This window comes from Planomicrobium sp. YIM 101495 (genome assembly GCF_009707665.1).
In the GTDB taxonomy this organism is placed as follows: Bacteria; Bacillota; Bacilli; order Bacillales_A; family Planococcaceae; genus Planococcus.
On the sequence record NZ_WLZW01000001.1, the window covers coordinates 1 to 56,677 of the forward strand.

At 49.8% G+C, this 56,677-nt stretch carries 52 protein-coding genes, 20 tRNA genes, 1 rRNA gene, 1 pseudogene, 2 riboswitches and 1 other annotated feature (1 of these 77 cut by a window edge); of the genes and pseudogenes, 60 read left to right on the plus strand and 14 right to left on the minus strand.

What is annotated here, in order from left to right:
- Positions 1–177: 177 nt before the first annotated feature.
- The 28 genes from rrf (at position 178) to GIW82_RS00145 (ending at position 10,887) form a co-directional block, all read left to right on the plus strand.
- A 5S ribosomal RNA gene (gene rrf / locus GIW82_RS00010) occupies positions 178–293 on the plus strand.
- A gap of 7 nt (positions 294–300) precedes the next feature.
- A tRNA-Val gene (locus GIW82_RS00015) sits at positions 301–376 on the plus strand.
- Positions 377–383: 7 nt separating this feature from the next.
- Positions 384–459: transfer RNA gene (locus GIW82_RS00020), tRNA-Thr, on the plus strand.
- A gap of 9 nt (positions 460–468) precedes the next feature.
- A tRNA-Lys gene (locus tag GIW82_RS00025) sits at positions 469–544 on the plus strand.
- Between the two features lie 25 nt (positions 545–569).
- A tRNA-Leu gene (locus GIW82_RS00030) sits at positions 570–654 on the plus strand.
- A gap of 1 nt (position 655) precedes the next feature.
- A tRNA-Gly gene (locus GIW82_RS00035) sits at positions 656–730 on the plus strand.
- A gap of 23 nt (positions 731–753) precedes the next feature.
- Positions 754–842 (plus strand) — tRNA-Leu (locus GIW82_RS00040).
- Positions 843–878: 36 nt separating this feature from the next.
- A tRNA-Arg gene (locus GIW82_RS00045) sits at positions 879–955 on the plus strand.
- Positions 956–978: 23 nt separating this feature from the next.
- Positions 979–1,055, plus strand: a tRNA-Pro gene (locus GIW82_RS00050).
- A 6-nt stretch (positions 1,056–1,061) separates the two neighbouring features.
- Positions 1,062–1,137 (plus strand) — tRNA-Ala (locus GIW82_RS00055).
- Between the two features lie 20 nt (positions 1,138–1,157).
- Positions 1,158–1,231: transfer RNA gene (locus GIW82_RS00060), tRNA-Met, on the plus strand.
- Positions 1,232–1,239: 8 nt separating this feature from the next.
- Positions 1,240–1,316: transfer RNA gene (locus GIW82_RS00065), tRNA-Ile, on the plus strand.
- Positions 1,317–1,326: 10 nt separating this feature from the next.
- Positions 1,327–1,419: transfer RNA gene (locus tag GIW82_RS00070), tRNA-Ser, on the plus strand.
- 338 nt (positions 1,420–1,757) lie between these two features.
- Positions 1,758–1,832: transfer RNA gene (locus tag GIW82_RS00075), tRNA-Met, on the plus strand.
- Between the two features lie 4 nt (positions 1,833–1,836).
- A tRNA-Asp gene (locus GIW82_RS00080) sits at positions 1,837–1,912 on the plus strand.
- Positions 1,913–1,931: 19 nt separating this feature from the next.
- Positions 1,932–2,007, plus strand: a tRNA-Phe gene (locus GIW82_RS00085).
- A gap of 4 nt (positions 2,008–2,011) precedes the next feature.
- A tRNA-Gly gene (locus tag GIW82_RS00090) sits at positions 2,012–2,085 on the plus strand.
- A gap of 6 nt (positions 2,086–2,091) precedes the next feature.
- A tRNA-Ile gene (locus GIW82_RS00095) sits at positions 2,092–2,168 on the plus strand.
- A 1-nt stretch (position 2,169) separates the two neighbouring features.
- Positions 2,170–2,244: transfer RNA gene (locus GIW82_RS00100), tRNA-Asn, on the plus strand.
- 4 nt (positions 2,245–2,248) lie between these two features.
- Positions 2,249–2,341 (plus strand) — tRNA-Ser (locus GIW82_RS00105).
- 5 nt (positions 2,342–2,346) lie between these two features.
- A tRNA-Glu gene (locus tag GIW82_RS00110) sits at positions 2,347–2,418 on the plus strand.
- 471 nt (positions 2,419–2,889) lie between these two features.
- Positions 2,890–4,281 (plus strand): isochorismate synthase, encoded by a 1,392-nt coding sequence (locus GIW82_RS00115; RefSeq protein ID WP_154747918.1) that lies wholly within the window; start codon positions 2,890–2,892, stop codon positions 4,279–4,281.
- On the plus strand, positions 4,268–5,974 hold the full coding sequence (gene menD / locus GIW82_RS00120; protein WP_370455931.1) for a 2-succinyl-5-enolpyruvyl-6-hydroxy-3-cyclohexene-1-carboxylic-acid synthase: 1,707 nt from the start codon (positions 4,268–4,270) through the stop codon (positions 5,972–5,974). The genes GIW82_RS00115 and menD overlap by 14 nt, the downstream gene beginning before the upstream one ends.
- On the plus strand, positions 5,965–6,777 hold the full coding sequence (gene menH / locus GIW82_RS00125) for a 2-succinyl-6-hydroxy-2,4-cyclohexadiene-1-carboxylate synthase (protein ID WP_154747919.1): 813 nt from the start codon (positions 5,965–5,967) through the stop codon (positions 6,775–6,777). Before menD ends, menH begins: the two co-directional genes overlap by 10 nt.
- Positions 6,778–6,791: 14 nt before the next feature.
- Complete coding sequence (gene menB / locus GIW82_RS00130; RefSeq protein WP_154747920.1) at positions 6,792–7,610, plus strand: 1,4-dihydroxy-2-naphthoyl-CoA synthase; 819 nt, start codon at positions 6,792–6,794, stop codon at positions 7,608–7,610.
- 57 nt (positions 7,611–7,667) lie between these two features.
- Positions 7,668–9,101: an o-succinylbenzoate--CoA ligase gene (locus GIW82_RS00135; protein WP_154747921.1), complete on the plus strand. Its 1,434-nt coding sequence runs from the start codon at positions 7,668–7,670 to the stop codon at positions 9,099–9,101.
- Positions 9,092–10,177: an o-succinylbenzoate synthase gene (gene menC, locus GIW82_RS00140; RefSeq protein WP_154747922.1), complete on the plus strand. Its 1,086-nt coding sequence runs from the start codon at positions 9,092–9,094 to the stop codon at positions 10,175–10,177. Before GIW82_RS00135 ends, menC begins: the two co-directional genes overlap by 10 nt.
- Entirely contained in the window at positions 10,168–10,887 is a 720-nt protein-coding gene (locus GIW82_RS00145; protein ID WP_370455932.1) for an AAA family ATPase, read from the plus strand. The genes menC and GIW82_RS00145 overlap by 10 nt, the downstream gene beginning before the upstream one ends.
- Before the next feature lie 54 nt (positions 10,888–10,941).
- Here GIW82_RS00145 and GIW82_RS00150 read toward each other — a convergent pair whose 3' ends face one another.
- Together GIW82_RS00150 and yidD are read right to left on the minus strand one after the other, a co-directional pair.
- Positions 10,942–11,925 (minus strand): metal ABC transporter solute-binding protein, Zn/Mn family, encoded by a 984-nt coding sequence (locus GIW82_RS00150; RefSeq protein WP_154747923.1) that lies wholly within the window; start codon positions 11,923–11,925, stop codon positions 10,942–10,944.
- Positions 11,926–12,100: 175 nt separating this feature from the next.
- Positions 12,101–12,325: a membrane protein insertion efficiency factor YidD gene (gene yidD, locus GIW82_RS00155; protein WP_370456157.1), complete on the minus strand. Its 225-nt coding sequence runs from the start codon at positions 12,323–12,325 to the stop codon at positions 12,101–12,103.
- 119 nt (positions 12,326–12,444) lie between these two features.
- Here yidD and GIW82_RS00160 point away from each other — a divergent pair, with 119 nt between their 5' ends.
- From GIW82_RS00160 to GIW82_RS00170, 3 genes are all read left to right on the plus strand, one after another.
- Positions 12,445–12,891, plus strand: coding sequence for a Dps family protein (locus GIW82_RS00160; RefSeq protein ID WP_154747925.1), 447 nt, complete (start codon positions 12,445–12,447; stop codon positions 12,889–12,891).
- Positions 12,892–12,960: 69 nt separating this feature from the next.
- Positions 12,961–13,410, plus strand: a complete 450-nt coding sequence (locus GIW82_RS00165; RefSeq protein ID WP_370456158.1) for an NUDIX domain-containing protein — start codon at positions 12,961–12,963, stop codon at positions 13,408–13,410.
- A complete protein-coding gene (locus tag GIW82_RS00170) occupies positions 13,388–14,167 on the plus strand; it encodes an alpha/beta hydrolase family protein (protein ID WP_370456159.1) in 780 nt (259 codons plus the stop codon). The genes GIW82_RS00165 and GIW82_RS00170 overlap by 23 nt, the downstream gene beginning before the upstream one ends.
- A 41-nt stretch (positions 14,168–14,208) precedes the next feature.
- Here GIW82_RS00170 and pckA read toward each other — a convergent pair whose 3' ends face one another.
- Complete coding sequence (gene pckA, locus GIW82_RS00175; protein WP_154747928.1) at positions 14,209–15,798, minus strand: phosphoenolpyruvate carboxykinase (ATP); 1,590 nt, start codon at positions 15,796–15,798, stop codon at positions 14,209–14,211.
- 287 nt (positions 15,799–16,085) lie between these two features.
- Positions 16,086–16,199: riboswitch (SAM riboswitch) on the plus strand.
- A 250-nt stretch (positions 16,200–16,449) separates the two neighbouring features.
- Here pckA and metK point away from each other — a divergent pair.
- Together metK and GIW82_RS00185 are read left to right on the plus strand one after the other, a co-directional pair.
- Positions 16,450–17,646: a methionine adenosyltransferase gene (gene metK / locus GIW82_RS00180; RefSeq protein WP_154747929.1), complete on the plus strand. Its 1,197-nt coding sequence runs from the start codon at positions 16,450–16,452 to the stop codon at positions 17,644–17,646.
- A 293-nt stretch (positions 17,647–17,939) separates the two neighbouring features.
- Positions 17,940–18,587 carry an SDR family oxidoreductase gene (locus GIW82_RS00185; RefSeq protein ID WP_154747930.1) on the plus strand — a complete coding sequence of 216 codons (648 nt, stop codon included), beginning with the start codon at positions 17,940–17,942 and terminating at the stop codon, positions 18,585–18,587.
- Between the two features lie 53 nt (positions 18,588–18,640).
- Here GIW82_RS00185 and GIW82_RS00190 read toward each other — a convergent pair whose 3' ends face one another.
- Complete coding sequence (locus GIW82_RS00190) at positions 18,641–19,159, minus strand: gamma carbonic anhydrase (RefSeq protein WP_154747931.1); 519 nt, start codon at positions 19,157–19,159, stop codon at positions 18,641–18,643.
- A 103-nt stretch (positions 19,160–19,262) separates the two neighbouring features.
- Between GIW82_RS00190 and GIW82_RS00195 the strand changes: the two genes are divergently transcribed.
- The 3 genes and pseudogenes from GIW82_RS00195 (at position 19,263) to cobT (ending at position 22,476) form a co-directional block, all read left to right on the plus strand.
- Positions 19,263–20,066: an alpha/beta fold hydrolase gene (locus GIW82_RS00195; RefSeq protein WP_195913903.1), complete on the plus strand. Its 804-nt coding sequence runs from the start codon at positions 19,263–19,265 to the stop codon at positions 20,064–20,066.
- Positions 20,067–20,080: 14 nt separating this feature from the next.
- Positions 20,081–21,097: an LLM class flavin-dependent oxidoreductase gene (locus GIW82_RS00200; RefSeq protein ID WP_154747933.1), complete on the plus strand. Its 1,017-nt coding sequence runs from the start codon at positions 20,081–20,083 to the stop codon at positions 21,095–21,097.
- A gap of 87 nt (positions 21,098–21,184) precedes the next feature.
- Positions 21,185–21,360, plus strand: a riboswitch (cobalamin riboswitch).
- A 133-nt stretch (positions 21,361–21,493) separates the two neighbouring features.
- A pseudogene (gene cobT, locus GIW82_RS00205) lies at positions 21,494–22,476 on the plus strand (nicotinate-nucleotide--dimethylbenzimidazole phosphoribosyltransferase).
- A gap of 60 nt (positions 22,477–22,536) precedes the next feature.
- On the opposite strand, the gene GIW82_RS00210 reads toward cobT, so the two are convergent.
- The 3 genes from GIW82_RS00210 to GIW82_RS00220 form a co-directional block, all read right to left on the minus strand.
- Positions 22,537–22,992, minus strand: coding sequence for a DUF3278 domain-containing protein (locus tag GIW82_RS00210; protein ID WP_154747934.1), 456 nt, complete (start codon positions 22,990–22,992; stop codon positions 22,537–22,539).
- Complete coding sequence (locus GIW82_RS00215; protein ID WP_154747935.1) at positions 22,989–23,189, minus strand: helix-turn-helix transcriptional regulator; 201 nt, start codon at positions 23,187–23,189, stop codon at positions 22,989–22,991. Before GIW82_RS00215 ends, GIW82_RS00210 begins: the two co-directional genes overlap by 4 nt.
- 383 nt (positions 23,190–23,572) lie before the next feature.
- Positions 23,573–24,544: a TRM11 family SAM-dependent methyltransferase gene (locus tag GIW82_RS00220; protein ID WP_154747936.1), complete on the minus strand. Its 972-nt coding sequence runs from the start codon at positions 24,542–24,544 to the stop codon at positions 23,573–23,575.
- 305 nt (positions 24,545–24,849) lie between these two features.
- Between GIW82_RS00220 and GIW82_RS00225 the strand changes: the two genes are divergently transcribed.
- The 7 genes from GIW82_RS00225 (at position 24,850) to GIW82_RS00255 (ending at position 31,918) form a co-directional block, all read left to right on the plus strand.
- The gene (locus GIW82_RS00225) at positions 24,850–25,035 is read left to right on the plus strand and encodes a DUF3934 domain-containing protein (RefSeq protein ID WP_370455933.1); all 186 of its coding nucleotides are present in this window, start codon (positions 24,850–24,852) and stop codon (positions 25,033–25,035) included.
- A 192-nt stretch (positions 25,036–25,227) separates the two neighbouring features.
- Complete coding sequence (locus GIW82_RS00230; RefSeq protein WP_154747937.1) at positions 25,228–25,515, plus strand: metal-sensitive transcriptional regulator; 288 nt, start codon at positions 25,228–25,230, stop codon at positions 25,513–25,515.
- Positions 25,516–25,590: 75 nt separating this feature from the next.
- Positions 25,591–25,794 (plus strand): copper chaperone CopZ, encoded by a 204-nt coding sequence (gene copZ / locus GIW82_RS00235; RefSeq protein ID WP_154747938.1) that lies wholly within the window; start codon positions 25,591–25,593, stop codon positions 25,792–25,794.
- Positions 25,795–25,868: 74 nt separating this feature from the next.
- Complete coding sequence (locus GIW82_RS00240; RefSeq protein ID WP_154747939.1) at positions 25,869–28,286, plus strand: heavy metal translocating P-type ATPase; 2,418 nt, start codon at positions 25,869–25,871, stop codon at positions 28,284–28,286.
- A 127-nt stretch (positions 28,287–28,413) separates the two neighbouring features.
- Positions 28,414–28,631, plus strand: a binding site (T-box leader).
- Between the two features lie 49 nt (positions 28,632–28,680).
- On the plus strand, positions 28,681–30,372 hold the full coding sequence (argS, locus tag GIW82_RS00245; RefSeq protein WP_154747940.1) for an arginine--tRNA ligase: 1,692 nt from the start codon (positions 28,681–28,683) through the stop codon (positions 30,370–30,372).
- A 20-nt stretch (positions 30,373–30,392) separates the two neighbouring features.
- Entirely contained in the window at positions 30,393–30,992 is a 600-nt protein-coding gene (locus GIW82_RS00250; RefSeq protein WP_195913904.1) for a protein kinase, read from the plus strand.
- A gap of 2 nt (positions 30,993–30,994) precedes the next feature.
- The gene (locus GIW82_RS00255) at positions 30,995–31,918 is read left to right on the plus strand and encodes an EamA family transporter (protein ID WP_195913905.1); all 924 of its coding nucleotides are present in this window, start codon (positions 30,995–30,997) and stop codon (positions 31,916–31,918) included.
- A 310-nt stretch (positions 31,919–32,228) separates the two neighbouring features.
- Here GIW82_RS00255 and GIW82_RS00265 read toward each other — a convergent pair whose 3' ends face one another.
- The 3 genes from GIW82_RS00265 to GIW82_RS00275 are packed head-to-tail and all read right to left on the minus strand — an operon-like array spanning position 32,229 to position 33,474.
- A complete protein-coding gene (locus GIW82_RS00265; protein WP_154747942.1) occupies positions 32,229–32,624 on the minus strand; it encodes a hypothetical protein in 396 nt (131 codons plus the stop codon).
- A gap of 20 nt (positions 32,625–32,644) precedes the next feature.
- Complete coding sequence (locus GIW82_RS00270) at positions 32,645–33,253, minus strand: hypothetical protein (protein ID WP_154747943.1); 609 nt, start codon at positions 33,251–33,253, stop codon at positions 32,645–32,647.
- Between the two features lie 26 nt (positions 33,254–33,279).
- Positions 33,280–33,474: a helix-turn-helix transcriptional regulator gene (locus GIW82_RS00275; RefSeq protein ID WP_154747944.1), complete on the minus strand. Its 195-nt coding sequence runs from the start codon at positions 33,472–33,474 to the stop codon at positions 33,280–33,282.
- A gap of 245 nt (positions 33,475–33,719) precedes the next feature.
- Between GIW82_RS00275 and GIW82_RS00280 the strand changes: the two genes are divergently transcribed.
- The gene (locus GIW82_RS00280) at positions 33,720–34,436 is read left to right on the plus strand and encodes a dihydropteridine reductase (protein ID WP_154747945.1); all 717 of its coding nucleotides are present in this window, start codon (positions 33,720–33,722) and stop codon (positions 34,434–34,436) included.
- A 76-nt stretch (positions 34,437–34,512) separates the two neighbouring features.
- Here the strand turns inward: GIW82_RS00280 and GIW82_RS00285 are convergent, their stop codons facing one another.
- Positions 34,513–35,220 (minus strand): YoaK family protein, encoded by a 708-nt coding sequence (locus tag GIW82_RS00285; protein WP_154747946.1) that lies wholly within the window; start codon positions 35,218–35,220, stop codon positions 34,513–34,515.
- 181 nt (positions 35,221–35,401) lie between these two features.
- On the opposite strand from GIW82_RS00285, the gene GIW82_RS00290 reads away from it, so the two are divergent.
- The 8 genes from GIW82_RS00290 to GIW82_RS00325 all read left to right on the plus strand — a co-directional run bounded on the left by GIW82_RS00290 (position 35,402) and on the right by GIW82_RS00325 (position 44,724).
- The gene (locus GIW82_RS00290; protein WP_154749527.1) at positions 35,402–36,079 is read left to right on the plus strand and encodes a response regulator transcription factor; all 678 of its coding nucleotides are present in this window, start codon (positions 35,402–35,404) and stop codon (positions 36,077–36,079) included.
- Between the two features lie 14 nt (positions 36,080–36,093).
- On the plus strand, positions 36,094–37,116 hold the full coding sequence (locus tag GIW82_RS00295; RefSeq protein ID WP_230309120.1) for a sensor histidine kinase: 1,023 nt from the start codon (positions 36,094–36,096) through the stop codon (positions 37,114–37,116).
- Between the two features lie 99 nt (positions 37,117–37,215).
- Complete coding sequence (locus GIW82_RS00300; RefSeq protein ID WP_370455934.1) at positions 37,216–38,007, plus strand: ABC transporter ATP-binding protein; 792 nt, start codon at positions 37,216–37,218, stop codon at positions 38,005–38,007.
- Entirely contained in the window at positions 37,994–39,910 is a 1,917-nt protein-coding gene (locus tag GIW82_RS00305) for an FtsX-like permease family protein (protein WP_154749529.1), read from the plus strand. The genes GIW82_RS00300 and GIW82_RS00305 overlap by 14 nt, the downstream gene beginning before the upstream one ends.
- A 199-nt stretch (positions 39,911–40,109) precedes the next feature.
- Complete coding sequence (locus GIW82_RS00310; protein WP_230309121.1) at positions 40,110–41,699, plus strand: ATP-binding protein; 1,590 nt, start codon at positions 40,110–40,112, stop codon at positions 41,697–41,699.
- On the plus strand, positions 41,696–42,403 hold the full coding sequence (locus GIW82_RS00315; RefSeq protein ID WP_154747949.1) for a response regulator: 708 nt from the start codon (positions 41,696–41,698) through the stop codon (positions 42,401–42,403). The genes GIW82_RS00310 and GIW82_RS00315 overlap by 4 nt, the downstream gene beginning before the upstream one ends.
- 180 nt (positions 42,404–42,583) lie before the next feature.
- Complete coding sequence (locus GIW82_RS00320) at positions 42,584–43,906, plus strand: CitMHS family transporter (protein WP_154747950.1); 1,323 nt, start codon at positions 42,584–42,586, stop codon at positions 43,904–43,906.
- A gap of 212 nt (positions 43,907–44,118) precedes the next feature.
- Positions 44,119–44,724 carry an NADPH-dependent FMN reductase gene (locus GIW82_RS00325; protein ID WP_195913906.1) on the plus strand — a complete coding sequence of 202 codons (606 nt, stop codon included), beginning with the start codon at positions 44,119–44,121 and terminating at the stop codon, positions 44,722–44,724.
- A gap of 68 nt (positions 44,725–44,792) precedes the next feature.
- On the opposite strand, the gene GIW82_RS00330 is transcribed toward GIW82_RS00325, so the two are convergent.
- Complete coding sequence (locus tag GIW82_RS00330; RefSeq protein ID WP_154747952.1) at positions 44,793–44,981, minus strand: hypothetical protein; 189 nt, start codon at positions 44,979–44,981, stop codon at positions 44,793–44,795.
- 184 nt (positions 44,982–45,165) lie between these two features.
- Here GIW82_RS00330 and sdhB point away from each other — a divergent pair, with 184 nt between their 5' ends.
- Together sdhB and GIW82_RS00340 are read left to right on the plus strand one after the other, a co-directional pair.
- Positions 45,166–45,936 carry a succinate dehydrogenase iron-sulfur subunit gene (gene sdhB / locus GIW82_RS00335; RefSeq protein ID WP_154747953.1) on the plus strand — a complete coding sequence of 257 codons (771 nt, stop codon included), beginning with the start codon at positions 45,166–45,168 and terminating at the stop codon, positions 45,934–45,936.
- A gap of 64 nt (positions 45,937–46,000) precedes the next feature.
- Complete coding sequence (locus GIW82_RS00340) at positions 46,001–46,243, plus strand: hypothetical protein (protein WP_370455936.1); 243 nt, start codon at positions 46,001–46,003, stop codon at positions 46,241–46,243.
- 60 nt (positions 46,244–46,303) lie between these two features.
- Here GIW82_RS00340 and GIW82_RS00345 read toward each other — a convergent pair whose 3' ends face one another.
- Together GIW82_RS00345 and GIW82_RS00350 are read right to left on the minus strand one after the other, a co-directional pair.
- On the minus strand, positions 46,304–48,172 hold the full coding sequence (locus tag GIW82_RS00345) for an SEC-C metal-binding domain-containing protein (RefSeq protein WP_154747955.1): 1,869 nt from the start codon (positions 48,170–48,172) through the stop codon (positions 46,304–46,306).
- Entirely contained in the window at positions 48,169–48,597 is a 429-nt protein-coding gene (locus GIW82_RS00350) for a hypothetical protein (RefSeq protein WP_154747956.1), read from the minus strand. Before GIW82_RS00350 ends, GIW82_RS00345 begins: the two co-directional genes overlap by 4 nt.
- A gap of 182 nt (positions 48,598–48,779) precedes the next feature.
- On the opposite strand from GIW82_RS00350, the gene modA reads away from it, so the two are divergent.
- From modA to narJ, 6 genes are all read left to right on the plus strand, one after another.
- On the plus strand, positions 48,780–49,553 hold the full coding sequence (gene modA, locus GIW82_RS00355; RefSeq protein ID WP_154747957.1) for a molybdate ABC transporter substrate-binding protein: 774 nt from the start codon (positions 48,780–48,782) through the stop codon (positions 49,551–49,553).
- The gene (modB, locus tag GIW82_RS00360) at positions 49,553–50,233 is read left to right on the plus strand and encodes a molybdate ABC transporter permease subunit (protein ID WP_195913907.1); all 681 of its coding nucleotides are present in this window, start codon (positions 49,553–49,555) and stop codon (positions 50,231–50,233) included. The genes modA and modB overlap by 1 nt, the downstream gene beginning before the upstream one ends.
- A 3-nt stretch (positions 50,234–50,236) precedes the next feature.
- The gene (locus GIW82_RS00365) at positions 50,237–50,875 is read left to right on the plus strand and encodes an ATP-binding cassette domain-containing protein (RefSeq protein WP_154747959.1); all 639 of its coding nucleotides are present in this window, start codon (positions 50,237–50,239) and stop codon (positions 50,873–50,875) included.
- 202 nt (positions 50,876–51,077) lie between these two features.
- On the plus strand, positions 51,078–54,752 hold the full coding sequence (locus GIW82_RS00370) for a nitrate reductase subunit alpha (RefSeq protein WP_154747960.1): 3,675 nt from the start codon (positions 51,078–51,080) through the stop codon (positions 54,750–54,752).
- Positions 54,742–56,328 carry a nitrate reductase subunit beta gene (gene narH, locus GIW82_RS00375; RefSeq protein WP_154747961.1) on the plus strand — a complete coding sequence of 529 codons (1,587 nt, stop codon included), beginning with the start codon at positions 54,742–54,744 and terminating at the stop codon, positions 56,326–56,328. The genes GIW82_RS00370 and narH overlap by 11 nt, the downstream gene beginning before the upstream one ends.
- Positions 56,321–56,677, plus strand: partial view of a nitrate reductase molybdenum cofactor assembly chaperone gene (narJ, locus tag GIW82_RS00380; protein WP_370455937.1) — the 5' portion only. 219 nt of this gene lie beyond the right edge of the window; only the first 357 of its 576 coding nucleotides appear in the window; the start codon lies at positions 56,321–56,323; the stop codon falls past the right edge of the window. Before narH ends, narJ begins: the two co-directional genes overlap by 8 nt.

Consider the following 56,677-nt stretch of genomic DNA (forward strand, 5'->3'; position numbering starts at 1 on the left):
GAAGCGTGGCGACACGTGCAGCTGACGAATACTAATCGATCGAGGACTTAACCAACACGCTTCAATCAATCCATGTCCGCTTTATCCAGTTTTGAAAGAACAAACAAAAGTTTTAAAAAAGCCTTGTATTCCCGCTGGGAATTGGTATAATAAAACTTGTCTTTCAAAATAGAATAGTCCAGTGATGATGGCAAAGAGGCCACACCCGTTCCCATCTCGAACACGGAAGTTAAGCTCTTTTGCGCCGATGGTAGTTGGGGGTTTCCCCCTGTGAGAGTAGGACGTCGCTGGGCATTACATGGAGGATTAGCTCAGCTGGGAGAGCATCTGCCTTACAAGCAGAGGGTCGGCGGTTCGATCCCGTCATCCTCCACCATTTTTGTGCCGGAGTAGCTCAACTGGTAGAGCAACTGACTTGTAATCAGTAGGTTGAGGGTTCAAGTCCTTTCTCCGGCACCAGTTTTTCACGAGCCATTAGCTCAGTTGGTAGAGCATCTGACTTTTAATCAGAGGGTCGCAGGTTCGAATCCTGCATGGCTCACCATTTACAATTTCATTTAAATTGCCACGCGGGTGTGGCGGAACTGGCAGACGCACTAGACTTAGGATCTAGCGCCTTCGGGCGTGGGGGTTCGACTCCCTTCACCCGCACCAAGCGGAAGTAGTTCAGTGGTAGAACGCCACCTTGCCAAGGTGGAGGTCGCGGGTTCGACCCCCGTCTTCCGCTCCAATTTTTAAACTTGCTAATGCCCCGCCGGGGTGGCGGAACTGGCAGACGCACAGGACTTAAAATCCTGCGGTAGGTGACTACCGTACCGGTTCGATTCCGGTCCTCGGCACCAACTGATTTTTAGAAATCCGTCTACTAAACATCATATGCGCCCGTAGCTCAATTGGATAGAGTACTTGACTACGAATCAAGCGGTTAGAGGTTCGAGTCCTCTCGGGCGCGCCATATTTTTTAATTAAATTCTCAGTCGGGAAGTAGCTCAGCTTGGTAGAGCACTTGGTTTGGGACCAAGGGGTCGCAGGTTCGAATCCTGTCTTCCCGACCACTTTATGGGGCCTTAGCTCAGCTGGGAGAGCGCCTGCCTTGCACGCAGGAGGTCAGCGGTTCGATCCCGCTAGGCTCCACCAACTATTCATATAAAGATCCTGGCGGCGTAGCTCAGCTGGCTAGAGCGTACGGTTCATACCCGTAAGGTCGGGGGTTCGATCCCCTCTGCCGCCACTTTATTAGGACCTTTAGCTCAGTTGGTTAGAGCAGACGGCTCATAACCGTCCGGTCGCAGGTTCGAGTCCTGCAAGGTCCACCAATATGATCACGGAGGAATACCCAAGTTTGGCTGAAGGGATCGGTCTTGAAAACCGACAGGGGAGTCAAATCCCGCGGGGGTTCGAATCCCTCTTCCTCCTCCATTTTATTCTTAACGGTGGACTCAATTTTACTTCAACTCAAGTGTCAGTCTCCGAGATACTAAGAGTATAGCAAGACAGATGATTTAATAATATTATCGCGGGGTAGAGCAACGAGCTGTACGAAGACGGCGAAGTAACATCGATGCAGGCGAAGCCGAAGCAGATGTCGATCTGCGATAGGCAATGAGTATCAGCAAGATAAATTAAATTCTATTGTCGCGGGGTAGAGCAACGAGCTGTACGAAGACAGCGAAGTAACATCGATGCAGGCGAAGCCGAAGCAGATGTCGATCTGCGATAGGCAATGAGTATCAGCAAGATAAATTAAATTCTATTGTCGCGGGGTAGAGCAGTGGTAGCTCGTCGGGCTCATAACCCGGAGGTCGCAGGTTCAAATCCTGCCCCCGCAACCAAAAAGGTCCCGTGGTGTAGCGGTTAACATGCCTGCCTGTCACGCAGGAGATCGCCGGTTCGATCCCGGTCGGGACCGCCATTTTCATCTTACATACTATGGGTCAGTAGCTCAGTTGGTAGAGCATTAGATTGAAGCTCTAAGTGTCGGCGGTTCGATTCCGTCCTGACCCACCATAGTGCGGGTGTAGTTTAGTGGTAAAACCTCAGCCTTCCAAGCTGATGATGAGGGTTCGATTCCCTTCACCCGCTCCAAATGATGGGCCTATAGCTCAGCTGGTTAGAGCGCACGCCTGATAAGCGTGAGGTCGGTGGTTCGAGTCCACTTAGGCCCACCATTCCGAAGTAGCTCAGTGGTAGAGCACCGCACTGTTAATGCGATGGTCGTAGGTTCGAGTCCTACCTTCGGAGCCATTCTGGGGAAGTACTCAAGAGGCTGAAGAGGCGCCCCTGCTAAGGGTGTAGGTCGGTTTATTCCGGCGCGAGGGTTCAAATCCCTCCTTCTCCGCCAGAATTGGCCCCTTGGTCAAGCGGTTAAGACACCGCCCTTTCACGGCGGTAACACGGGTTCGAATCCCGTAGGGGTCATACTAGAGCGTCTCACATTTCAATATGTGAGACGTTCTTTTTTTATGTTATAAAGGCGGGTCTACTTCTAACCGGTGTTCATCCAGTGATAACTGGCGTTCGTCGACAAATATCTTGCATTAATCAGGAGATAACTTGCATTCACCACCCGATAACTTGGATTCCCTTAATTCTGATCTTTCACAAGCACCGCATGCACGTAAAGATCTCGCAGCACTACCCACCAAATAACCAATCTCGCTTCAACGCTCGCTAAACATCTGCAGAAGCTCATTTCAACCAAACGCCGCATCTCGCAGCAACACAGCTAGACGGCTGTCCAACTAAGTGATGAGTGATAATTCTGAAAGCACTCTCCAAATACAAAAAATGTGCTGAATGCCATATAAAAGAGTATGATAGAAGGTAGAGACTTTTAGCTGGATCCAAATGGAAAGATTCCAGCTTCATTGGAAAACGGAGGGTATTTTGATGAATTCTTATTTGCATTCATCTGCTGATACAAGCGCGGCTATGCGCTACATCGCTTATCAATTTATTACTGAAACGATAGAAGTGGAAGGGGTTACATCACTCGCATTTTTTGAAGCAGGGGCAGCCTCTTATGGAGGACAACGGATGTTCTGGCAAAATCCTGAGAGAGACTTTTCATTGATTGGGATCGGGCATGCACATGTATTAAAAACATCGAATCTTCACGGCCGGTTCGAAGATGTTCAAACGGAGTGGAAGGCGATGTGCAGCCGGTTGCCGGAGAAAGAATTACTGGTAAGACCGAGTTTGTTCGGAGGATTCTCGTTTGACCCGCTGAATCAGAAGAAATCGGAGTGGGTTAGTTTCCCGGAAACGTATTTTGTATTGCCTGTGTTTCAGTTACAGGAGAAAGACGGGAAGACGTTCATCAGCATTCACCAGTTCACTAAAGAGTTGGACGGGGAGCACGCATTGCCAGATCTACGCAAGAAGCGGGATGAGCTAATTCAAAGTGCGAAACGACTTAATGGGAAAGTGCACAGTAAACAAGTGGTAGAAAACCATCAAGAGTTGCACAAGGATGTTTATATGGAGTCGATTGATCAAGTAACGGCTTCCATCAAGGCAGGACAGGCGGCAAAGGTCGTCATTGCCCGTTGTATGGAACTCGCATTCAAAGAGCAAGTGACGGCTGCTGCGGCGCTTTCACAAGTATCGATTGAGCAGACGAGCAGTTACTTGTTCGGAATCGAGGCAGAGGAGCAGTTTTTCTTCGGTGCGACGCCTGAACGGCTTGTTAAAGTAGAGAACGGCATAGCGCTGTCGACGTGTCTCGCGGGTTCAACTAGACGCGGGAAAGACGAGAAAGAGGATTTGGCACTTGGTGCTGAGTTATTGCTGGACCGGAAAAATCGTTCGGAGCACCAATATGTCGTCGATATGATCGATCATGTGTTCCAGAAATTCTGTGAGGGTGTAACCATCCCCAAAAAGCCCGAGTTGATGAAAATCCGTGATATCCAGCATCTCCATACGCCGGTAAGAGGTTCTTTGAAGGATGGTGCGGGATTAATGGATCTCGTCAAGTCGCTGCATCCGACACCGGCACTGGGGGGGGAGCCAAAGCAGCAGGCACTTAGCTTGATCCGGCAATACGAAACGATGAATAGAGGATTCTATGCAGCACCTGTCGGCTGGATGGATTCACGCGGAGACGGGGAATTCGCAGTTGCGATCCGTTCCGCTCTCCTCGATGGCAAGCGGGCATTCCTGTACGCCGGAGGAGGCATTGTGGCGAATTCGACGCCACAATCAGAATATGCTGAGACATGGGTGAAATTCCGGCCGATGCTCCGTGCGTTGGGGGGACAAATGCGTGACGAATCGTAAAGCATTAACAGAATATGTATCAGCATTCACCCACACTCTTGTAGAGCAAGGTGTCGTGAATGTCGTAATCAGCCCGGGTTCACGCTCGACGCCACTTGCTTATGCGTGCATGAAGCAAGAAGGCATGAACATCTACCGGCAAATAGATGAGCGTTCTGCGGCATTCTTCGCGCTTGGTATGGCAAAAACATCGGGGCAGCCGGTCATGCTGCTCTGTACATCAGGGACGGCGGCAGCTAACTATTTCCCTGCCATCGTTGAGGCGTATTACGCACGTGTGCCATTGCTCGTCGTGACAGCTGACCGACCGCATGAGCTGCGCGAAGTCGGTGCACCGCAAGCGATCAACCAAGTAAATCTTTTCGGCTCTCATGTAAAATGGGCTTCCGACTTGCCGATGCCTGAGCAGGACAATAAATTGGCATTCGTGACACGCCACTTGCACCGAGCCGTGACAACTGCACGGACGGCTCCGAAAGGTCCGGTCCATTTGAACGTGCCGTTCCGCGAGCCACTGCAGATCGATTTCGATCAAGCATTCGAGAGTCCAGGTGAAATCCGCCATTTCACGAACCAGTCCGCACTGCCGGTGGAAGCAGAACGCTTCCTTCTTGGACAGTTCAAAGAAGAGAGAGGGATTCTCGTACTGGGGGAGATGACCGAGGGAGTTCCGGACACATTTTGGCAGTTCATCCGAGCACTTGATTGGCCGGTCCTCATCGATCCGCTATCGAATGTCCGAGCGAATATTGATCCGGCATGTCGCCATCTTTTAATCGATGCGTACGATGCGATTCTTAAAGTCGATGAGGCGAAAGCGCGTCTCATGCCGAATGTTGTTATCCGAGTCGGTCCACAACCAGTTTCAAAACCGTTGTCGCTGTATTTGACGTCACTCGAACCGGCCGTCTATGCGGTTTTCGATGACAGCCCTATGCTGCGGGATGCGCAGTCAATCGTCACACACCATATCCAGGCGCCGTCTTCTGCTTTGTGGCAGCTTCCGGTTGCCGAGCGTGCGCAAAGTGCGTACACGGCAGCTTGGGGCGGAGCTAACGCTTTGTACTGGCAGATTGTCGAGCGGCATTGTGAAAATGAGATGGATGAAGGGGTCTTTACGAAGATCCTTTTCGATCACTTGGATGGCGTACATCTGGTAGCAGGCAGCAGTATGCCGATTCGGGATGTCGACACTTTTTTCCAAGCGACGGAACGCGACGTGCAGATTTTTGCGAACCGCGGTGCGAATGGCATCGACGGCGTCGTTTCCACAGCATTTGGAACACAGGCAGCTGCAGATCGTCCGACGTATTTATTAATCGGCGACTTGTCGTTCATCCATGATCTGAATGGACTGCTCGCTTCGAAAATGCAGGATGCGGATGTGACGGTAGTGGTGATGAACAATGACGGCGGCGGGATCTTCTCGTACTTGCCGCAATCACAGGAAGAACGTTATTACGAAGAACTCTTCGGTACGCCGACTGGATTGACGTTCGACAACGCTGCGAAAATGTACGATGCTGAATATGCAGCGGTCAAAACGAAAGATGAGCTACGCAGAGCACTTGCGACTGAAAAGCAGAAGAAAGTCAAAATCATCGAAGTGTTCACGGACCGTAAAACGAACGTAGACATGCACCGGAAGCTTTGGACGACATTCCACGAGGAGCTTGTTGCATCATGGAAATGACGGTGCGCGGTGTCACTTACCAAGTCGAGCAGTTCCGTGAAGCAAAAGAGCAAGCGATCGTACTGCTCCACGGCTTCACGGGAAGTACGAAGACGTGGCACGAACTTGCCGGACAGCTGAAGGATAAACGAGTTGTACTCATCGATCTTCTTGGACACGGTGCAACAGCGATACCAGCAGACACAAGTCGATACGGAATGGAGCAGCAAGTGGAGGATTTACATGAGCTGTTCGGTGAGCTCGGCCTTGAGTCGTTCGTTCTTCTCGGTTATTCCATGGGCGGCCGGGTCGCACTCGCTTATGCGGATGCTTATCCCGGGAAGCTCAAGGCACTCATTCTGGAAAGTGCTTCACCTGGCTTGGAAACAGCCGAGGAGCAGCTGGAAAGAAGACAACGTGACAGCGCGTTAGCTCAGAAAATCGTGCAGAACGGCATGGAATCCTTCGTCAACAACTGGGAAGCAATTCCATTGTTTGCGTCGCAGAAATCGTTGCCGGCAGTTGTGCGTGAACGGGTCAGAAGTGAACGGTTGGCGCAGTCGCCTGAAGGACTTGCCGGTAGTTTGAACGGCATGGGTACGGGGGCGCAGCAATCCTACTGGGAACGGCTCGAGGTACTTGAGGTGCCAGTCCTGCTTTTGACAGGCTGTCTTGATGAAAAATTCATTGCGATCGGACGCCGTATGGCGGAGCGGATTAAGCGTGCTCAGCACGTAACTTTACACGCAGGCCATGCAATTCATGTGGAAAAACCTATAGAGTTTGCTACAATAATAAAGAAGTATATTAGCTCATTAGAATGAAGGAGGAAGAAATCATGACACGTGAATGGATTTCAGAACGTACATATGAAGATATCAAGTATGAAATTTACAATGGGATTGCGAAAATCACGATCAACCGTCCGGAAGTGCGCAACGCATTCCGCCCGAAAACGGTGCACGAACTGATCGATGCATTCTCACGCGCGCGCGACAACGCAGACGTCGGCGTCATCGTTTTGACTGGTGAAGGGGAGAAAGCATTCTGCTCAGGTGGCGACCAAAGCGTCCGTGGGCACGGTGGTTACGTTGGAGAAGATGAAATTCCCCGCTTGAACGTCCTGGACTTGCAGCGCTTGATCCGCGTAATTCCAAAGCCAGTTGTGGCAATGGTTGCTGGTTTCGCAATCGGCGGCGGACACGTTCTGCACGTTGTATGTGACTTGACGATCGCAGCGGATAACGCACGCTTCGGCCAAACAGGGCCACGCGTCGGTTCATTTGACGCAGGTTACGGTTCAGGCTACTTGGCACGCATCATCGGCCATAAGAAAGCACGTGAAATCTGGTACCTATGCCGTCAGTACGACGCACAGGAAGCGCTTGATATGGGTCTAGTCAACACAGTTGTCCCTTACGAGCAGCTTGAGGATGAGACAGTGAAATGGTGTGAAGAAATGCTCGCGATGAGCCCGACTGCACTTCGTTTCGTGAAAGCAGCGATGAACGCTGATACGGACGGACTTGCAGGACTTCAGCAAATGGCTGGCGATGCAACACTTCTTTATTACACAACAGACGAGGCGAAAGAAGGCCGCGACGCGTTCAAAGAAAAGCGCAAACCGGACTTCGGTCAATTCCCACGTTTCCCATAATGACTAACAAAAGCTGCCCATCTTGGGTGGCTTTTTTGCAAAGAAAGGATTTTGTTTATGATGTATCCGAACTGGCTTTTGCAGCGGACGTTGCTGACGGGGGAGCGACTGGCACTTTCCTACGGTGACCGTGCGTGGACATTTGCTGAACTGAATACAGAAGCGCTCGAGACGGCTGGAAGACTGGCAGCACAAGGTGTCAGGAAAGGAAGCAGAGTGGCGGTGCTATCTGCATCACATCCTGAATTTGTTCGATTCCTCTACGCGTGTCTTCATGTCGGCTGTGAAGTCGTGATGCTCAACGAGCGGTTGACAGCAGCGGAACTCGCTTATCAGCTAGAGGATTCTGCGGCGGACTTCGTGTTCGCAGATGACGCGCTTGCTGGGAAGCTGCCGGATGCTTTGCCGTTATTGTTCAGCGAGCTTGCTAAAATAGAAGCTGTGGATTTTACTCCAGAAGTGGAGTGGGAAACAGGGCGGACGCTGTCGATCATGTATACATCTGGCACGACGGGCTATCCGAAAGGCGTCCGGCAAACAGCTGAAAACCACTTTTCAAGCGCGGTGTCATCTGCACTGAATCTTGGCATCACGCCGGAAGATACGTGGCTTTGCACGGTGCCGCTTTACCATATAAGCGGATTCTCGATTCTCATGCGCTCGCTCGTCTACGGGATGGGTGTGCGGCTCCATCCGAAATTCGAAGCGGCAGCTTGTGCGGAGGAGCTCCATAAAGGGACCGTCACGCATATGTCAGTCGTCGGGGTGACGCTGGAACGGCTGCTCCATGAACTGGAAAGTAAGGAATTGAGCGTATCGGACCGTTTCCGAGCGATGCTTGCAGGCGGGGGTCCGGTGCCGGTCTCTTATATCGAACGCGCTGAACAGTTTGGCATCGCTGTACTGCAGACGTACGGCATGACGGAAACCTCTTCACAATCAACAACGCTTCAGCCAGCTGACGCTGCGCGAAAAATCGGATCTTCCGGTAAGCCATTGTTCCTTTACCAAGTGAAGATTGAAGGGGCAATAGAGCCCGGAGACACAGGAGAAATCCTGATTCGCGGACCACAAGTGACGCCTGGTTATATCGGGAGCTTCTCAGAGCGGCCTTCGCAGCAGGACGGCTGGCTGCATACGGGAGATATCGGTTATTTGGATGTGGAAGGATTTTTGTTCGTCATCGACCGGCGTTCGGATTTGATCGTCTCTGGTGGCGAAAACGTCTATCCGGCAGAAATCGAAAAAGTGCTCGCAGCGCACCCAGCAGTTCAGGAAGCGGGAGTTTGCGGGATGAAGGATGACAAGTGGGGAGAAGTCCCTGCTGCATTCGTCGTCCTGAAGTCTGATGTCTCGACAGACGAACTGCACGCATTTTGTAAAGAGCGATTAGCATCTTACAAAGTGCCAAAAACGTTTGCCATCGTCGATTCACTGCCACGCAATGCGTTAAACAAATTGCTCAGAAGGACGTTGAAAACATGGCTATGACCATTCAGCACGTGCGGCTTGAACGGATCAAGAGACCATTGAAGCGGCCGTTCATCACGTCGTTGCAGGAGGTGACGGAGCGGGAGAGCATTATAGTAACGGTGCAGGACAGTGAGGGGCGGAGCGGCTACGGCGAGTGTGTCGCGTTTTCGACGCCGTGGTATACGGAAGAAACAATCACGAGCTGCCAGTTCGTCTTGGAGCACGTGCTCATTCCGCTTGTCGAGGGAAAACAATTAAATGAACCGAGGCAAGTGGCTGACTGGTTCGGTGCTGTGAAAGGCAACCGGATGGCTAAAGCAGCGCTTGAAAGTGCCATCTGGGACCTCGCGGCAAAATGTGCGGGGAAATCGCTAGCGGAATTCGTTGGTGGCACGAAAGACACCGTCGCAGCAGGGACCGTAGTTGCCGTTGCGCACACAGAAGCGGCGGCAGTGGACGAAGCGGCTAATGCTGGTTACCGCAGAATCAAAGTGAAAATCCGTCCGTCAGATGAAATGAACGTGTTCAAACAAATCATCTCTACTTATCCAGAGGTGCTGTTTTTTGCAGATGCTAACGGTGCGTTCGAACACGAACCGTTCGAACGGTTGCTAGAATGGGACGAAGCTGGTTTTTATTTGATCGAGCAGCCGTTTTCGGAGGAGTCGTGGGAGCTGCACCGTCGTGCTAGTGCACAAATGCAGACGAAAATTTGCCTGGACGAGAGTTTAAGGAGTTTTGAAGACGCCAAGCGGATGGTCAGAGAAGCCGCAGGAACTGTAGCAGTGTTGAAGATGGGGCGACTCGGCGGCTGGGCGGAAACATTGCGTATCGTTGATTACTTGAAAGCACACGGGGTGCAAATGTGGGTAGGTGGCATGATTGAGTTCGGTGTGTCGAAAGCTCATAATCTTGCGCTTGCGAGTATTGCAGGTGTCGATTTACCAGGAGACTTAACAGCGTCCAATCATTACTGGGAAGCTGACATCATCGAGCCGGAAATCTCGGTCAGAGGCGGGGAAGTCACCGTTTCGAATACGCTGGGAATTGGATACAACGTTGTGTTGGAAGAGGAGGACGAGCAGTGTTCTTAAAAGAGGTTCAGTTGATGAAAGAACGTGTAGTACAAACGGGCGAATATCCGTTTGATATTCCATCGATCGGCACGTTTGAAGAGATGGAACTCGAATCACCGATCACGTTTTTCGTCGGGGAGAACGGTTCCGGGAAATCGACGCTGCTGGAAGCGATCGCTGATCAATGCGGCTTCAACACAGCGGGCGGTGGACGCAATCATTTTTACGAAGTGGATTCGTCGGATTCTGCACTCGGTGCATTTTTGCGGCTATCATGGATGCCAAAAGCGACCAACGGATTTTTCCTTCGTGCGGAATCATTTTATCATTTTGCTTCGTATTTGGATGAAGTGGATGATACGGGATTTGCGGGATATGGCGGAAAATCACTCCACCACCAATCGCACGGGGAATCATTCATGTCGCTTTTTTCAAACCGGTTCCAAGGCAACGCGTTGTATTTACTCGATGAGCCTGAAGCCGCCTTGTCCCCGCAGCGCCAGCTGACGTTTTTACGGATATTAAAGGAGTTGTCGGAAGAACGGGGATGTCAGTTCATCATCGCAACGCATTCGCCGATCCTGCTGGCTTATCCGGGTGCAGCAATCCATGAATTCAGTGAGGATGGCATTGCGAAAGTGGATTATGAAGATACCGAGCATTACCGCATCACCAAATATTTTATGGACCATCGGGAATCATTTTTACGCCGGATTTTGGAAGATTGAGCGACAAAAAAAGAAGTGGAGTGGGTAGTAATCCTGTTCCACTTCTTTTTGTGATTAGCGAAGTACCTCTTCAAGTGTCGCTAAGTTGTGTTCCATTAAGGTGAAATATGTTTCTTCGTTCTTGATGTCCTCTTGCGTCAAGACGCCGAGGTTGTGCATCATGACGGCTTTAGCACCGATTTCTTTTTGAACGACTTCCGTCAAGTTCGAGGAGACGTTCTGTTCGAAGACGATGTGCTCGATGCCTTTCTCCTCCGCTTGCTCGATGATGGCCGTCAATTCTTTTTGGGACGGTTCATCCTGGCTGTTCAGGCCAGCCACTGCGACTTGTTCAAACCCGTATGGTTCAGCGATGTAACCAAATGCGGCGTGGGAGACGAAGAACGTCCCGCCGTCAAGACGGTCGGCAAGGTCCAGGAACGATAGATGAAGTGCTTCGAGTTCGATTTGCAGCTCGGCAAAATTGCTGTCGAATGCTTCAGAATGCTCCGGAGCCGCTTCGACGAGGGCATCCTTGATGGATTCCGCCAGTGACGCGCTCAAGACAGGTGACATCCAGACGTGCGGATCGACGCCGTTGTGGTCATGTCCTTCGTGTCCTTCTCCATGTCCATGATCATCGTGCCCGTGTTCTTCCTCTTCATCATGTGAATGGGAAGCCGTTTCGAGTGCTTCGTCAGAAAACGAATCGGCTGTTGAGATGAATTCGACTTGTTCGCCTTCCAATGTCTTCTTGGCGTTGTCGATGAAGCCTTCAAGCCCGAGTCCGACATAGAACAGAAGGTCGGCATCCGCAATCGCGATCATATCCCGCTGTGTTGGCTCGAACGTATGCTCATTCGCGCCTGCTGGATAGACCGATTGCACGTCAACGAACTCACCGCCGATGCGCTCCGCGAAATATTGGAGCGGGAAGACTGTAGTGAAGACTGTGATGTTTTCAGTCGTCGGCTCTGTCTCGGGTTCAGCTGGTGCGTCGACATCGCCGCAAGCTGCCAATATAAAGATAGTGAATAATGATAATAGCAATTTTTTCATAAGTTCCTCCAAATAGTAATTGTTACGATTTGATTACAGGAAAAATACTACAGCAAGATGAAAGAGAATGCAAGAACTTTATCCGGGAAGAATAAACGCTGCTTGTCGAGTGGGCACACAGACCATTTCAGAACAGGAAAAGACAGGGGAATCAAGGCGATTTCCCTGCCTGCACTCATTTATTCTTTTTCGGTGGCCATTCTTCCGGGACGAAGTCGACGCCGCCTTTATGGAAGGGATGGCAGCTCAAAATCCGCCTGGTCGCCAAGTACCCGCCTTTCAACGCTCCGTGCTTCTCGACAGCTTCCAGCCCGTAATGCGAACATGTCGGATAAAAGCGACAAGACGGAGGGAACAGTGGAGAGATGAAGCGTTGGTAAAAACGGATGAAACCGAGCATGATGTTCTTCAAACGATCAGCTTCTTTCTTAAGTCATACGTTCGTACGTTTATTGTAGTGAAAAGAGTGGTATAAATAAAGTAGAACAACTTATCCTATTTGAAAGAGAGTGATGGAAATTGTCGGAAAAATTGAATGAAGAATTGAACGTGCAGGTTGCATCATGGTCTGTCATCTATACAAAGTTACATAACTTCCATTGGTATGTGAAAGGGCCTTCGTTCTTTACACTCCATGTGAAGTTCGAGGAATTGTACAACGAAGCGACTGCGCATATGGATGAAATTGCCGAACGTCTGCTTGCCCTTGGCGGTATGCCGGTCGCGACGATGAAGGAGCAGCTGGAACTGTCGGTCGTCAAAGAAGCGAACAAGAAAGAATCAGCGGAGGAAATGGTCGAAGATACGGTGAAAGACTTCGATAAGATCATGGCTTCCTTGAAAAAAGGGATGGATTACGCAGCGGAAGATGGAGATGACATGACGGAAGATATCTTGAATGCCATTCACCAAAGCTTGCAGAAACACTCTTGGATGTTGTCAGCATTCCTTGGCGAAAAAAAATAAGCCATTTATTACAGACGTGCACTGGCGACAGTGCACGTCTTTTGGATGGAGGGGATTTCTTTGGATTATGTGGATGAGTTCGGCACGAAGTGTACGCTGTCGTTCGAGAAAGACGCTTTTACAATCGAAAGTCACCACGTGCTCGTCATTTGCCGTGTCGGTGACAAGTGGCTTCTGACACGGCACGCAGCGCGCGGCTTGGAATTTCCCGGCGGCAAAGTTGAGCCAGGCGAAATGCTTGAAGTAGCGGCTGTCAGGGAAGTGAAAGAAGAGACAGGTTTTACAGCGAGTGAATTGGAATGGTTCGCAGCGTATCAGGTGGATGGCGAGAAGCCTTTCGTGAAGACGGTATTTATCGCGAAAGCAGAGGATGCGGATCGATTTCAGCCGATGGAAACGATGGGGCCGGTACTGGTGGACAGTGTAGAGCCCGATGATACATACAGCTTTTTAATGAAAGACGAAGGCATGAAAGAAATCATCAGGCAGGTGAAGCATATTGCAAAATGGAACGATTGAATCTAAGCGGGTTTATCCATCTCCGACACCTAGTGTAAAAATGATGGAAATCATCTATTGGTCGGACGGGCTTCGGGTGAAAGGCTTGCTTGCGGAACCGAAGGAAGAAGGGACGTATAGTGGGATCCTTTATTTACGGGGCGGTATCCAGTCAATCGGAATGGTCCGCCCGGCGCGAATCGGCCAATTCGCTGCACAAGGCTTCGTTGTGTTCGCCCCGTATTACAGGGGGAATCGAGGCGGCGAGGGGAAGGATGAATTCGTCGGTGCTGACCGTTATGATGCGGTGAATGGTGTCGATGTGCTAAAGCAATTCACGAACGGACAAACACATTTACTGTCGTTTTCGCGTGGCGGCATCATGGCGCTTTGGACTGCGGTGCTCCGGGATGACATCACATCGCTCGTCAATTGGGCAGGGGTATCGGATACCGTACTGACTTATAAGGAGCGGCCAGATATGCGACGGATGATGAAGCGTTTGTACGGTGGCACGCCGAATACTGCGCTCACGGTTTACGAAGAACGGAATCCGCTCATGCGTGTCACCGAGATGACGGCACCGGTCCTGATCATCCACGGCATGAAGGACGAGCACGTCTTTCCGCAACAGGCATTTTTATTGGAAGAAGCGCTGAAGCAGAATGGGCAGCCACACGACACATGGTACTTCCCGAAATACACACATTTCTTCCCGCCACTTGCAAATTTGAAGGTTTCGAAAGCATTGACGCAATGGATGACCAGTAACGAATAATAAAACCCCTTGATCCAATGAATGGATCAAGGGGTTTTGTGTTAGTCGTTTGTTGGACCACCGAATTTGCTGATTTCTGGTGCAACTGTGCCGAATTTCTCGAAGTTGTCCTTGAATTTCTGTGCAAGTTCCGCCGCTTTTTTATCGTATGCATCTTTGTCAGCCCAAGCGTTGCGTGGGTTCAAGACTTCTGTAGGAATGCCTGGAATTTCAACCGGGATTTCGAGACCGAAAACGGATTCTTTCTCCATCTTCACGTCGTTAAGTTCACCATGGATTCCTGCGCGAACCATTGCACGCGTGTATTTCAGTTTCATACGGCTACCTACGCCGTATTCGCCACCAGTCCAGCCAGTGTTCACAAGGAACACCTGTGCATCGTGCTCGTCAATCTTTTGACCAAGCATTTCAGCGTAAACTGTCGCATGGAGCGGCAAGAAAGGTGAACCGAAGCAAGTCGAGAAGGTTACTTCCGGAGAAGTGACGCCACGCTCAGTACCTGCAAGCTTAGACGTGTAACCGCTTAGGAAGTGGTACATCGCCTGTTCTTTCGTCAGGCGGCTGATCGGGGGCAGGACGCCGAACGCATCAGCTGTCAGGAAGACGATTGTTTTCGGATGTCCTGCAACCGATGGGTCGACGATGTTGTCGATTGCTTGGATCGGATATGCAGCACGTGTGTTTTCAGTCAACGAGCCGTCGTCGTAGTCCGGGATACGTGTATCTGGATCTACAATGACGTTCTCGAGTACGGAACCGAAACGGATCGCATCAAAAATCTGCGGCTCGTTTTCGCGGGATAAGTTGATCGTCTTCGCGTAGCAGCCACCTTCAATGTTGAAGACGCCGTTGTCAGACCAGCCGTGCTCGTCATCGCCGATCAATTTGCGGTCTTCGTCAGCTGACAAAGTGGTCTTGCCAGTGCCGGATAGACCGAAGAACAATGTCACATCGCCTTCTTCACCGACGTTCGCCGAGCAGTGCATCGGAAGAACGCCTTGCTCAGGCAGGATGTAATTCATGATTGAGAAAATCGATTTCTTCATCTCGCCGGCATATTCAGTTCCACCGATCAGAATGATTTTCTTTTCCATCGATACAAGGATGAATGTTTCGGACTCCGTGCCGTCTACAGCTGGATCCGCTTGGAAGGTCGGTGCGTATACAACCGAGAATTCCGCTTTGTGGGAAGCCAGTTCTTCTTCTGTCGGACGGATGAACAATTGGTGTGCGAACAGGTTGTGCCATGCGTATTCGTTGATCGTCTGGATCGCCAGGCGTGACGAGTGATCAGCCCCTGCGAAGCCTTTGAAGACGTACAATGCGTCTTTTTCCTTCAGGTGGTTCAATACTTTATTGTATAGGTTCTCGAACACTTCAGGAGAGATCGGACGGTTCACTGTGCCCCAATCAACCTTGTCTCTCGAGATCTCTTCGTCTACAATGAATTTATCTTTAGGCGAGCGGCCGGTATATTTACCAGTCTTCGCTGTTACTGCGCCTTCACTTGTCAATACCGCTTCCCCACGGGATGTCGCTTCTTCTACTAAACGCGGAACAGACAATTGCACGTGAATATTCTCGCCGTTCAAAAGCTCCTGTAGTCCGTTTTCGAAGTTAACTGTCGTCATATATATGTACCTTCCTTTTCGCTTATTCCCAATGTGATGGGGAGGTTTTTAGATTCGAAGATTAGTATAACACATTTCATTCATTAGTCTATACTAATAACTTCAGAAAGTGGAATTCTGTTTTGTCAGGGAAGGCATGAAGATAGACGGGGCAGCGCTTTTGTGGACTATGTCGATCTATTATCATGCTCAGGTTAGTGTAGGAGCGAACAAGGATTCTTCCTGTTTTATCCGAAACCATTTGACAGTGACACGTAAATTCCGTATGATGAAAAATTGAACGGATACTCTTATTCCGAGCTGGTGGAGGGTGCAGGCCCTATGAAGCCCGGCAACCTGCTGCAACGCGCAGCGATGGTGCCCAACCTGAAGCAAGGCATTGATGCCTTGGACGATAAGAGTGAAAGGTGCTGCGGTTAATACTTCCTTTCCTCATGAAAATGATGGAAGGGATTTTTTTTGCCAAAAGAAGAGCTTTGTCTGTGTGGCAGGCAGTTCCGCTTTTCTTGTAGAAATGCCCTTAATCCTCGTGTGCAACGGCTGAACACAGCTTGAAGTTCAATCCAGTATGTTTGGAACGGACTTGACATGGGAAATGAGTACCGTATCAATTTCGAGAGCAATCTCGCAGGATATAAGGAGGAGCTTTTTTTGACAAACCGTCGTTTATTTACATCAGAATCAGTAACGGAGGGCCACCCGGACAAGATTTGTGACCAGATTTCGGATGCGATCCTCGATGCAATTTTAGTAGAAGACCCGAACGCACGCGTGGCGTGTGAAACAACCGTAACAACCGGCCTTGTGCTTGTGGCTGGCGAAATCACGACTTCAACGTACGTCGATATCCCGAAAGTGGTCCGTGAAACGGTCAAGGAAATCGGCTACACACGTGCGAAATACGGCTTTGACTCCGAAACAAGCGCAGTGCTGACTGCGATCGACGAGCAGTCGCAGGATATCGCAGCGGGTGTCAACGTGGCACTGGAAGCACGTGAAGGCCAGATGACAGACAAAGAACTTGATGAGATCGGCGCAGGGGATCAGGGCTTGATGTTTGGTTATGCGAACAACGAGACCGAGGAATTGATGCCACTTCCGATTTCGTTGGCGCATAAACTTGCACGCCGTCTGGCTGAAGTGCGCAAAGAAGAGATTCTTCCTTATTTGCGTCCGGATGGCAAAACACAGGTGACTGTCGAATATGATGAGAACAACAACCCGTTGCGTGTCGACACGATCGTCATTTCCACTCAGCACCACCCGGAAGTGACGCTTGAACAGATCCAGCGCAACATCAAAGAATATGTCATCAAGGAAGTCGTTCCGGCGAACTTGCTGGACGATGAGACGAAATACTTCATCAACCCTACAGGCCGTTTCGTTATCGGTGGACCTCAAGGGGATGCAGGACTCACTGGCCGCAAAATCATCGTCGATACGTACGGCGGCTATGCACGCCACGGCGGCGGAGCATTCTCCGGCAAGGACGCGACGAAAGTCGACCGCTCGGGTGCTTATGCAGCGCGTTACGTAGCGAAGAACATTGTTGCATCCGGCCTTGCGGATAAATGCGAAGTGCAGCTCGCATATGCGATCGGCGTCGCCCATCCGGTATCGATTTCAGTCGATACGTTCGGAACAGGGAAAGTTAGCGAAGAGAAGTTCATCGAGCTTGTCCGAGGCAACTTCGACTTGCGACCAGCAGGGCTGATCAAAATGTTAGACCTGCGCCGCCCGATCTACAAACAGACGGCAGCGTACGGCCATTTCGGCCGCACGGACATCGATTTACCGTGGGAACGCACTGATAAAGCAGCTGCTTTGAAAGAACAAGCGGGAATTTAATCGGAAAGCCGGTTCGGAATGGGGAGTTGCCCCGTTCTGGACCGGTTTTTTTTTGGTTGGTAGGGGGGGTTGCAAATTAGTAGCTAGAGGCAGTCTTGCTACTACTTCTGCGACGAAGCAGCGAAGCGAGACAGAAGCAGGAGCATTTTCAATATTTCGCGTTTGATTGCAGAATAATTGATTTAGTTGCAGTATCCAGCCGCGTAGTTGCAGTATCACAAAAACCAGGTTGTTTCGCCGGTCCACACAGCGGGAAGAGAGGAAAGTGAGCAATTCTAAAGGAGTGGATTGGAATGAATATACTCGTAATCGGAGCGAACGGACAAGTCGGACGCAATATCGTCAAAGAACTGGCGGAATCGAATCACGATGCAGTTGCCATGGTCCGCAAAGAACAGCAAGTCGACACGCTGAAAGAATTGGGCGCAGCGAAAGTGGTGCTGGCCGATTTGGAGAAAGATTTCAGCGACGCGTTCGACGGCGTGGATGCCGTCATTTTCGCAGCGGGTTCAGGGCCGAAGACGGGACCGGACAAAACGCTGACAATCGACCTATGGGGATCGGTCAAAGCGATGCGCTACGCGGAAGAAAAAGGCGTCAAGCGCTTTGTACAATTGAGCTCGGTAGGAACCGACAATCCGGATGCCGGCGGGGAATCGATGAAACCATATTTGGTCGCAAAACGTGCAGCGGATGATCTGTTGCTGACGACGGGACTGGAATATACAATCGTCCGTCCGGGGCCGCTTTCGGATGAAGAGAAATCCGGAAAGATCGAAGCGACGACGGAAGGGTTCGAATCGTTCGAGAACCGCTCGATTCCGCGTGCCGATGTGGCGAATGTCCTCGTCAGCGTGATCGACCGGCCGAACACGTATAACAAGATCTTCGAGGTTTTGCAAGGTGAACACGAAACAGGGCAGGCGCTCGAGTCTTTATAAGCCGTCATTAAAAAAGTCCGGAAGAGCTCTAGCTCATCCCGGACTTTTTCATTTTATTTCGGATTTTGCAATGATTTATAATATGCACCTTTTTCCGCATACTCGCGAACGACCCGTTTCATATCCTTGATATCCTCATCATTCAAAGGACGCACCACTTTCGCAGGACGGCCGAATGCGAGCATGCCCGGTGGAATCACTTTTCCTTGCGGGACGAGGCTGCCGGCGCCGATGAATGCTCCTTCGCCAATCTCCGCACCGTCGAGGATGACCGAGCCCATGCCGATCAACGCACCTTTCCGGACAATGCAGCTGTGGAGCGTCACTTGGTGGCCGACCGTTACATTGTCTTCAAGGATGAGTGGCTTGCCCGGACTTTGATGCAGCACGCACAAGTCCTGGACATTCGTGCGGTTGCCGATGATGACCGGCGAGACGTCGCCACGGATGACCGTATTGAAGAAAATGGAGGATTCAGAGCCGATGGTGACATCGCCGGTGATTGTCGTGAAGTCCGCGATGAAAGCGGATGGATCTATTTGCGGGTGTTTGCCGTCATATGGATAGATCATGGAAAAACTCCTTTGGTCGAAATAAGATATGTATAATGGTATCATTTGTGTTCCAAAGGTCAAGATAGCACGGGGAAACTGCAGCAATGAGGAGGAAGAGCAGATGTGGAAATGGCAGGCGGAAGGACAGGCGAATGGTGTGATTGTGCTTGTACATAGTGCGTATGAACATCACAAACGGTACAGTTGGCAAATCGAGGAGTGGAAGAAAGCGGGGTTTCACGTCGTCATGCGGGATTTGGCTGGACATGGATCAGGACGGACGACGAAAAAAGCGCATCTCACCGACTTTGCTATCTACGAGCAGGAAATCGACGAAATGGTCCGGACAGCGATGGCGGAAGAGTTGCCGGTGTTCATCGTCGCCCACGGGTTCGGTGCGATGCTCGCCATCAGTTACTTAAGTTCGGCAAAACCACCCGTTGCAGGCGTTGTATTTACGTCACCGTGGCTTCAACTCAAGAAAACACCTTCAAAGGCAGCAGGTGCTTTGTCCGGCCTGCATAAACTGATGGGCAGTTTGAAAGTCGATCACGGATTGACGGTCCATGACTTGACGCGCAATCCGGACACGATCGAAGCATTGGAAGAAGACGCATTGTACCGCCCGGTCGTCACGATCAAATGGTACCGTGAGCTGCAGCATTATATGAAGCAGATCGCGGCAGGGAAGATCCGTTTACCCGACATTCCACTCTATGTCCACACCGGAGGAAACGACATCGTTACAGACAAAGAAGCGCCAAAAATCTGGCTGAAAAACCAAAGCTTGAACGAATTCGCTTTCAAGGAGTGGAAACATGCATCCCACGATCTGTTCCAGGAACCGGAGCGGGAAGATGTCTTGATCGCATCGCATTTCTTCATGAAGAATGTGTTGCGCTCGCTTGGATATGCAGTGAAATGACAGGAGGGAAGAATATGATCCGCTATAGTATTCTAGACCAATCGCCTATTTCAGAAGGCAGTACTGCTTCGGAAGCACTCCAGCAGACGGTGAAACTTGCCGGGAAGGCGGAAGAGTGGGGCTACACACGTTTTTGGGTGTCGGAACATCACGATGCGCCGACACTTGCCGGCTCCTCGCCGGAAATCCTGATTGCGCGACTGGGAGCAGCGACAGAGACGATCAGACTCGGCTCGGGTGGTGTCATGCTGACGCATTATTCACCGTTCAAAATCGCAGAAAATTTCAAGCTACTCCATGCGCTTTATCCAGACCGGATCGATGCAGGCATGGGCCGTGCGCCAGGCGGAATGCCGCGCGCATCGTATGCCTTGAACGATGGAAAGCTGCGTGACGCTTCGAAATTCCCGGAACAGCTTGATGAACTGCACATGTATTTGCATGATGCGATCCCTGAAGACCATCCGTATTATGGAATGAAAGCGACCCCGCTGGCAAAAGGCGTACCTCCTGTATGGCTGCTCGGATCGAGTGAAAACTCGGCAAGGCTCGCAGCGGAAAAAGGCTTGCCGTATATGTTCGCCCATTTCATCAACGGAGAAGGCGGGCAAAAGTTCGCTAAAACGTATCGTGATAATTTCCAAACATCCGGAGGCAGCAAGCCATATGTCGGTGTCACGATTTTCGCTGTATGCCAGGAAACAGCGGAACAAGCGGAACGCGTCGCCTCATCAATGGATTTGGCGCTCGCACAAAGTGCGCAAGGCATCCCGTCGAACGGCACACCGCCGCCGGAACGCGCGATGAATTATCCGTACACGAAATTCGAGAAACTGCTCGTCGAAGAAAACCGCAAGAGAATGATCGTCGGAAATCCGCAACAAGTCGGGGATGCACTCGAGCAGCTCGCGACAGACTACGGAGCTGACGAAGTGATGTTCGTGTCGATGGCATATGATTTTCAGGACAAATTGAAGACCTTCGAATTGATTGCTAAGGAAATGAAACGGCGGGGACAGAGAATATTTTAAGATGGAAAAACAGTTGATAGGAAAAATAACCGCCACCCGCCGACCAAGCTTGCCAACTTTTCAAACCCATTGTAAGATGAAGGAAATGAATATTCATGAGTAACATGTGCCTTTCGGGGAGAATAGGGAATGGAGTGTAATTCTTCAGCGGTCCCGCCACTGTAACGGGGAGTTCAACCGGGCAAGCCACTGGATTTCGGTCTGGGAAGGTCGGTCGAACAATGATCCAAAGCCAGGAGACCTGCCTGTTTGCGAACTGGATAAAGATCATGGAAAAGTCTTTTGTTTATTTGCTGCGCAAATAAACGGAAGGCTTTTTATTTTGTGGAGGGGAAGATGGAGATGAATTTATTACAACAGACGATGAACCGAATTGAACCACTGAACGAGGTAGTGATGGAAAATGCGAGAGAAAGAGTGGGCAGGCCGAAGAGTCTTGGACGATTGGAGGACCTGGCAGTACAATTAGCAGGCATTCAAGGGGAGCTGTATCCGGAAGTGAAGCGGAAGGCGATTATTGTGATGGCTGCTGATCACGGCGTTTATGAAGAAGGTGTTTCGTCCAATCCACAGGAAGTGACGTATGCGCAGACGACGTTCATCGCGAAAGGTCTTGCGGGAGTCGGCGTGTTAGGGAAAATGGCCGGTGCAAAAATTGTAGCCGTGGATATCGGTGTGAAAGGAATTTATCCGAGCTGAACGGAAGTAATCGACCGCAAAATTAAGAATGGTACCGACAATTTTGCGAATGGACCTGCGATGACAAGAGAAGAAGCGATCCGTTCACTTGAGACCGGCATTGAGATGGTACAGCAGCAAGTAGACAAAGGTGTGCAGCTGCTAGGGACCGGGGAAATGGGAATTGGGAATACGACGCCGAGCACAGCTATCTTGTCTGTATTGGGTAGCATCGATCCTGTTGAGATTACAGGAAGAGGAGCGGGAACCGGCGATGGCGGAATTCCGCACAAAGTGCAAGTCATCAAGAAGGCAATCGAACTCAACGCGCCGGACAAGGACGATGGGATCGATTTTTTGCCAAAAGTGGGTGGGTTGGAAATTGGAGGCATGGCAGGCGTGATGATCGGAGCGGCAGCGAATCGAATCCCGGTGGTCGTGGACGGCTATATTTCGACGATTACAGCGTTGATCGCGGTGTCGATTGAGCCGAATGCGAAAGGCTACTTGTGACATCGCACGCAAGCGCTAAACCTGGCGGGAAGAAGGCGGATGAACTTATGGGCATTGAGCCGATGCTGTTCATGGACATGTGCCTAGGCGAAGGATCGGGTGCTGCACTCGCGTTCCCAATCGTAGAAGCGGCTTGTGGGATAATCAAGAATATGGCGACGTTCGAAGAGGTCGGAATGGAGATATAGAGAGAGAAAAGAAACGTTCGTAAAGTGTTTTCACACATTTACGAACGTTTTTTGTCCAGCTTACATCAATTCTTTATTCCTGTTATAGGAGCGTTTGAGCGAGGTGCAATTAATGAAAAACATCATCAATCCGGCGAGCGCCGAAAATAGAAAAATGCCGATCCAGCTACTCATATCTGCTGGTACTCCGCTAACGAGAGGATACAATAAAAAGAAGATTACGGTGAATCCGATCGATTTGATGCGCACCACTCTTAACTCTTTTTTGTACTCCTGCACAGTCGCGATATCGGTAAATTCGATGCCCGAGACGATATATCTGCCAAGGACATAAACGACGAATAACCCAACATGCAGGAATAGAACTGTTTCCACATCGAGGCTCATAAATCTGCTGCAAATAAATGTAACGAATAGAGAAAGGAGAAGAACGATCGCTCCTTCCGAGAAGAAATACAGCATTTTCTTTTCTTTGTATTCATCAGACGGCAGTAAAAAAGATATCCAAGATTTCATTCCGACTCGACCTCCCAAAATAATTCATCTAGCGTTTTGTTTAGTTCCTTCGCGATCGCGATACAAAGTTGGAGACTGGGATTGTATTGCCCTTTCTCGATCAACCCGATCGTCTGTCTTGTCGCTCCGACCCGCTTGGCCAATTGTTCCTGTGTGATGGACAGGCTCATCCTTGTCACCTTCACATGATTCTTCATTGTTCCACCCGCTCTTTGCAATATATATGTGTCATATGAAATTTATATATTACATCATATTTTTGAAATGTCAAACACTTCAACGGAAATCGACGAACAAAAAAGCGCAATCCGTGAGTGGATTGCGCTTTTTGATTTCAGTTATTTTTTTGGGGTTTTTGAGTCTTTAATGGAAACAAAAGATAATACAATAGCTGTGCCACTTGCAATCATTGTTAATGTAGTCAGGGAACTGGATTCTTCTGTTATAAAGAGAGCATATAGTAAAAATAAAAAAATAACTAAACCGATTAATCTTATAATGTTTTCCATGATATCCTCTAAAAATAAAGTTCTACATGTATTTTACATTAGAAACAATTAGTGCTTCAATACACAGTCGTTCAATTTTGACTCTCTGTCCGCTCACATACAAGAATCTCCCGCAGGAACGATGATTTTTTGGCAACGCATCGATCGGTGACACTATAGCCAGCTTCTTCAATCATGTGGTCGATGGATTCGATTGTGACGACAATCAATTTATCTGTGAACCGTGATGCGGCTTTCAGGATATCTAGCTGCTCATCAGATGTGACGTGCGTATAGAGATTATACGGCATATCGATGATGGCCACATCATATTGCACTATGATATCGGCGATTGGCCCTAATTCGACGGATCCCGTCAAGCCGAAATGCGCGATATTCTCCCGTGAACCGTCAACGACCAGTGGGTTGATGTCCCGGCCGACAAGGTCGATTCCCATGGATATTGCTTCGACCAGTACCGTCCCAATGCCGCAACAAGGATCGATTGCTTTGATTCCTGCTGGATTCGGTACAGCGATATTGGCAATCGCACGAGCGACCCGCGTACTCAGCGCAGTGGAATATTCCCGCGGTTTTCGCTGATGCTTAAACCAAAAAGATTCGCTTTCATCGTACTTCCCGAAATACCAGCGGCCATCATAAGGAATCAGTCCGAACGTAACATCGGGATGATGGAGATTTGCTTCTCCTGTGATGACGGCGCCAACCTTCCGTTCAATTTCACGTTTCCCCTCGAAATCCACTTGTTCAGCTGTGGAGAGGCCATTGATTTTCGGGAAAATCACTTTGAACGTGTTAGTTTCCAGATCCATTTCAGCGGCCTGCTTCAAAATATCAGCCAGTTCCGCACCTTCAAATAATACTTCAACCCTTACTTTCATAAATGGGCTTCTGCTTGGGTGGATGCCAATTGGACTTTTCAAGATTTTTTCTTCAGTGTCTTTCCCGAAAAATGCGCGCATTTCCAGCTGGCATAATTCTTTCTCATCTTGATGATAAGCATATGTATAGATGAATTCACCTGTCGGCGTTAATCGTTTCAACTAATCCCGTCCTTTGTATGCGCTGTGTCTCAGCTGCTTTCATAAGTATACCAATGATTTCTCCGGGACTCGTGAAAAGAAAGGATTCTAAAGAATCGAGAATAGATAATCTCAACAAAACGGAATATGATGTAACACCGGTATTTGATTTTGAAGCAGGACAATTCACTTTCTTGGCTCAAGAGTACAAATCATCGCGCAAAGAGATTTAAGGAGCGAATGATGTTGATTTTGTGTGCGCTTCTCTGGAGCAGTGTTTTGAAACGCTATTGAAAAATGTGCGAAGCCGGGGTCATCATGCTATAATGCAAGATAGTTATGGAGTGATGGAAATGGCAAAAGAGAAGAAGAAAAGCGGCGTCGGCCAAGGAACCGGCAAGAAGGGCTGGAATCGCTGGAAGTCGGCTTCGAACAAGGCGAAGAGCTTTAAGCCGTATACGAGTAAGAGCAACAAAGAAGCTGCTGCAGAAAAATCCGCTGATAAAAAATAATCTCGCAGTCCAATCGCTGAAATTAGATATGGGAGATGTAAGAAGCCGTCCTGATGAAGGGTGGCTTTTTTTATTGAATGGATCAGAAAACCTTTGTTTTGACGAACAATACAATCATTAGTATAATACGGGTATAGGGTATAGGGTATAGGGTATAGGGTATAGGGTATAAGGAATAGGGGGGTCCGGCGAATGGAAGAAACGATGAAATCGACAGTGCAACCCAACAAGCAGCAGCTTTTGAACCGGTTGAAACGGATCGAAGGGCAAGTACGCGGTGTCCATCAGATGGTGGAGAATGATCGTTATTGTGTGGATATCCTTCATCAGGTCAGTGCGATCCAGGCAGCGATGAATAAAGTGTCACTTGCCTTACTGGAAGACCATACGCATCATTGTGTCGCAAAAGCGATTAAAGAAAACAAAGGTGAAGAAGCGATCAATGAATTGATGGATGTCATGAAAACGATGACGAAGTAAGATGAACATTAAGCTTGTGATACCTTGCAGGGGTATGGTAGGGTAAAGTAAATACAATTCGAGGAGGAAAAGAGAATGAATGAAACTTTAAAAGTTGAAGGCATGTCATGTGGACATTGCGTGAAAGCGGTAGAGACGAGTGTAGGCGGACTTCAAGGGGTATCTTCTGTGAAAGTCGATCTTGAAAATGGCCAAGTGGCAGTGAACTATGACGACGCGAAAACGTCGATGAACGAAATCAAGGAAACGATCGAAGACCAAGGATACGACGTCGTATAAGGGTGCTCGCTCAGCACCCTTTCTTTTTAAGACAAATATACCCCTAGGTAGTATGTGGGAGGAGGAGAACAACCATGGCAACCAAAACGAAAGAAGCCAGTTTCCAAATCACCGGCATGACGTGTGCAGCGTGTGCGACACGAATCGAAAAAGGCATCAGCAAGATGGACGGGGTTGAGAAAGCAAACGTCAACTTGGCGCTTGAAAAGTCATCCATCCAGTATGATCCGGCGAAGCTGAACGAAGCGGACTTCGAGAAGAAGATCGATGCGCTGGGATATGGTGTCGTCAAACAGAAAGCGGAATTCGATATTACGGGCATGACGTGTGCAGCATGTTCGACGCGTGTCGAAAAAGGTTTGAACAGAATGAGCGGCATCGATGTGGCGAACGTTAACTTGGCACTCGAAAAAGCGACAATCGAATTTAATCCATCTGAAGTGACGATCGGGGACATCATCGCCAAAGTCGAGAAGCTCGGCTACGGTGCGCATCAGAAGCAGGATGATGTCGAACAAGTCGATTACCGTGAAAAAGCGATCAAGGATCAAAAGCGGAAGTTCATCTTTTCAGCCCTCTTATCTCTGCCTTTATTATGGACGATGGTCGCGCATTTTTCATTCACTTCGTTTTTATACGTCCCGGAAATCTTGATGAATCCGTGGTTCCAGATGCTGCTTGCGACACCGGTCCAGTTCATTATCGGCAAGCAGTTTTACGTAGGTGCTTACAAGTCACTCCGTAACGGCAGCGCCAATATGGACGTGCTGGTCGCGATGGGGACTTCAGCCGCTTATTTCTATAGTGTCTATCAGGCGATCATACACGCCGGTTCCCCCCATGCAGCGCATTTGTATTTCGAGACGAGTGCGGTCTTGATCACGCTTATTGTGCTGGGGAAACTGTTTGAAGCAAAAGCGAAAGGCCGTTCATCTGAAGCGATCAAGAAATTGATGGGCCTTCAGGCAAAAACGGCGCTGGTCCTGCGCAACGGAATCGAAACGGAAGTGCCGCTGGAAGAAGTGGTGATCGGAGATACGATTCTTGTAAAGCCTGGTGAAAAAATCCCGGTCGACGGGGAAGTGTTGGAGGGGACAACGGCAATCGATGAATCGATGCTGACAGGCGAAAGCCTGCCGGTGGATAAAATTACTGGCGACTTACTATACGGTTCGACCATCAACAGCAACGGCTTCATCCGGATGAAAGCAACGAAAGTAGGGCGTGATACGGCACTGGCCCAAATCATCAAAGTGGTCGAGGACGCCCAGGGGACGAAAGCGCCGATCCAGCGAATGGCGGACAAGATTTCAGGGATCTTCGTGCCGATCGTTGTCGGAATCGCGATTCTGACTTTCCTTGTCTGGTTCTTCCTGGTCAAGCCGGGTGATTTTACACCGGCACTTGAAGTGTTGATCGCGGTGCTTGTCATCGCCTGCCCGTGTGCACTCGGTCTCGCGACACCGACTTCCATCATGGCCGGATCGGGTCGTTCAGCTGAAATGGGTGTCTTGTTCAAAGGTGGCGAGCATTTGGAACAGACCCAAAGCATCGACACGGTTGTTGTCGATAAGACGGGAACGGTCACGCACGGTAAGCCGGTGCTGACGGACGTTTCACTGGCTGTCGGACAAGATGAGGAGCAATTCCTGTCCTTGATCGGTGCAGCCGAAAAACAATCCGAGCATCCGCTGGCCCAAGCGATCGTGCAAGGGATCCAGGACAAAGGCATCGAACTCGGAAAAGTCCAGTTTTTCGAGGCCATTCCGGGATACGGCGTGCAAGCGACCGTTTCAGGGCAAGGCGTCATTGTGGGGACACGTAAATTGATGCAGCAATACGGGATCGATATCGAACCGGTCCTGCCTGAAATGGAGCAGCTGGAAAGCGACGGCAAAACAGCGATGCTCGCTGCTGTCAACGGCGAGTATGCCGGTCTCGTGGCTGTGGCGGATACGATCAAAGAAACGTCCCGCGACGCAATACACCGGCTCCAGGATATGAAGATCCGCGTCATCATGATGACAGGAGACAACGAACGGACGGCACAGGCGATTGGCAAAGAAGTCGGTGTCGATGAGGTCATCGCGGAAGTGCTTCCGGAAGGGAAAGCGGAAGAAGTGAAGAAATTGCAGCAGCAAGGCAAGAAAGTGGCGATGGTCGGAGACGGTATCAATGACGCCCCTGCTCTTGCGACAGCTGATATCGGAATGGCCATCGGAACAGGCACGGATGTGGCAATGGAAGCGGCGGACATCACGTTGATCCGCGGCGACCTGAACAGTATCGCGGATGCCATCATCATGAGCCGCAAAACGATGCGCAACATCAAGCAGAATCTGTTCTGGGCATTCGCCTATAACACAGTCGGCATCCCGATCGCTGCTGTCGGACTGCTTGCACCGTGGGTAGCCGGCGCAGCAATGGCGTTCAGCTCTGTGTCAGTCGTATTGAACTCATTGCGTTTGCAGCGGGTGAAACTAGGAAAATAAGAAAGAAGATAAGGAGGGCCGAAAGCGACGATCGTCTGCTTTTGGTCTTTTTTTTGGACTTTGAATAGGTTTGTAAAAATCCGCTGATTGACTTTCCGACACATCTGATATAACATACCTGAAAATATCAAATTCTGTGACGAAGAGAGTAATCATGACTGGATGCAAAAAGCGAGCCGGGGGGCGGTGGGAGCCCGGCGCTGAAGCCATGATGAACCGCACTTCTGAGAAGCGGCCTGAAAAATTGCAGTAGGGCGTTGCCGGGGAGGACCCGTTACCGTATTCGAAGGGGTCCATTTTCATATGGACAATAAGAGTGGTACCGCGGGGAATCCCGTCTCTGTAGAATTACAGAGGCGGGGTTTTTTATTTTGCTGAAAAGGGGAAGATGGAGATGGAATTACGGAAAGCATTTGTAGAAATGACCACGGAGCAATTGGCCGGCATGCTGACAGAGGAAGAAATCAATGCGCTGACCGAACAGCCGAAACACGACACACAGGGGGATCTCGCATTTCCCTGTTTCGCGCTGGCAAAACAATTTAAAAAATCGCCGGCTGTCATCGCTTTGGAACTCGCCGCCCGCATGCAGCACCCACTATTCGATCGCATTGTTTCAGACGGGCCGTATGTGAATGCCTTTTTCGATAAAGGAAAGGTCAGTTCTTACATATTACAGAAAGTATTGGCTGACGGAGCTGCATACGGGCAATTGAAAACAGGTGAAGGAAAGACAGTCACGCTTGATTTTTCTTCTCCGAACATCGCCAAGCCTTTTTCGATGGGCCATCTGCGCTCGACGGTCATCGGCAACGCACTGGCGAACATTGCGGAGAAAAACGGTTACGCGACGGTCCGGATTAATCACCTCGGCGATTGGGGTACGCAGTTCGGTAAGCTCATTACGGCATATAAGCTGTGGGGCAGCGAAGAAAAGGTCAAGCAATCACCAATTCAGGAGTTACTGAAGTTATATGTCGAATTCCATGAGCGTGCAGCCAATCAGCCGGAGCTGGAGGACGAAGCGCGCAAATGGTTCAAGCAGCTCGAGGATGGCAACGCAGAAGCGCAGGCACTCTGGAACTGGTTCCGGGACGAGTCGCTGCAGGAATTCGGCGGCATTTACGAAATGCTTGGCATCCGTTTCGATTCTTTCGCCGGCGAAGCATTTTATAATGATAAGATGGAAGCAGCGATCGACTTGCTCGAACAGAAACAATTGCTGAGCCGGTCGGAAGGCGCTGACGTGGTCGAGTTGACGGAATATAATCTGCCGCCGTTCCTCATCAGAAAATCGGACGGTGCAACATTGTACGGCACACGTGATTTGGCAGCGGCTCTGTACAGGCAGGAGACATACGATTTCAGCCGGTCGCTCTATGTTGTCGGCCAGGAACAGTCGCTGCACTTCAAGCAATTGTTCCACGTGCTCGAGAAACTGGGCTTCGGCTGGGCAAACGATATGGTCCACGTCCCCTTTGGATTCATTTTGAAAGACGGCAAGAAAATGTCGACCCGGAAAGGGAAAGTCGTCCTGCTTCAAGAAGTGATCAACGAAGCCATTGCAATGGCGGAAGAAAGTATCGCTAGGAAAAATCCGGCAATCGCGGATAAACAGAAAATTGCCCGCACCGTCGGGATCGGCGCAATCATCTTCCACGACTTGAAAAATGAGCGGATGAACAACGTCGAATTTTCGCTCGAAGACATGCTCGCATTTGAAGGGGCGACCGGTCCATATGTGCAGTACACGCATGCACGGGCATGCTCGATTCTTGCAAAAGCGTCAGGGCGTGCTTCTGAAGGCGGTTCACTCGCATTGAATGACGTGTACAGCTGGCCGGCCGTCAAATTATTGCTGGCATTTCCGGATGTCATAGGAAACAGTTTTGAACAAAATGAACCTGGTCAAATCGCGAGATACCTGATCGCACTTTCACAGGAATTCAATTCCTACTACGGGCGCGTCAAAATTCTCGGTGAAGACGGGGAACAGGCAGCACGTCTCGCGCTTGTCGAAGCCGTGACTATTGTGCTGAAAGAAGGATTGCGGCTGCTCGGAGTAGCGGCGCCTGAGAAAATGTAAAAATACGAGGAGGCGACAACGTGTTTTCAATAGTGGCGTTTACTCAGCGTTCAGTCGATTTATTCGATGAAGAAAACTTCATCGGCATCGGCTCGACGAGAAAAGTTTATAGGATAGAAGACGTTGTCGTTAAGAAGCATCTGCATGAATTAGGGTACATGCAAAGTGTCAATGAACAGAATATATACAATGATTTATTGGCGAAGGACCTCGCAAATAATATTGCACCGATTCTCTTTGTGAACGGAAAATTTGCAGTACAGCCCTTCTATGAAGCTTTGCCGCTTCAAAATGGTGAAACATATGATTTGGACTGGAAGGCAGACCAGCGCATCACTACCGATTTAAGGCAAGCACTCGCAGAAATAAGTGAAAACCTAGATGGATTCGATTTGAAAGACAGCGGAAATTACGGAATCGATTCAGAAGGCAAGCTTGTCCTGATCGATTACGGCATGACAAAAAAACTGTACGAAGACCAATGGGTGCCACTGGCAGAAGCAGGAGTTCTCCCGCAGATATATTTTGAACACTGCCAAGTATGCGGACAGGAAAAAGAATTGAGAATATACGGGGAAGCCGACCGCGACCGCAGATGCGTGGCGTGCGGAAAGGAATGAATATGGACAAACGAACGAAAGGCATGATTCTTGTCATCTCCGGTGCAATATTTTGGGGAGTGGGCGGAACGGTGGCGCAGAAGCTGTTCCAGCAGCACGCAATCGATGTTGACTGGCTTGTTACGATCCGGCTGCTCATCGCGGGGGTCCTGCTGCTGGCGATCCAATACATCCGGAGCGGCGACTCACAGGTTTTCGACATCTGGAAGACCCGGTTCACAGCAATGTCACTGGTCATCTACGGATTGTTCGGGATGCTCGCGGTCCAATACACATATTTGGCATCGATCAATCAAGGGAATGCGGCGGTCGCAACATTGCTCCAATATTTGGCGCCGGTCATGATCATTATCTACTTGGTGCTGAGGCGGAAAACCGTCTTCAGGCGCATGGACAGTGTCATGGTGGCACTTGCACTCAGTGGCTGTTTCCTCTTGCTGACGAACGGTTCCCTCTCAGGTCTGTCTGTCCCGCTCCTGGCCGTCATCTGGGGAGTCCTGTCAGCGGTGGCGCTGGCATTCTATACGCTCTACGCCATTCCGCTCCTGGCCCGTTTCGACTCCATGGTCATTGTGGGATGGGCAATGATCATCGGGGGGCTGGCACTGAGTGTGGTCCGACCGCCGTGGCAAGCAGATTTTGCGAGTTTTACACTGGAAGTATACGTGTATCTCCTGTTCGTCATCCTGTTCGGCACGATGCTCGCGTTCTGGTTTTACATCGAAAGCCTGCAGAGCCTTTCCCCAAAGGAAACGAGCCTTCTCAGCAGCCTCGAACCGCTCGCTGCCGTATTAACGACAGTATTCTGGCTGCATGAGCCATTCGGTGTTTATCAATGGCTCGGCACCGCGTGCATCATCGGGATGATCCTGCTGCTTGCACTTGTAAAAAAAACTGATCCAGTGTCGGAGGGGCACAGTAAATGATGATTCTGAATTGATCGGGAGGGAGAATAGAATATGGACAAAAAGAAAGTCCGGGAAATGAAAAGGAAAGTGGAGAAAATGGACAACCGAGTGGGGGATAGCCGTTCCCGGTCATTTTGGGATAACCGGTTTTGCGGAAGTGATTGATGATGAAGACGGTTATATTGAACGGGAACTATGGTTTGCAGGCGACATCGGCTCACATGCTCTCGATGCAGGGATTCTTGTGCAGCCGATCGAAGAGTTGAAAATCTAAGCTATACAGCCGGCTAGCAACCAGGCATGATGACACGATCATTGAGATTGACGGCTAATTACGGCCGCGCTTTCCTGAGCGGGAAGAAATGCTCCAGGAAGCAGTTGATAAGGATGTACCGTGAAACAGCCCGTCTGTCGTTCGATCCCAGGGGCTTTGCGGATGTATTTTGCAGACTCCACCGATTTGAACACATTCCTCCTTCGAAATTTCCGGAAATTGATTTCGTATTGGATACTGACACTGGGCGGATTTATACTCCTTGGCACGATTCAGATCAATAAGAAGACGCAGATCAATAAAGGCTGCCGGGATGCGGCAGAGCCTGAAATAAATGTATTTCCTTAAAAAAGAACCATGAATGAAAGCCGCTTTTTCAAGCGCTTTCCATTCAGGGTTCAATTTTATAAGAGTTATGCTGATTTTACCGCACGGATGCCAATCCGCCATTGGCCGAAAGAATCTGCCCGTTATGAATCTGGGATCATTGCTTTTATTGTATTGTCTCCGTCTATTAAGTCAATTAAATTCATGGTTAACCATTGTATGCTCAACTCTTGATTAAGATGATGACTGAAAATCAGTGAAAGATAATAGCCCGAAGAAGTCAGGAAGGCGACTTTTCCGGGCCGATTCGTTTTATTATTTATGTCAAATCCCTGTTCTTTTTGTAAGAACGTCTCAGGGAAATGAAGTTGATCAGGAAACATGAATACCCCTGCCAACACCGAAACGCCTCCAATGTTGAGCCATCCCCAGATGTCAGCCGGGAACCCGTTAATGGCAGAATAAAGCAGGATAAAAATGGCAGTGAAGCCGGCGGATTTCACAATGATTACCCTGCGTTCTTTCCGGTATTCCTGCTCCGTCACGATATCCGTGAATTCAATGCCTGAAACGATGTACCTTCCGAGAACATAAACGGCAAACAATGCGATATGCAGGAAGAGGATTGTTTCTGTGTCCAAGACGATGAAATTGCTGACGACAAGTGTGCCTATCAGTGATATGAAAAGCAGGACCGCTCCTTCCGAAAGAAATTGCATCATCTTTTTCTCTTTGTATTCGTCGTCAGGCAATAGGACAGATATCCATGATTTCATCTTTACTCAACCTCCCAAAATAATTCATCCAGTGTTTTTCCTAGTTCTTTTGCAATGGCGACACGGAGATGAAGACTCGGGTTGTATTCGCCTTTTTCGATCAACCCGATCGTTTGTCTCGTGGCACCCACCCGCTTTGCCAATTGCTCCTGGGTGATGTCCTTGTTTATCCGCGATTTCTTTACATTATTCTTCATCCATTCACCGCCGTTTGTAATATATATCTTACATAATGTAATTTATATATTACATCAACAAAGATGAAAGTCAACCCATTACATTCTGAAATTTAAAGGAATAAGCTAAAAAGCGGACAGTCCAATTTGCTTTTTTCTGTCATAGAACAACTTCCATAATTCAATATCATTCAATTGAGAATAGTTTTCAATTAGTGTATACTGAAAGCAGATGAAGGAACTCAATTGAACGAGGGGGAAATCCAATGCAAATTTACTGGACGAAAATAAATCAGATTATCGATGAATCACCTGAAGTGAAAACTTTCATGCTCGACTGCCCGGAAGGTTATACATGGGAAGAAGGTTCGCATCTCCATTTGGCCTTGAGAGGGTTCAACGAAGGCGAAAAGCCGAACCGCAGCCTTATCCGCCATATGTCGATCTCGACGTTGCCGAACGAAAAATACGTCGGTATCACGACGCGCATCAAAGAGGAGTGCTCAGAATTCAAATCGATCCTGCGCGACCTTGGCGTCGGCGGGGAAGTGGCGATTTTCAAAACTCATTCGAACGTGCCGCTGAAGCGTGAAGACAAGAATGTCTATCTTCTTTCAGCGGGAGTCGGCCTGGCCACTTTCAGACCGCTCGTACTGGATTATTTCGAGCGTGCGGATAACGTCAACCGCATCCATTCGCTGAATGTCGATTCATCCAAAGAGTTTTTGTTCACAGAGCTGTTCACTTCAGCGCCTGACAAGAACTTCACGGCAGAGTTCGTCGACAACCGTGCAGATTACTATGCGGCAGTAAAAGAACTGGCAGCGGATCAGGACGGCCTGTTCTATGTTGTCGGCAGCGACGAATTCCTGATGCAGAACATCGAAGTGCTGCGTGCGGAAGGCGTAAAAACCGGGCAGATCATGCTCGATAAGCATGCGCAGAGAATGCAGGAATTTTTGGGAACGGAACTGGCGGTCTGATCCTCCGGCCACGAAAAAGCGGGCGTCTTCTTCAGTGAAGACGCCCGCTTTCTGTTTGTCGGGCCGCAGCGCATATTCATTCGAACGTCCGGGTCGCCGGGGAAAGCATCCAGAAATAGGCCAGGGCCGCAATGATGCATGCCGCCCACAGCGCCCAGCTGGGATGCAATAAAGTGAGCAGCGTCCCGACGCCGGCGCCCAGCATGAAAATAAAGATGATGGCAGCCAGGTTGATGACACGCGTCTTGGCTCCTTTATCTTTATTGAATACATAATGATAAAGGTCGTTCATCATATTCTTTACATTGCCGCTCATGATGGCGTTATTGACGGCCGTTCCCCGGAATTTACGGAAGACGGTGAGTTCATATCCCGCAAGAGTTCCGAGTATCACGAGCATGACCGCCCCGGTAATCTGCTCCTGGAAGAACGCAAGCGCAAAGAGCACAATGACCCGGATGAGCAAATAATGGCGGTACGATCTGATTCCTTTGTCTTTTGACCGTTCGTTTATCGCTTCGCCCGCAAAAGCGCCGATGGCAAATCCGGCAAAGGTCCACAGATGGCTCAGCATTTGCGCCCATTCACCGGAGAACGCCTTGACGCTCAAAATGACAAGGTTCCCGGTCTGCGCACTTGCAAATGCGCCGCTCTGCTGCATGAAGGTATAGGCGTCGACCATCCCCATCATGAATGACGAGATGACGGTCAGGCCGCTGCTGATGTACAGAAGGTTTTCGTTGTTTTCCGGCACGGATGGCATCACTCCTGAAAGAAATCCCATTTTGGAAATGGCGGGACAGACCCCCGCCTGGATCGTATGTGTCCTTTCATTATACCGTACCGGCGCCGGAACGTCTGTCGGGGCACGTTTCGGGACGTTCAGCCGCTCAGATGTTTTCTTGTCATTTCAGTTTGGTATACTACCTTTATCAGGAAAAAGAGGAGATGTGCGCGGGATGGAAATGAATGTGTTTATTGTGGAGGACGATGCGGCGATTTTCGAATCGGTGAAGGAATCGCTCGGGAAGTACGGATTGCGGGTGACGGGGCCGGCGGATTTCAAGGACGTCGTGGGAAGCTTCGTTTCGGAAGAGCCGCATCTCGTCATCATGGATATCCAATTGCCCGTTTATGACGGTTTTCATTGGTGCCGGGAAATCCGGGCCATCTCAAAAGTGCCGATCATCTTCCTGTCGTCGCGCGACCATCCGATGGATATGGTCATGGCCATGGGGATGGGGGCGGATGATTATGTGCAAAAGCCGTTCCATACCGATGTGCTGGTGGCGAAGATCCAGGCGGTTCTGCGCCGCGTCTATTCATATGGTGACGAGGTGTCAGACGTGATCGAATGGAACGGAGCGGTGCTTGACCTGAAACGCGGCATCATCCGGAAAGAAGGTGTGGACGTCGAGCTGACGAAAAATGAGTTCTTCATTCTGGCCGTCCTCGTCGAAGCGAAAAACGAGATTGTTTCGCGCGACGACCTAATCCGAAAATTATGGGACGATGAGCGTTTCGTCAACGACAATACGCTCACGGTCAATGTCACCCGTCTCCGGCAGAAGCTGGCCGAACTCGGGCTCGGCGAAGCGATCCTGACGAAAAAAGGGCTCGGCTACGTGGCAGTCACATTATAGAAGGAGGGAATGGGATGTTTGTCCGCTATTTACAGGATATGAAGAGCTGGATCGCCTGCTTCCTCCTGCTGCTGCTTACTGTGGACGTGCTGCTGTGGATCGATCCGGGTCTGTCGGTGACGCTTTCTTCCGCGCTTTATCTGAACGGCCTGCTGCTCTTCGGTTTTGCCGTTTTCCTTTACTGGCGCTACCGGAAAGAAACGGTTTACGTGAAGCAATTGGAGAGTTTGCTCGAAGAGATGCCGGATGACTGGTACGAAGCGCTGCCGGAAGGGGTTTACCGGCGCGATGAAGCGGTGAATGAGATGCTCGTGGAGACGAGCAGGTCCCAGGCGGAGAAGGTGAATGAATTGCGGAGGGAAACGGTCGTGCAGGGCGATTATATCGCTGCCTGGGTGCACGAGGCGAAAGCGCCTTTGACCGCGATGAAATTGATATTGGACGCGAACAGGGAGCTGCCGGCGATGCGCCGTATTGATTCCGAGTGGCTGCGGCTGCATTTGCTCATCGACCAGCAATTATACATATCCCGGCTGCCGTCACTCGAAACGGATTATGCCCTGGAAGTGGTCGAAGTCAAAAGCGTCGTGTCTCCTGAAGTCCGCGAATTGATGGCCTGGTGCCGGGAGAAGAACATTGCGATCGAAATGGATGACCTTGATTCCAGTGTTACCACCGACCGCAAGTGGGCGCGTTTCGTCGTGCGGCAGATATTGACGAATGCCGTCAAATACACTGCGGAAGGCGGGACGATTACGATCACAGCAGCCGAAACGGAAGCGGGCCGAATTGTTCTGTCCATTTCCGATGAAGGGCCGGGCATCGCTCCGCACGACATGCCGCGCATTTTCGACAAAGGGTTCACGGGAAGCACGGGCCGCATCCAGAACGCAGCGACCGGCCTCGGGCTGTATTTGGCCAAAACGGTCTCTGAGCGGATCGGCATCCGGCTCGCTGCACATTCGGATCCGCCAGGCGGGACGACAATGGAAATGGTGTTTTCCCATTCCAATGAGTTTGACCGGATCCGCAAGTGACAAGATTGTCATGTTGGGCTCCCTGAATGTCATGTGAATCAAACGACCGGCCGCAAGGGGCGCGGTAAGATGAAGGCAATAGAAAACAGGGAGGCAATCATGATGAGAAAAATGAAGGCGCAGGAAACGACGGCTTTGCATGCACAGAACGTGCGCAAATCATTTGGTACGAGAAGCAACGTCCAGCAGGTGCTGAAAGGGATCGATCTGCGTGTGGAGGAAGGGGAGTTCATCGGCATCATGGGTCCGTCGGGGTCCGGCAAGACGACACTGCTCAATGTGCTTGCCACCATCGACCGCGCGACGGAAGGAACGATCCTGATCGGCGGCTCGGACATTTCAAAAATGCGCGATGCGAAAATGGCGGCGTTCCGGCGCAGCCAGCTCGGCTTCATTTTCCAGGATTACAACCTGCTTGATACATTGACAGTGAAAGAAAATATCCTTCTTCCCGTAACCCTCGGAAAGCGCGGCAACAAGAAGGCGGAGGACGAATTCCAGACGATCGCGGACAGCCTCGGCATTACGGAGCTTGCGGACAAATATCCGCATGAAATCTCCGGCGGCCAGAAACAGCGCACAGCCGCTGCACGCGCACTCATCAATCAGCCGTCCATGGTATTTGCGGACGAGCCGACAGGCGCGCTCGATTCGAAATCGGCTTCCTCGCTTCTCGGCAATCTGGCGGACGTCAACGAACAGCGCAGCGTGACGATCATGATGGTCACACACGATCCGCTCGCGTCGAGTTATTGCAGCCGTGTGGCCTTCCTGAAAGATGGCCAGATCTATTCAGAGCTATACAAAGGAGCAAAGACACGCCAGGCATTCTTCCAGGAGATCCTCAATGTCCAGGCCGTGCTCGGAGGTGACAGCGTTGACGCTCTTTGACCTTGTCCTCCGCAGCATGCGGAAAAACCTTAAACTGTATTATCTGTATTTCTTCGCATTGATTTCGAGCGTCGTGATGTATTTCGTCTTTGCGACGCTCCAGCATACACCTGTCATTGTGGAGCAGGGCGGCAATTCCATGACGACTTCGTTCCAGATTGCAGGCGTGCTTGTGCTGTTGATTGCGGGGATCTTCGTCGTGTATGCGAACGCGATTTTCCTGACACGGAGAAGCCAGGAAATCGGCCTCTTCCAGTTGATCGGACTCCAAAAGAACACGGTTGCAAAGATACTGGCGGCAGAAAACCTGCTGCTGGGAGCCGGGGCTCTCGTCATCGGGATTGCAGTCGGCCTTCTTGTGTCACGTGTCTTCCTGCTGCTGCTCCTCAAATTGATCGGACTTGAGACGATCATCGAATTGACGTTCTCCGCAACTGCGATCATCCAGACGATTGCGCTGTTTTTCGTCATTTTCCTCCTGACGACTATCCAGATGGTTTTCACCGTCTACCGAAGTTCGCTACTGGCATTGTTTTCGTCACAGAAAAAAGGGGAGCATCCGAAGCAGCCGTCCACAGCCAAATCGGCCGTCCTTGCATTGCTTGGGGCCGGCCTGATCGGCTTCTCTTACTGGCTGTCCACGCAAATGCTGAACGAACAGCTGTTTCTGAATATGTTCCTCGTGCTGGCGGCGATCATTCCGGGAACGTACCTGATTTTCCGGGTGACGATCAGCTGGGTGCTCTACAAAATCAGGAAACGCCATGACGGCCATCTGGGCCTTGTGAACAGCTTATCGCTGGCGCCGCTCATGCACCGGATGAAAGGCAACGCCAATTCATTGACAGCCATTACGATCCTGTCCGCCATGACGTTGACGATGATTGCCGTGTCATACTCCTATTATTATGCAACCGAAAAAGAAACTGGGGCGATGATGCCGTTCGACTTCATGTTCGAAGACGATGCGGCGGGAGCGGATGAGATCAGCCGGGAGCTTGAAGAGAGCGGCATCGCGTACGAACGTGGCATCATGGAGACGGTCGTAGCGGTCGGAGGGTTCGAGAACGGGGCATTGCCTGTATCGAGTTCCCCATACGACATGCGTCTGTCAGTCGTCAGTGACGAAGCCCTCCGCCAAGCGGGCATCGATATAGATGCACCTGCTTCAGGAACTGCGAGTTTCCACACGACTTCTTCCGCGTCTCTGTTCATCGATGCAGTTTCCCTGCCGGTCAATATCCATTTCAATGACGACAACGAGACGGCGGTTTCAGTCACTGAAGTCGGAGATGGCAATGTCATCAATTGGTCGTCGTTCACTTCGCAGCTTGTCGTGGATGAAGCGACTTACAGCCAATTGAAGGCTTCCCTTGCCGGAGAAGACGTCGCTCTTCAGCGGATCGACGGCTTCCATATCACGGACGAAGAACAGGTGGCAGCGGCTTCGGCGATCTATCAGCAGGGGAAATACACGTCGAGAGGGCCGCACGTCGATTATTATTCCTCCTATCAGGAAGCGCTTCAGGCGAACGGGATGCTGATTTTCATCGCCGGGTTCCTTGGACTTGTTTTCCTCATCTCGACGGGCAGCATCCTGTACTTCAAGCAGATGACAGAAGCGGAGCAGGAGAAGAAGAGCTACGAAACTCTCCGCCAGCTCGGGTTCTCAGTGGGCGAAATCATGCGCGGCATCATCCGCAAACAGCTTTTCGTCTTCGGACTGCCCCTCATAGTTGGCCTTGTCCATTCGCTGTTCGCCATCAACGTCGCATCGTATTTCTTCCAGACGGACATCGCGGTGCCGACAATCATCGCGCTCGCGGCCTATACACTGATCTATCTGATGTTCGCGTTCCTGACGGTCGGTTATTACCGCAAAGTGGTGAAAGCTGCACTGTAACAATCACCTGCGTTCAAAATGAACTTCATTTTGAGCGCAGGTTTTCTTATGTATTGAAGCACTTCTGTCAGTCAAAGGGATAAAGAGCGATATGGTATGATGACAAAAGGACAAATAGGAATGGGTTGAGAGGGGAAGCTGTATGGATCGACTTCGGAAGTTTCATGAAAAAAAGCCATTTGTGCCTTCGCGCAGCCGCTTGAATTTGAAAATGCGGATGATCGGCCTGATCGGCTTTCTAGTCATCTCCACTGTTTTTGTTATCGGTCTTTTCCTGCATTATTTTTTGACGGACACGCTCGAGAGCCAGCTGGGTGAGCAGGCATTGGGTGTAGCTGAAAGCATCGCACTTAATCCCGATATCGGAGCAGCTTTTGATGAAGAAGACCCATCGTCGGTTATTCAACCGCTTGTTGCACCGGTCTTGGAGGCAACCCGTGCTGAATTTATCGTCGTGGGTAATCGGGAGCAGATCCGGTATTCCCATCCCAACCCTGAGCAGATCGGTGAGCGGATGGTCGGGGAAGATAATGAACGTGCGCTTCTTAATGGTGAATCCTACGTTTCAGAAGCAGCTGGATCACTCGGCCGGTCGCTGCGGGCAAAAGTCCCGATTCGTTCAGACGGCGAAGTGATCGGCGTGGTATCTGTCGGTTTTCTTGCAGAAGATATCCAGGAACTAATCGGCGATTATAGCCAGGAAATTTGGCTGACACTCGCAGTCGTAGGCCTTGCTGCACTTTTAATGGCGATCGGAATCGCAAATTACATCAAACGGATTTTGTATGGCCTCGAACCCGAAGAAATTTCCCATCTTTTATTCCAAAGAGAAACGATTCTGCAATCGACGCTCGAAGGAATCATCGCGGTCAACGACAAGGGCGAAATTACGTTATTGAATGAAAGAGCACAAAGTCTGCTGTTGTTGGACAGATCTTCAGAAGTATCGTTGATCGGAAAACCGATTCGCGAAGTGTTGCCGAATTCGGATTTGGTGGAAATCCTGAAGACAAAAAAGAGTATGGACAATCAGGAGAAAGTGTATGGCAATAAAGAAGTGTATGTAAATTCACGTCCGATTTATTATGAAGGTGCGCTCGTCGGAGCAGTTTCGACATTCCGCAACAAAGATGAAATTGAACAACTGACCAAGGAATTGTCACAAGTTAAACAATACGCCAATGCACTGAGGGCACAGACCCATGAATTTTCAAATAAACTTTATACTATCTCGGGACTTCTGTATTTGGACAAAAAACAGGAAGTGTACGATTTCATCCAGATGGAGCAAGATACGCAGCAGGAGTGGATCCGGCGCTTGATCGATAAAGTGGCAGATCTTCTCGTCAGCGGAATTCTGATCGGGAAGATCAATCAGGCGAGTGAACAGCAAATCGAGTTGACAATCGATCCCGACAGTCGGCTTGAATTTCCTTTGTCTGACGTTCAGCGGGATGCACTGCTTTCAGCGATCGGGAACTTGGTGGATAACGCTATTGAATCGGTGAAAGAACAGCCGACCGACCAACGTTTCATTTCGCTCTATTTCACTGATATCGGCGAAGAGATAATTTTGGAGATTGATGATTCCGGAAAAGGCTTCTCGGGTGGTGAAGAAAGCCATCTGTTCGAGCAAGGCTTTTCGTCGAAGCAAGGAGTTGACCGTGGCTATGGCTTAAGTACGGTGAAACAGCTCGTGCTGCGAGCCGGCGGGGCTGTATATGTGGAAGAAAGTGACCTTGGCGGGGCATGCTTTGTAGTTTCCATGCCGAAGGAGGGAAGTAAATGACGTTGAAAGAATTGCACGTACTAATAATTGAAGATGATTTCCGGGTAGCGGAAATCAACCAGCAGCTCGTGGAACAAGTAGAGGGGTTCTATGTAGCCGCTATTGCCAAGACAGGGCAGGAAGCGTTGGCTTTTCTCGAAAAGGCAACGCTTCCTGATTTGGTGTTGCTCGATGTCTTTATCCCGGATCGGCACGGCCTCCAATTGCTTTGGGAAATCCGTGGCAAGTCCAAGCAGATAGGCATCATCATATTGTCAGCAGCGAACGAAACCGCAACAGTCGCAGAAGCACTGAACGGCGGAGTCTTCGATTACATCGTTAAACCGCCCGATTTCGGCAGAATCGAATCGGCGCTGCTCCGCTTTCGTGAACAGAAGAACCTGTTCACATCAAGAAAAACGTTGGAGCAAGCTGAAATTGATCGGCTCATCGGCGTCCGGAAAGCAGGAAGAACCACTGATGAATATCCGGAAGCACTGCCGAAAGGAATCGATCGTCTGACACTTCAAGACGTTATCGCCACTTTGCAGGAGGCAGGGGAAGGTGGTATTAATGCAATGGAGATGGGGAAGGCGGTCGGAGTCAGCCGCTCGACAGCCCGCCGTTATTTGGAGCACCTCGTAGCAGCAGGCGAAGCGAAAGCCCAATTGAATTACGGAGAAATCGGCCGGCCGGAACGCCGTTACATCCCATGGACAAAATGAACAAAAAGAGCAGAAAAACCATTAGTTCGTTAAATTGAATAAGCTTATTTCCCAAATCCTTTCATGTTAAATTGAAATCTATCATTTAACGGGGAAGGTTTTTTTCATGAACCGCATAGATTGTATGCGTTTTCATCGCCTTTTCCTTCAGTTTATTTTTTTACATTAGGGGGAAAGATTATGTTAAGTATTATCGGTTTGCTGACAATTGTCGCAATTGTCGCCCTTTTGATCAGCAATAAAATCACGCCAATCGTTGCACTAGTGCTCGTTCCGATCGTGGCAGCGTTTGTGGCAGGCTTCAGTTTTGCTGAAATCGGCGTATTCTTTAATGATGGCATCAGTGATGTAATGAGTGTCGTCATTATGTTCATCTTTGCCATTCTTTTCTTTGGCATCATGCAGGATGTGGGGTTGTTCGATCCGCTGATCAATAAAATGATTGAAGTGTCAAAAGGAAATGTCATCGCTGTCGCAGTCGGCACAGTTTTAATCGCTGCTGTCGCACAATTGGATGGCTCAGGCGCTTCTACTTTCCTTATTACGATTCCGGCTTTACTGCCGCTTTATAAACGGTTGAAAATGAATCCGTATCTGTTGCTGCTGCTCGTCGGTACGTCCGCGAGTATCATGAATATGCTGCCATGGGCAGGTCCACTTGGGCGAACTGCTGCTGTCCTGGGAATGGAGGTCACTGAACTTTGGCGTCCACTGATCAAGGTGCAGATCATCGGTCTTGTCTTGCTTGTAGGGCTCGCAGTCTTACTTGCCATCCGTGAAAAACGGTTGATTGCCAAACGAGGAGACTTCAATGAAAAGCTATTCGAAGACGCTGCAGCTCCAGTTGATGGAGCACAGGATGCGGCTTCTATGAAAGCGGCTGCTCTTCGCAGACCGAAACTATTATGGCTAAATACGCTTTTGGCACTTGCTGTCATCGGTGTACTTGTCTGGGGCATCGTTCCTGCCGGTTTCACGTTCATGATTGGTGTCAGTGTTGCATTACCGCTGAATTATCCGAATATGAAAGACCAGATGGAGCGAATCAAAGATCATGCTCCGAACGCTTTGCTTATGGCCGCCATCATCCTGGCAGCCGGCTCATTCCTTGGAATTTTGAATGGCACGTTGATGCTTGATTCGATCGCTACCGATCTGGTGACGATTTTACCGGCATTCGTTATTCCTTACCTTCACTTAATCATTGGGTTCTTCGGTGTTCCATTCGATTTACTGTTGAGCACCGATGCGTATTACTTTGCATTGTTCCCGATTGTTGAACAAGTTGCAGCAACTGCTGGAGTCGCTTCATTGTCCACAGCTTACGCGATGATCATCGGTAACATCATCGGAACGTTCGTTAGTCCATTCTCACCGGCACTTTGGCTGGCACTCGGACTGGCAGGCCTCGAAATGGGCCGTCACATCCGCTATTCGTTATTGATCATGTGGGGATTCAGCATTGTATTGTTAGTCATTTCCATCTTCATGGGCGTCATTTAAGATCTTTCCGTACCGCATCACTTGCAGAAGTGATACGGTGCGGTTTTTGATTGTTTTCCAGATGTGAAAACAAGTTCGAAATCAAAAGGTTGACTCTTTCAATTACCTGTGTTATATTTATCTCGAATCAAAGATAAATAAATCTTTTATTTTTTTAACCATATACCTCGAATCCGAGATTTATGGTTTTGCATTGAAGGAGGAAGAATGAAATGGGATTGCTCGATAAATTATTCGGCAAGCAAGCACCACAACATGAGGAGGAAATAACAATGGAAAAAATGAATATCGGTATTGTCTTAGGATCGACACGTGAGGGACGTTTGAGCCCACAAGTAGGGAACTGGGTAAAAGAGTTAGCTGACAAGCGTGGAGATGCGAACTACACGATCATCGACATCGCTGATTATAAATTGCCATTGCTGGGCGAAAACGGCGGAGATGCTTCGGGCGCAGCCGGCTGGTCAGAAGCAGTAGCAGCACAGGACGGCTTTGTCTTCGTCGTTCAGGAGTACAACCACTCCATCTCAGCTTCATTGAAAAACGCACTCGACTATCTGCGCGATGAGTGGGGCAATAAAGCAGCCGGAATCGTTTCTTACGGTTCAGTAGGCGGCGCGCGTGCAGCAGAACACTTGCGCGGCATCCTTGGAGAGCTGCAAGTTGCGGATGTACGTGTTCATCCGGCACTTTCACTGTTCACGGATTTCGAAAATGGTGCAGAATTGAAAGCAGCTCCAGTCCAAGCTGATTCCGTTAACCAAATGTTGGACCAGGTCATCCCTTGGGCGACTGCATTGAAAACAATCCGCAAATAAGAGACAAGCAAATGAAAAGGCTGGCCGCTACGATAAGCGGTCAGCCTTTTTTCGTACAGCGAAAGCAATTATTGCTTAACGCTTTTATTCTTATCTAATTTCTCTCTTAATTCTTTGCGCATCCACAGTTCCTTTTCCTTCAACCTTAAGTGGGCATCCGAGTATTCGGGCTTCACAGAACCGCTGCCGAGTCCTTCGTTGATCATCCGGTCGACATCCTTGAACCAATCATAAGCAGGGTATTTCTTTTCTTCCATGAAAAACTCCTCCTTTTTATTCGTTATACCATCTATATTCAGAATACAACAAAAAAACAGAAAAAACCTTGATTCAGCTCAAGTTTTCTCTTTTTCTCCAGATTTCCATGTTTTAATTATCAGAAAATTTATGCTATACTTTTGGAGAATAGAATGAATCGATCTAAACGGGAGGGGGAAAGGGATGGGAAGCAGCGCTAAAACAGTCAAATTGGAAATTGAACGAAGAGATCGGCCGGAAGATAAGCCATATTTTGAGAAGTTTGAACTGCCGTACAGGCAAAATATGAACGTCATATCTGCCTTGATGGAGATTCGCCGGAACCCAATCAATGTGGAAGGGAAGATGACGACGCCGGTCGCGTGGGATATGAATTGCCTCGAGGAAGTTTGTGGGGCTTGTTCGATGGTAATCAACGGCAAAGCACGCCAATCATGCACGGCACTTGTCGACCAGCTTGAGCAGCCGATCCGCCTGCAGCCAATGAAGACGTTCCCAGTTGTCCGTGACTTAATCGTCGACCGCAGTACAATGTTCGATACATTGAAGCGATTGAAAGCATGGATTCCAATCGATGGTACGTATGAGTTAGGGGAAGGTCCAAGGATGCCTGAACGAAAACGGCAGTGGGCATATGAATTGGCGAAGTGTATGACATGTGGAGTTTGTTTGGAAGCTTGTCCGAATGTCAATGACAAATCGGACTTTATCGGCGCAGCACCGATTTCTCAAGTGCGTTTGATGAATGCACATCCGACCGGGTCGATGAATCGCGATGAGCGGCTGAACTTGCTAATGGGACCTGGCGGTATCCAGCTTTGCGGCATGGCGCAGAACTGTGTGGAATCTTGTCCGAAAGGGATTCCGCTGACGACTTCGATTTCTTCGATGAACCGCGATACGACCATTCAAATGTTCCGGAACTTCTTCGGAAGTGATCATTCGGTCGGTTGAAGAACTTGTTTAGTAACTGCTGAAAACGGGCATTTGTAACGTAAAAGTGAGGGAGGAATCTGAGGTGCCAATTGAAAACAAGCCAGAAGAACAGTATACGAGCCGGACGGAGCGGGAAGCAATCGGTAGAAGGACTAATGCAGGCTTTGCACGTGTGGAACGGGTGGAAGTAGAGCAAGGCGCAAGTGATTTGCCGACCGGTCCAATCGGCCAGAAGTTGAGGGAAGAGGAAATCCGAAGACGTGTAGGTGAAGGGAATTTCGATACGGCAAAGGATGACCGCCAAACAAATTCGATCAATAGCTAGGAGTCAAAATAGCACGGCCGCTGAAGTAGATTAATCTTCAGCGGCCGTTTTTTGGCTGGTTTAATTTTTCATCAAAGCAGGTGCTAAAAACGACCAGATCAAACGAGCTTCTTCGGGTGAACGTGGCGTAATGATGGCAGAAAGCGGATACGGCAATACATCCAGCCGTCTTTCTACATACTTTTTGACGTATGGATTTTGCTCGACCGCTTCCTCGTATAATTCCTGCGTAGCACGTGAGTGGAGATCCTGCTCTCGTTGGATGAGCCACTTGAACCAGGAATAAAATGCATTGTCAGCGTAAGCGTCTTCGTAATGCGCGATTAAGCTTTCGGCTTCTTCGAATTTCCCGAGCACAATCAGTGATGAAATAGCCAAGTAACGAGCGCCTTGATGATCGCCAGGGTTAAGTTGCAGAAGCTTTTGGAACTCAGCGAATGCTTGCTGATGCTCTCTTTGTGCCCAGTAATGGACACCAAGCAAGAAAATTGCACGTAAATATGGCCGATTCGCGATGTAGAGCCAAGGTATATCCATTTCTTTTTCGTAATAGGCTTGCCCGTGTCGAATCGCTTCTTTCAGAAGTGCTTCTTTTTCCATGAAGTCCGTCTCGGCTTCAGCAGAAAGCAAGAATCCGTCCGTCAGTTGGGGAGCGAGCTGCTGAATTGCTTTGATACGGTCGCTGTCTCGATCATCACGGTTCATAGCGTATAGTTCATACGCCGTTAACTGCGCTTTTTCAGCATCAGACTTCGGTTCGTATGGTTTCGCATGATAGTATTCCATTTGGCGTTTCAGTGCAGACTCGCTTGTAATTGCCGCATTCTTCAAATGCATGAACAGCTGCCAGTTCTGCAGCTCATTCGTTTTCGGATTGGTACCGACTTCGAACGCATATGCAGCTTCTTTCTCCTGTCCGGCGATCACCTCATCATAAAATATGCGTAAAGTATCTGCGAAATCCTGGATGGCTTCCTGCTCGACTTCGAACTGTTCTGCCAACTGTTGGAGTGACCAGCCGAACTGCAAGAGGTTCTGTTCGATGCTGAACTGGATTGCTCCAGCTATTGCCGCTTCAGGAACGGACGGAAGCGGCTCGATGTGATGGAAGAATGTTTCGATCAGCTCATCACTTTTCAAGTCGTGTTCGATCATGAACAGTTCGAGCGACCGGACCGTTTCCAAGACATCTTCTGGAACTTCGTGTCTACTGCGGATTCCGCTGCTGAACATTTGATAAATCGGTATTAAGTTGCGGCGGTAAAATTCCTGCGATGAAGTCGTTTCGGAAGTGCTGTACATGTCTTTTAGTTTGCCGATTGTTTCTGTCTTCGTCTCAACCGTCACCGTGATACTGTTAAGCGTCATTAGGAAACGGTCGTTCATGCGCGCATCTGGTAAATAAAACCCGAGCGCAAGATTCCCGTTGTCGACTGGAAACGATTCGTTGACGTCGATTTCATAAACTTTTTCGGAGAGAAGATCGCGCATCTCTGCACGGTAGTTCGTAATCGAAAGGATTTCCCCGATAAGAAAAACGGGATCTATCCAAGAGCTGAGCACGCGCTGGATTTGTGTGCGTTCTTCACGTGCGACTTGTTGCTTGATGAAGTCATTCCAAACATCGACGTGCTCCGAGAAGAAAAACGTATCCCCGATGATTCCACCGGATTTTTCCTCTCCGTAAAGTGGGACAAGAAGGTTTTCCGTCTTATCTTTCCATGCAAGTAATTCCTTTTGTTCCGAAGGACGCGGGTGATTCTTGAAAAATGCTTGAAGAACTTTCTGTAGCGCAGTGTTCTGTTCTTGCATCAGCTGCTCCTGGGCTACATTCTTTTCACAGCATTTCTTGAACTTCTTGCCGCTGCCACAGTGACATGGGTCATTTCTGCCGATCGACTCGTGCGTTTCCCCATGAAGCCGGGTCATTTCGACGGCTCCTCAAGCAGCATGCGTTCCTCATCACGGCTATGTATCGCGTTGACGACAAGCAACGCATGGAATTGCTGCATCACTTCATATGTTAAACTTTCCTCGACAAGCATTTCTTTAATGTCCGCTACAATAATTCGAAGCAAATCGTGGTCGCGTGTCAATTTCACAACTGCTTCTTCCAGTGTTGGGTCTTGTTGAAGCATTTCCCGGTAAAAGCCGTCTTCTTCAGAGTCAGCGTGGCTGATGACACGTGTTTCCCAATATTCTACTAAGTGATCAGCTGCCTGTCGTGCGACTTCGAATTCCTTCGCCCGCAGCAAGTCTTCCATTTCCTGTGTTTTCGTAATGGCTCCTGTTAATCCTCCTTGATGGATTGCGTGGTGTGCATGGAGTTGGCGTAGTGATGGACCTGATGGCATAGTCGATCATCCTCTCGTTTTTTTTTCAGTATAGCACGCAGATTATCGTGAATTTCTGGGCTAGGAACATTCCTTAACCGAAACAGGGAATTCCCTGATAGGTGAAAACGGCTTAAAAGTCCATCATTTAAGTAACGCATATGGAAATACATAACGTTCGGCGGGAAAGGGGATGAGGGTTTATGAGAAAGTTGATCGTATTCTGTTCGGCGGTGTTGTTGCTGTCGTCATGCGACAAGACTTCTGCGGATTCTAGCGATGAGCTGTTCATCTCTTCAGCTTCCAGTTTGACGGACGTGATGCAGCAGGTGGAAACGGAATTCGAGCGGAAACATCCAGAAGTGGACCTCGTGTTCAACTTCGGCTCATCGAGCAAATTGCGGAACCAGATTCAACAAGGTGCTCCAGTCGATGTGTTCTTATCGGCGAGCGCTCAAGATATGAAGATACTGGAGGAAGAAGGGGCCATGAAGGACGGGTCAGTCCAAAGCTTTGCAGCGAACCGTCTCGTTTTGGCATCTTCTGGACCAATTGACGAGGGAGTTGAACTTTCCTCCCAAATTAAAAATTCTGAAGACATAATCGCGATCGGCGAACCGGAAAGTGTGCCGCTCGGATTTTATACGAAGCAATCACTAGAGCAACTCGGCATATGGGAAAGTCTCGATGGACGGATGATTTATGCGAAAGACGCACGGCAAGTGCTGAGCTACCTCGAAAGCGGCAATGCCGGCATGGGGATTCTTTATGCATCCGATGCCATCGGTTCCGACAGACTTGATACCGTCATCGATATCCCGGTAGGCAATGAACAGATTGTCTATCCAGCAGGCATATTAGCTGAAACAAAAAAGAGTAAAGCAGCTGAAGCGTTCCTGACGTTTTTGACGAGTGAACACGGAAGACAGCTGCTGGAGGACTTCGGCTTCGCTTCTAATGAAGGAGAGGATGACTGATGCCGTACGATGTATCCCCATTTTTCCTTTCATTAAAAGTTGCGGGCATTTCGACGTTTTTCGTCTTCATCACGTGCTTGCTTCTTGCACGGTTCATGGCAAAGAAGGAGTTCTTCGGGAAAAGTTTCGTCGAATCACTCATTTTATTACCTCTCGTATTGCCGCCGACGGTCATCGGCTTCGGCTTGATTTACTTGTTCGGCGTGAACGGCCCACTCGGTAGCTTGTTGGAGCAATGGTTTGGTGTACGCGTCGTGTTCACGTGGGGCGGAGCGGTCATCGCTTCGTTCGTCGTGTCGGTACCACTGATGTACCAAAGCACACTCGCAGCGTTTGAGCAAGTGGACCCGCGCTGGGAAAATGTCGCCCGGACGATGGGATTGTCGGAGTGGCGGATTTTTAGAACCATCACATTTCCACTCGCATGGCCAGGTATTTTTGCGGGATTGATCTTATCGTTCGCACGAGGAATCGGAGAGTTCGGTGCCACGTTGATGATTGCAGGCTATATCCCAGGACAGACAGAAACGGTACCACTCGCCATCTACTTTGCATATGAAGCCGGACAGATGGGAAAAGCGGCGTTTTGGGTGCTGATTATTTCTTCACTCGGGCTGGCAGGCATTTCGTGGCTGAATTATTGGCGGCGGAAAAATTCCGTCAGGCTGGGGAGGGAGTAAGGGATGTTACACGTGGATTTCAAGAAGCGGCTGGAACACTTCGAACTGACTGTAGAATTTGAACTTCGGCAAGAAATATTAGCATTGATCGGCTCGTCGGGATCAGGGAAAACGACCTTGCTCAATTGTCTCGCCGGCATCAATCAGCCGGATCAAGGAGAGATTTCCTTAGGCAGCAAACATTTTTATAAAGACGGGCAAAAACCTTTGAAAATCCAGAAGCGCAATGTGGGGTATTTGTTTCAGGACTACGCACTGTTCCCGCACTGGAACGTGGAGCGGAACATCTTGAGCGGCTTGTCTCGTAAAGCGGATTTAACACATGTGAAGGAATTGACGGAACTGCTCGGAATTAACGCGTTGCTCCAGAAATACCCGCACCAAATTTCCGGCGGGGAAAAGCAGCGTGTCGCACTGGCGCGGGCGCTCGCAGCGAAGCCGGACATCCTGTTATTGGACGAACCGTTTTCCGCACTGGACGACGAGACGCGGAGTCGCTGCCAAGGAGAACTGCTTCGTATTCACGAGGTTTGGCAGATCCCCGTGATTTTCGTGACGCACCGGAAGGCCGACGCGGAGACGCTCGCTGATCGTGTGATCCGGATCGAAAAAGGACAAATGACGGAACAGCAACGCACATAAGGAATCCCTCGCATCATGCCAATCTCCATGGTGCGAGGGTTTTTTTGTTTTGAATCAGGCAGCAACAAGGGTTTTTCAGAAGTTGAATAGGACATTCCCTAATGTGAACTGAACGGACGTAATTCCATAATGGAACTATACGAATGAGATGTCATTGATTCCCTTCAATATCGTTCATTCTGAAAAGGAGTGGTTGTTCGCGATGAAAAAAAGATATGGTTTTAATTTCTTTAAACCGGTAGAGAGCTATTCAGGCAGCTGGTCCATCCTTGAAGAGAAGAATCGGGATTGGGAGAACATGTATCGCCAAAGATGGTCTCACGACAAAGTAGTCCGCACGACACACGGGGTCAACTGTACAGGATCCTGTAGTTGGAAAGTATTCGTCAAGAACGGCATCATCACTTGGGAGAACCAGCAGATCGACTACCCTTCCTGCGGCCCGGATATGCCGGAATTCGAACCGCGCGGTTGTCCGCGCGGGGCAACATTTTCTTGGTATGAGTACAGCCCGCTTCGCGTGAAGTACCCATACATGCGTGGCCGACTATGGCGCTTATGGAAGGCAGCGCGACAAGCGCATCCGAATCCAGTGGTAGCGTGGGCAAGCATTGTGGAAGACCCGGAGAAAGCACAGTTCTACAAATCGGCTCGTGGGAAAGGCGGACACGTCCGAGTCAACTGGGAGGATGCGCTCGAACTGATCGCGGCTCAGCTGATTTATACAATCCAGAAGTATGGGCCGGACCGGATCGCCGGCTTCACACCAATTCCTGCGATGTCGATGATCAGCTATGCATCAGGCGCACGTTTCATTTCCTTGCTTGGTGGACAAATGTTGAGCTTCTACGATTGGTACGCGGATCTTCCGCCAGCTTCTCCGCAGATTTGGGGAGAGCAGACGGACGTTCCGGAATCATCGGACTGGTACAACGCCGGTTACTTGATGATGTGGGGCTCGAACGTTCCGTTAACGCGGACGCCGGATGCGCACTTCATGACGGAAGTTCGCTACAAAGGAACGAAAGTCGTTTCCGTCGCACCGGATTTCGCAGAGAACGTTAAGTTTGCGGACAACTGGCTTGCACCGCACCCAGGGACGGACGCAGCACTCGCACAGGCGATGACACACGTTATCCTGGACGAGTTTTACCAGCAGCGAAAAGAACCGATGTTCATCGATTATGCGAAGCAATATACGGATATGCCATTTATGATTTTGCTTGATCCGCATGAAGATTCCATGAAAGGCGGACGTTTCCTTCGCGCAAGCGACCTCGGTGATGCGTCACAGCACTCGGACTGGAAGCCGGTCATTTTCGATGAAGCAATCGACGCTTTAAAAGTCCCGAACGGCACTATGGGACAACGTTGGGAAGAAGATAAGAAATGGAACTTGATTCTTGAAAACGAAGATGGCACGAAAGTGGAGCCGGCATTGTCCGTCGAAGGACACGGAGAAGAATGGCTGGATATCGTCTTCCCGTATTTCGATAACAAAGGGAACGGGACGTTCAAACGGACGATTCCGGCGAAGAAAATCACATTGGCGGACGGCACAGAGCGTTATGCGGCGACAGTTTACGACTTGATGATGAGTCAGTACGGCGTCGCACGGACGGACAGCCCGTACAATGCCAAAGGCTACGACGATGCATCATCTCATTACACACCTGCTTGGCAAGAAGGCGTGACATCGGTAAAAGCGTCTGTCGTTACGCAGATTGCACGCGAATTCGCGCAAAACTCGCTTGATACAGGCGGCCGTTCGATGATCATCATGGGAGCGGGAATCAACCACTGGTTCAACAGTGACACGATTTACCGCGCGATTTTGAACCTCGTTGTCTTGACGGCTTCACAAGGTGTCAACGGCGGTGGATGGGCGCACTACGTCGGACAGGAAAAATGCCGTCCGATTGAAGGCTGGTCAACAATCGCATTCGCGAAAGACTGGCAAGGACCTGCTCGCCTTCAAAACGCGACATCGTTCTTCTATTTCGCGACAGAGCAATGGCGTTATGAAGAAGCTGGAACAGACAGCTTGAAATCACCGACGAGCGGGGAAGTCGCTTATCAGCACCCAGCGGATTATAACGTGCTCGCTGCACGTCTCGGCTGGCTGCCCTCTTATCCACAGTTCGATAAGAACAGCTTATTGTTCGCGGAAGAAGCTTCACGAGAAGGCAAGAAAACGAATAAGGAAATCATTGATCATGCAGTGGAGCAAGTGACGTCTCGTGAGACGAAATTCGCTGTGGAAGATCCGGGTGCACCGGAAAACTTCCCACGCTCACTATTCATCTGGCGTTCGAACTTAATCTCGAGTTCAGCAAAAGGTCAGGAATACTTCATGAAACACTTGCTTGGCACATCAAGCGGACTATTGGCAGAGCCGAACACGGATGCCAAACCTGAAGAAATTGTCTGGCGCGATGATGTCGAAGGGAAACTGGATCTCATGGTTGCACTTGATTTCCGGATGACATCGACACCGCTTTATGCAGACATCGTCTTACCAGCAGCTACTTGGTACGAGAAGACGGACTTGTCTTCGACGGATATGCACCCATTCGTCCACCCGTTCAATCCAGCGGTCAACCCACTTTGGGAATCCCGCTCCGACTGGGACATCTACAGCAAGCTAGCTGAGAAGTTCTCGGAAATGGCACGGACGGAATTACCAGGCGTCTACAAAGATGTCGTCATCACTCCGCTTGCTCATGACACGGTGAGTGAAATTTCACAACCGATGGGGCTCGTCAAGGATTGGACAAAAGGGGAAATCGAAGCGGAGCCAGGCAAAACAATGCCGAACTTCAGTATCGTCGAGCGTGATTATACGAAGATCCACGATAAATACATCTCGCTCGGACCAAACTTGGTTGTCGGCAAGACCGGCGCACACGGCGTCAGCTTCTCAGTAGCAGATGAGTATGAGGAATTGAAACAAATCAACGGAACGTTCTTCGATGAATCAATCAAGAACGGCTTACCGAAAATCCAGACAGCACGCCAAGTGGCAGATGCCATGCTGAACTTGTCTTCTGCAACTAACGGCCGCGTTTCGCAAAAAGCATACGCTGAAGCGGAAAAAGATACGGGTGTTGAGCTGAAGGATATCTCTGCAGACCGTGCAGCGGAGAAAATCACGTTCCAGAGCATTACTGTCCAACCGCGTGAAGTTATCCCGACACCGGTATTCTCGGGCTCCAATAAGATGGGACGTCGTTATTCACCATTCACGACAAACATTGAGCGGCTCGTGCCTTTCCGGACATTGACGGGAAGGCAGCACTTCTATATCGACCATGAGATTTTCCAGCAGTTTGGTGAAGCGTTGCCGGTGTACAAGCCGACATTGCCGCCGATGGTGTTCGGCCCGAACGATAAGGAAATTAAAGGCGGCGTGGATTCACTGGTATTGCGTTACTTGACGCCTCACGGCAAGTGGAACATCCACTCGACGTATCAGGATAACCAACACATGCTGACGCTGTTCCGCGGTGGACCAACCGTGTGGATCAACAACGATGATGCAGCAGACCATGACATCAATGACAACGACTGGCTGGAAGTGTACAACCGGAACGGTGTCGTTGCAGCACGTGCTGTCGTCAGTCACCGGATGCCACGCGGCACGATGTTTATGTACCATGCCCAGGATAAGCATATCAACGTACCAGGATCGGAAATCACAGATACGCGAGGCGGCAGTCACAATGCTCCGACGCGCATCCACTTGAAGCCGACGCAAATGGTCGGTGGTTACGCACAGCTGAGCTACGGATTCAATTACTACGGCCCGATCGGGAATCAGCGGGATGAATATGTCGCTGTAAGGAAGAAGAAGGAGGTTGACTGGCTTGAAGATTAAAGCGCAAGTAGCGATGGTGATGAACTTGGATAAATGCATCGGCTGTCATACGTGCAGTGTCACCTGTAAGACCACTTGGACCAACCGGAAAGGCGCAGAGTACATGTGGTTCAACAACGTGGAGACGAAGCCGGGCATTGGCTATCCGAAGCGTTGGGAAGATCAGGAGCTGTATAAAGGCGGCTGGCATCTCCGCAAAGGGAAGCTGGAGCTGAAGTCAGGGAACAAATTGTCGAAAATCGCACTCGGAAAAATCTTCTACAACCCGGATATGCCAGAAATGAAAGACTACTACGAGCCGTGGACGTATAACTACGAGCATTTGACGAATGTCGGAGAAACGGAGCACTCGCCAGTAGCACGTGCCCACTCGGCAGTAACAGGAGAGAAGATGGATCTGGAATGGGGCCCGAACTGGGAAGATGACTTGGCCGGTGCTCACATCACTGGTCCACTTGACCCGAACATCCAGAAAATCGAAGAGGAAATCAAATTCAATTTCGAGAAATCGTTCATGATTTATTTGCCGCGTCTTTGTGAACACTGCTTGAATCCAAGCTGTGTCGCATCATGTCCATCAGGCGCGATCTACAAGCGTGAAGAAGACGGCATTGTTTTAGTCGACCAAGAAGCATGCCGCGGCTGGCGTTACTGTATGACCGGCTGTCCGTATAAGAAAGTGTACTTCAACTGGCAGACGAACAAAGCGGAGAAATGTACATTCTGCTTCCCAAGAATCGAGTCAGGCCTTCCGACGGTCTGTTCGGAAACGTGTACGGGCCGAATCCGTTACCTTGGTGTCTTGTTATACGATGCGGACCGTGTACTGGAAGTAGCATCGACGCCAGACGAGAAAGACTTGTACCAGGCACAATGTGATTTGTTCATCGATCCATTCGATCCGGAAATGATCGAGCAAGCACGAAAAGATGGCATCACAGAAGACTGGATTGAAGCTGCACAAAATTCACCGGTCTACAAGCTTGCAATCGAGCACCAGCTGGCATTCCCGTTGCACCCGGAATACCGCACATTGCCGATGGTCTGGTATGTGCCGCCTCTTAGCCCGATCATGAACTATTTCGAAGGGAAAGATTCGATCAAGAACCCGGATATGATTTTTCCGGCGATCGAAGAAATGCGTACGCCAATTCAGTATTTGGCGAACATGCTGACGGCTGGCGATACGGAAACTGTCAAGAAATCCTTGCAGCGAATGGCGATGATGCGTTCATACATGCGTGCATTGTCATCAGGCAAGGAATTCGACAACAGCCGACTCGACCGCATCGGTATGACGCCGCACCAGACGGAGAAAATGTACCGTCTACTGGCAATCGCCAAATACGAAGACCGTTTCGTCATCCCGAGCACGCACCGTGAGAACCGTGTTAACCCTTACCGTGCACAAGGAATGGAAGGCTATGACAGCAGCGGCATGGGCGGCTGGGGTGATGATTCCGGAGGTGCATGTGACGGCTGTGGACCAGCAAGTCCGAGTCCGACAGGCACAGCATTGAAATCAGGAAAAGAAATATATGAAGAGAATTTCTACGGGGGGATCTGGCGTGATTAATTTGGAGAAACTATATGACCATAAACACTCTTTCGGGTTTTTCTCCTATCATCTGACTTACCCGGAAAAGCTGGATTTTCACCCGCAATTGATCGAAGACCATTTTGAAGAGGGACATCCTGCATATGAGCATGTCCAAACTTACTGGTCATTGATGCACGAGTACAGCTTGGATGAAATCCAGGAGATGTACACAAGCACATTCGATTTCCAGAAAGATAGTACGCTTTTCATGACGTATTTCAAGTTCGAAGACGCGAAAGAACGCGGGCAGATGCTCGCGAAATTAAAAGTTCTGTATGAAATGTTCGGACTCGAAATGCCGGACTCGGAACTGTCGGATTTCCTT

Excerpts from the sequence above, each read along its gene's own strand:
- menC (WP_154747922.1), top strand. The coding sequence starts at position 9,092 with ATGGCTATGACCATTCAGCACGTGCGGCTTGAACGGATCAAGAGACCA.
- GIW82_RS00325 (WP_195913906.1), top strand. The coding sequence starts at position 44,119 with ATGGGATTGCTCGATAAATTATTCGGCAAGCAAGCACCACAACATGAG.
- GIW82_RS00350 (WP_154747956.1), bottom strand. The coding sequence starts at position 48,597 with ATGCCATCAGGTCCATCACTACGCCAACTCCATGCACACCACGCAATC.
- GIW82_RS00300 (WP_370455934.1), top strand. The coding sequence starts at position 37,216 with ATGATGAGAAAAATGAAGGCGCAGGAAACGACGGCTTTGCATGCACAG.
- GIW82_RS00365 (WP_154747959.1), top strand. The coding sequence starts at position 50,237 with ATGTTACACGTGGATTTCAAGAAGCGGCTGGAACACTTCGAACTGACT.
- modA (WP_154747957.1), top strand. The coding sequence starts at position 48,780 with ATGAGAAAGTTGATCGTATTCTGTTCGGCGGTGTTGTTGCTGTCGTCA.
- GIW82_RS00320 (WP_154747950.1), top strand. The coding sequence starts at position 42,584 with ATGTTAAGTATTATCGGTTTGCTGACAATTGTCGCAATTGTCGCCCTT.
- GIW82_RS00330 (WP_154747952.1), bottom strand. The coding sequence starts at position 44,981 with ATGGAAGAAAAGAAATACCCTGCTTATGATTGGTTCAAGGATGTCGAC.
- copZ (WP_154747938.1), top strand. The coding sequence starts at position 25,591 with ATGAATGAAACTTTAAAAGTTGAAGGCATGTCATGTGGACATTGCGTG.
- GIW82_RS00190 (WP_154747931.1), bottom strand. The coding sequence starts at position 19,159 with ATGATCTATCCATATGACGGCAAACACCCGCAAATAGATCCATCCGCT.
- GIW82_RS00200 (WP_154747933.1), top strand. The coding sequence starts at position 20,081 with ATGATCCGCTATAGTATTCTAGACCAATCGCCTATTTCAGAAGGCAGT.
- GIW82_RS00265 (WP_154747942.1), bottom strand. The coding sequence starts at position 32,624 with ATGGCGGATTGGCATCCGTGCGGTAAAATCAGCATAACTCTTATAAAA.
- GIW82_RS00290 (WP_154749527.1), top strand. The coding sequence starts at position 35,402 with ATGAATGTGTTTATTGTGGAGGACGATGCGGCGATTTTCGAATCGGTG.
- GIW82_RS00275 (WP_154747944.1), bottom strand. The coding sequence starts at position 33,474 with ATGAAGAATAATGTAAAGAAATCGCGGATAAACAAGGACATCACCCAG.
- GIW82_RS00285 (WP_154747946.1), bottom strand. The coding sequence starts at position 35,220 with ATGGGATTTCTTTCAGGAGTGATGCCATCCGTGCCGGAAAACAACGAA.
- GIW82_RS00150 (WP_154747923.1), bottom strand. The coding sequence starts at position 11,925 with ATGAAAAAATTGCTATTATCATTATTCACTATCTTTATATTGGCAGCT.
- yidD (WP_370456157.1), bottom strand. The coding sequence starts at position 12,325 with ATGCTCGGTTTCATCCGTTTTTACCAACGCTTCATCTCTCCACTGTTC.
- pckA (WP_154747928.1), bottom strand. The coding sequence starts at position 15,798 with ATGACGACAGTTAACTTCGAAAACGGACTACAGGAGCTTTTGAACGGC.
- GIW82_RS00315 (WP_154747949.1), top strand. The coding sequence starts at position 41,696 with ATGACGTTGAAAGAATTGCACGTACTAATAATTGAAGATGATTTCCGG.
- GIW82_RS00215 (WP_154747935.1), bottom strand. The coding sequence starts at position 23,189 with ATGAAGAATCATGTGAAGGTGACAAGGATGAGCCTGTCCATCACACAG.
- argS (WP_154747940.1), top strand. The coding sequence starts at position 28,681 with ATGGAATTACGGAAAGCATTTGTAGAAATGACCACGGAGCAATTGGCC.
- GIW82_RS00195 (WP_195913903.1), top strand. The coding sequence starts at position 19,263 with ATGTGGAAATGGCAGGCGGAAGGACAGGCGAATGGTGTGATTGTGCTT.
- GIW82_RS00240 (WP_154747939.1), top strand. The coding sequence starts at position 25,869 with ATGGCAACCAAAACGAAAGAAGCCAGTTTCCAAATCACCGGCATGACG.
- sdhB (WP_154747953.1), top strand. The coding sequence starts at position 45,166 with ATGGGAAGCAGCGCTAAAACAGTCAAATTGGAAATTGAACGAAGAGAT.
- GIW82_RS00345 (WP_154747955.1), bottom strand. The coding sequence starts at position 48,172 with ATGACCCGGCTTCATGGGGAAACGCACGAGTCGATCGGCAGAAATGAC.
- modB (WP_195913907.1), top strand. The coding sequence starts at position 49,553 with ATGCCGTACGATGTATCCCCATTTTTCCTTTCATTAAAAGTTGCGGGC.
- GIW82_RS00255 (WP_195913905.1), top strand. The coding sequence starts at position 30,995 with ATGGACAAACGAACGAAAGGCATGATTCTTGTCATCTCCGGTGCAATA.
- GIW82_RS00295 (WP_230309120.1), top strand. The coding sequence starts at position 36,094 with ATGTTTGTCCGCTATTTACAGGATATGAAGAGCTGGATCGCCTGCTTC.
- GIW82_RS00230 (WP_154747937.1), top strand. The coding sequence starts at position 25,228 with ATGGAAGAAACGATGAAATCGACAGTGCAACCCAACAAGCAGCAGCTT.
- GIW82_RS00280 (WP_154747945.1), top strand. The coding sequence starts at position 33,720 with ATGCAAATTTACTGGACGAAAATAAATCAGATTATCGATGAATCACCT.
- GIW82_RS00135 (WP_154747921.1), top strand. The coding sequence starts at position 7,668 with ATGATGTATCCGAACTGGCTTTTGCAGCGGACGTTGCTGACGGGGGAG.
- GIW82_RS00225 (WP_370455933.1), top strand. The coding sequence starts at position 24,850 with ATGCAAGATAGTTATGGAGTGATGGAAATGGCAAAAGAGAAGAAGAAA.
- menB (WP_154747920.1), top strand. The coding sequence starts at position 6,792 with ATGACACGTGAATGGATTTCAGAACGTACATATGAAGATATCAAGTAT.
- GIW82_RS00370 (WP_154747960.1), top strand. The coding sequence starts at position 51,078 with ATGAAAAAAAGATATGGTTTTAATTTCTTTAAACCGGTAGAGAGCTAT.
- GIW82_RS00185 (WP_154747930.1), top strand. The coding sequence starts at position 17,940 with ATGAATATACTCGTAATCGGAGCGAACGGACAAGTCGGACGCAATATC.
- GIW82_RS00210 (WP_154747934.1), bottom strand. The coding sequence starts at position 22,992 with ATGAAATCTTGGATATCTTTTTTACTGCCGTCTGATGAATACAAAGAA.
- GIW82_RS00115 (WP_154747918.1), top strand. The coding sequence starts at position 2,890 with ATGAATTCTTATTTGCATTCATCTGCTGATACAAGCGCGGCTATGCGC.
- menH (WP_154747919.1), top strand. The coding sequence starts at position 5,965 with ATGGAAATGACGGTGCGCGGTGTCACTTACCAAGTCGAGCAGTTCCGT.